Source organism: Pseudomonas sp. JH-2 (assembly GCF_036231725.1).
Taxonomy (GTDB): domain Bacteria; phylum Pseudomonadota; class Gammaproteobacteria; order Pseudomonadales; family Pseudomonadaceae; genus Pseudomonas; species Pseudomonas delhiensis.
Genome location: NZ_JAZAQP010000038.1, coordinates 1 through 56,403, shown reverse-complemented (window position 1 = coordinate 56,403; position 56,403 = coordinate 1). Strand labels below are relative to the sequence as shown.

The window sequence follows — 56,403 nt, the reverse complement described above, 5'->3', positions numbered from 1 at the left end:
GGAGCGCGCCCTGCGCGCGAATCGCGGGCAGGGCCCGCTCCTACAACCAGTCAGAACACCGTGCCAACCGGGTAGACGTAGGCATTCACGTCATGGAAGGGCGTGCGCTGGTAGAACCATTCCAGCCGCGCATGCGGGTCCTTGGCGAAGGCCTTGTCGTCCTTCAGCTTCTTCTCGAACTCGGCCTTCAGCTGCGGGTCCTCGGCGAGCATCTTGCGCGCCATGGGCTCCATCACGTATTCCTCCGGCTCCTCGGCGGACACCAGGGTGGCGTTGAAGAAGCCCCAGGACCAGAAGGAGTCCGGGCTCTCGGCGGTCAGCAGGTTGATCGCCAGCACGCCCAGCGGCTGGTCGGTGTCGATCACCACCGAGCCGGCCGGGAAGGTCTGCAGGCGCTGGAACGGCTTGCCTGTGCCGCTGACCAGCAGGTGCCCCTCGTAGCCGGGGATTTCGTTGGCCGCGGCGCGGTCCGGCTCGAAGCCGCCGGCCAGCTTGATGTCGTCCATGCGGTACAGGGTGACCTCGATGGCGGTCGGCTGCTCCAGGGTCTGCATGCGGATGCCGTGGGCCTTGAGCCGGGCGATGACCTCGCGCCACTGCACCGGCACCACGTACCGCTTCGGCCGCTTGACCACCAGGTCGGGCACCGAGTTGTCGCTGATCGGCACCTGCAAGGTCTTCGGCTTGTTGCTCCAGACAATGGTCCTGGCGCCGGTGATGGGCGACTGCTCGTAGTGGTAGTCGCCGACGACGAAGGGCGTGTGCTGCTCCTTGCCCGGCTTCCAGGTCAGGATCACCTCCTTCTGCGCCTCCAGGCGCTCGCGGTCCTTGGCGATGGCGGCCTTGAGCGACCCGGCGTTGTCGCCGATCACCCGGAACATCGCCTTGAGCATCACGTAGTTGCCCAGCACCTGGGTTTCATACGGGTGCAGCGCGTGCTGCTCGATGAGGATCGAGGGCACGTTGCGGATGTCGCCGTACTGGTTGGAGAAGCGCGCAAGGTCCGTGCGGTAGGGGTAGTAGCCCTTGGCCGGGTCCTGGTTGTCGTTGAGGCTGATGCACTCGTGGACCACGTGGCCGTCTCCTTCCAGTTCCTTGTACACCGGGGCGCGCATGACCTCGTCCATCCACTGGCTGGATGCCGGCGACCAGCCGTTGCCGTTGTGGCAGTAGGAGCTGTCGTAGGGGTACATGGCGCCGTCGGTGGAGTGGGTGTCGGCGAAGAAGCTCAGGTCGTACTGGTTGAACACCCAGGCGACGTTGCGGATTTCCGCGCTGTCGAGCTTGGTGAAGTCGCGGTTGAGGTTCAGGTTCAGGCCATTGACGCGCCAGCCGGTGACCTCCGGGCCGTTCTGGTTGATGCGCCCGTAGGGGCTGCGGCGCAGGTCGCCATCGACGTTCACGGTGGGGATGAAGAGGATGTTGACCTTGTCCAGCAGCCCGGCCAGTGGCTTGCTCCCGGCGGTCATGTCGCGCAGCAGCATGAACATCGCGTCCTTGCCGTTGGCCTCGCCGGGGTGGATCTCGGCCTCGACGAAGAGCGTCGGCTTGCCCGAGCCGTTCAGCCCGGCCGGCGATTTGTCGGCCTCGGTCGAGGCGGTCACCAGCAGCATCGGCTCGCCGCTGGCGCTCTTCTCCGGCAGCTCGCTCAGCAGCAGCCTGCCGCCGGAGGCATCGGCCAGCTTCTTCAGGTAGTCACGGCTCTGGTGGTAGTCGCTGGTCTGCCGGAAGCCGCTGGATTCGGCCAGGGTGATCAGCGGGTCGTCGGGCCTGGCCAGGTAGCGGGTGCTGGCCAGCTTCTGCTCGAACATCGGCGGCAGGATGCGCTGCTTCGCGGCCGCCGGGTAGCCGCTGTCGTCGACGTAGCCGGGCGCCTGGGGCAACGCGGCCAGGGCCGGCAGGCTGCCGGCCAGCAGCAGCGCGGCGTACAGCGGGTGGAATCCTCGATGGCGCATGGGGGGCCTCCTTTCGCGGTGAGCCATGGCCCGGAGAACCTTAGACCATGATCCGCGCGGCCGAAGGGGCCGGTTGTCGCAGGCGTCATTCCGAGGTGGAATGACTACCCGAAGAAAGCTCGCTTGGCGCGGCGCAGGCTTTGGGCCGAAGATCGACGCGCCGGCGCCGCCAAGGCCACCGGCCCGATTTCCACAGGAGCCCGAACCATGTCCGACCTCCCCGCCCGCAATGGCGGCCAGATCCTCGTCGAAGCCCTGCTGCGCAACGCGGTGGACACCGTCTACTGCATCCCCGGCGAAAGCTACCTGCCGGTGCTCGACGCGCTGCACGACGCGCGCGCGATCCGCACCATCGTCACCCGCCACGAAGGCGCCGCCTCGAACATGGCCGACGCCTACGGCAAGCTCACCGGGCGCCCGGGCATCTGCTTCGTCACCCGCGGGCCGGGCGCCACCCACGCGGCCAACGGCGTGCACACGGCCCGGCAGGACTCGACGCCGATGATCCTCTTCGTCGGCCAGGTGGAAAGCGCCTTCAAGGGCCGCGAGGCGTTCCAGGAGGTGGACTACCGGCAGATGTTCGGCGGCCTGGCCAAGTGGGCCACGGAGATCGACGACATCCGCCGCATCCCCGAGGTGGTCGCCCAGGCCTTCGCCGTGGCCCAGTCCGGGCGCCCCGGCCCGGTGGTGGTGGGGCTGCCGGAGGAAGTGCTGTTCGGCACCGCGCAGGTAGCGGACGCGCCCGCCCCGCGCATCCCGCAGGTCGCCCCGCCGCTGGCCGTGCTGGAAGAGCTGCGCAGCCTGCTCGCCCGTGCGCGCAAGCCGCTGCTGATAGTTGGCGGCACCGGCTGGGACGAATCCGCGCGCCGCGCCCTGCAGCGTTTCGCCCGGGCCAACGAATTGCCGGTGGTGGCCTCGTTCCGCCGCCAGGACCTCTACGACAACGACGACGCACGGTACGTCGGCCAGCTCGGCTTCGGCGCCTCGCCCAGGCTCACCGCGCGGGTGCAGGAGGCCGACCTGCTGCTGGTGCTCGGCTCGCGCCTGAGCGAGACGCCCAGCGCCGGCTACACCCTGGTGCAAAGCCCGAAACCCGTCCAGACGTTGATCCACGTCCACCCCGACGCCAGCGAACTGGGCCGCGTCTACCAGGCCGACCTGCCGATCCAGGCCAGCCTGCCGGCCATCGCCGCCGCCCTGGACACCCTGCCGCCAATGGCCGAACGCCCCTGGTCCGAATGGACGGCAGAGGCCCGCGCCGACTACCTGGCCTACTCCACCCCGCCGGCCAGCCCCACCGAGTTGCAGGGCGTGGACCTGGCCGCGGTGGTCGGCCACCTCGCCGAAACCCTTCCCGAGGACGCGGTGATAAGCAACGGCGCCGGCAACTACGCCGTCTGGGTGCACCGCTTCTACCGCTACCGCGCCGCCCGCAGCCAGCTGGCGCCCACCAACGGCGCCATGGGCTACGGCTTCCCCGCCGCCATCGCCGCCAAGCTGCGCGAGCCGCAGCGCGAGGTGGTGTGCTTCGCCGGCGACGGCTGCTTCATGATGTACCCGCAGGAGCTGGCCACCGCCGTGCAGTTCGGCGCCGCGCTGATCGTCATCGTGGTCAACAACGGCATGCTCGGCACCATCCGCATGCACCAGGAACGCGAGTACCCCGGGCGCATCTGCGCCACCGAGCTGCACAACCCCGACTTCGTCGCCCTGGCCCGGGCCTTCGGCGCCCACGGCGAGCGGGTGGAGCGCACCGCGGACTTCGCCGCCGCCTTCCAGCGCGCCCGGGCCTGCGGCAAGCCGGCGCTGATCGAGCTGCGCACCGACCCACGGCAGATCACCCCGGTGGCGCGGCTTCCCTGAAAAGCGCCAAAGGCTTCGCTAAGCTGCATCGGGTCAAGGCATTGTTCCCCGCGACCGGGAACAATGCCTGCCGATTCGCCGGCTAAGGAAGCGCATGAATCCGCAACTGCTCTGGGTCCTGTTCCTGCTCGCCACCGTGGTGGCGCTGTTCGTCCTCAACCGGCCGCGCATGGACGTGGTCGCCCTGCTGGCCATGGTGGCGCTGCCGCTGACCGGCGTGCTCAGCGTGCAGGAAGCGCTGGCCGGCTTCGCCGACCCCAGCGTGGTGCTGATCGCCGCGCTCTTCGTGATCGGCGAGGGCCTGGTGCGCACCGGCGTGGCCTACCGCATCGGCGAATGGCTGACGCACAAGGCCGACAGCGACGAGACGCGCCTGCTGGTGCTGCTGATGCTGGCGGTGGCCGGCCTCGGCTCGGTGATGAGTTCCACCGGCGTGGTGGCGATCTTCATCCCGGTGGTGCTCACCGTCGCCGCGCGCATGAACGTGGCGCCGGCGCGGCTGATGATGCCGCTGAGCTTCGCCGGGCTGATCAGCGGCATGCTCACCCTGGTGGCGACGCCGCCGAACATGGTGGTGCACAGCGAACTGGTGCGCGAGGGCGAGGCGGGCTTCGGCTTCTTCAGCTTCACCCCCATCGGCCTGGTGATCCTGGCCCTGGGCGTGGCCTACATGCTGGTGGCCCGGCGCTGGCTCGGCCACGGCGACGACAGCCCCGGCAACGCCGCGCAACGCCGTTCGCTGCGCGACCTGATCCGCGACTACCAGCTGGCCGGGCGCGAACGCCGGCTGCGCATCCGCGCCGACTCCCGGCTGGCGGGCATGACCCTGGGCGACGTGCAGCTGCGCACCGAGCGCGGCACCAACGTCATCGCCATCGAGCGCCTGGCGCGCTTCCGCCTGAAGATCCTCAGCCCCGGCGCCGAGGTGGTGCTGCAGGCCGGCGACGTGCTGCTGGTGGACATCCTCCAGCCGGGCATCGACCTGCTGCAGCTCTACCACGAGTACGGCCTGGAACCGCTGAGCCTGCACGGCGACTACTTCACCGAACGCGCCCACGAGGTGGGCATGGCCGAGGTGACCCTGCCGCCGGAATCCGCCCTGCTGGGCAAGAGCGTGCTGGAGCTGGGCTTCCGCAGCCAGTACGGGCTCAACGTGGTGGGCCTGCGGCGCAACCGCGAGGCAGTGGTGGACGGCCTGCTGGAGGCCAAGCTGAAGGTCGGCGACACCCTGCTGGTGGTGGGCGCCTGGAAGGACATCCGCCAGCTCCAGGGCCAGGGCCGCGACTTCCTGGTGCTGAGCCTGCCGGCGGAGGTGGACGAGGCCGCGCCGGCGGCCAGCCAGGCGCCCCACGCGCTGCTGGCCCTGGGGCTGATGGTGCTGCTGATGGTCAGCGGCCTGGTGCCCAACGTGCTCGCCGCGCTCATCGCCTGCCTGCTCATGGGCCTGTTCCGCTGCATCGACATGGACAGCGCCTACCGCGCCATCCACTGGCAGAGCCTGGTGCTGATCGTCGGCATGCTGCCCTTCGCCCTGGCCCTGCAGAAGACCGGCGGCATCGCCCTGGCGGTGCAGGCGCTGGTCGGCGCGCTGGGCGGCGCCGGGCCCTACCTGATCCTCGCCAGCCTGTTCCTGCTCACCGCGCTGATCGGCCTGTTCATCTCCAACACCGCCACCGCGGTGCTGATGGCGCCGGTGGCCATCGCCACGGCCAAGGCCCTGGGCGCGCAGCCGGCGCCCTTCGCGATGATAGTCGCGCTGGCCGCCTCGGCGGCCTTCATGACGCCCATCTCCTCGCCGGTGAACACCCTGGTGCTGGGCCCGGGGCACTACCGCTTCGGCGACTTCGTCAGGGTCGGGGTGCCCTTCACCCTGCTGGTGATGATCGTCAGCGTGTTGCTGGTACCCTGGCTGCTGCCGTTGTACTGAACGAACAAGGACGCCCCATGGAAGCGAGCAAGACCAAGAGCAGTTTCTACCGCCGCCTGTACGTCGCCTGGCTGGTGGACAGCGGCACGGCCAGCAGCGTGCCGGCGCTGATGGAAGCCACCGGCATGCCCCGCCGCACTGCCCAGGACACCCTGGCGGCGCTGGCCGACCTGGACATCGACTGCGTGTTCGAGCAGCACGCCGGCGAGCGCAACAACGCCGGGCACTACCGCATCCGCGACTGGGGCGCCATCGACCCGCGCTGGATCGCGGCGAACCTGGCGAAGATCAAGGCGCTGCTGGGCTATCCCTGACACCGCACCGTAGTCCGCAAGAACGTAGGGCGAATAACGCTCCGCGTTATCCGCCGCTTGACCATGGCCCCAGGCACTCGGAGTCGAACTGGAAGAGCCGCCCAGTTGGAACGCGGAGCCGACGAGAGCCTGGGTGTAGCGGCGGATAACCGCGAACGGTTATTCGCCCTACGCCCAGGCCACCACCGCGCGGGACGCGCCAGACGAGGGGCATCTGTGGGAAAATCCCCCTCCGCTCCCCTGCCCCGCCGCCTGCCATGCCCAAGCCGCCGAAACGCCTCGCCACGCCGCAACCGCTGCGCGACCCCGCCGCGAAGAAGCCCGACCTGCTGCACCCGCGCAACCGCCACCAGGGGCGCTACGACTTTCCCAGCCTGATCGCCGCCAGCCCCGAGCTGGGCGACTACGTGATCACCAACCCCTACGGCAAGCCCAGCATCGACTTCGCCGACCCGCAGGCGGTACGGGTGTTCAACCGCGCGCTGCTCAAGGCGCAGTACGGCATCGGCCACTGGGAGATCCCTGCCGACTTCCTCTGCCCACCGATTCCCGGCCGCGCCGACTACGTGCACTACCTGGCCGACCTGCTGGCCGAGGACAACGCCGGCAGCGTGCCGCGCGGCCCCGGCGTGCGCGTGCTGGACATCGGCGTGGGGGCCAACTGCATCTACCCGCTGATCGGCCACCGCGACTACGGCTGGCGCTTCCTCGGCGCCGACATCGAGCCCGCCGCTCTGGCCTCGGCGCGCAACATAGTGCTGGGCAACCCGGGCCTGGCCGAGGCCATCGAACTGCGCCAGCAACCCGAGCCGCGGCACATCTTCCACGGCCTGCTGCACAGCGACGAACGCTTCCACGCCAGCCTGTGCAACCCGCCCTTCCATGCCTCGCCCGACGAGGCCCGCGCCGGCAGCCGGCGCAAGTGGAAGAACCTCGGCAAGCTCGACCCCTCGCGCAAGCTGCCGATGCTGAACTTCGGCGGGCAGAGCAACGAGCTGTGGTGCGAGGGCGGCGAGATCGCCTTCCTCAGGCGCATGGCCAGCGAAAGCCGGGAGGTGGCGCAGCAGGTGCTGTGGTTCAGCTCGCTGGTGTCCAAGGCCGGCAACCTCGACGACTTCCGCCGCGCCCTGAAGAAGGCCGGCGCGCTGCAGGTGCGCACCGTGGACATGGCCCAGGGGCAGAAGCAGAGCCGCTTCGTCGCCTGGACCTTTCTCGACTCCGAGGCGCGCCGCGCCTGGTACGGCTGACTAGCGGATGAACTCGCGGCTGACGGCGCGGAAGGTCTCGCTGCCGGCGCGCTCCAGCCATTCGAAGGCGACCATCTCGCGGTTGACGATCACCGCGCCGGCCTGGCGCATGCGCTCCAGGGCCAGGGCCTTGTCCTCCGGGCGCCGCGAGCCGACCGCCTCGGCCACCACGTAGACCTCGCGGTCCTCGGCCAGCAGGCCGAGCACGGTCTGCAGCACGCAGACGTGGGCCTCGGTGCCGCACACCACGAACTGCCGGCGCTCGCCGCCGGGCAACTGCAGCAGGCCCGGGTCGGCCACCGCGGAGAAGGCGATCTTCTCCAGGATGGCCGCGGCCGGCAGCTGCTCGCGCAACTGCGCCAGGGTCGGGCCCAGGCCCTTGCTGTACTGCTCGGTGGCCAGCGCCGGCACGCCCAGGCGCCGGGCCACGGCCAGCAGCCAGGCGCTGTGCTGCAATACCGCCTCGGCGTCGTGGATGGCCGGGAACAGGCGTTCCTGGATGTCGATGATGAGGAGGGTCGAGGTGGGGGCGTGGAGCAGCATGGGGGTGTCTCCTGGGGGTGGTTCTTCTTTTTCGGCTTGCTGTGTTGGGGTGTCAACCGGGAAAGCAGGTCGACACAAACGCAGGGAAGAGAATGAGCAAAGGTGAAGCGCTGGAGCTTGCGTCGAAGTCCGCTCCCTCTCCCCAGCCCTCTCCCTGAAGGGAGAGGGGGCTTGTCCGTGCCCGCGCAGAGGAATGGTTTCAACCTGAGACGTGGTCACCGGCTGACACCGAAATATCTACTCACTCCGAACGGTCCCCTCTCCCTTCAGGGAGAGGGTTAGGGAGAGGGTAACGGCGCCACAGAACACACCATTCCCCACCCTCCACACCAAAGAAAAAGGCCCCTGAACAAGGGGCCCTCCTCTCTTCAGCCATGCACCCTCAATGCCCCGTCACGTCCCCGCGGCGGCTGGTCTCGAAGAGGAACCAGGTACGCTGCTCGGTCTCGTCGATCCAGTTCTCGATGAGGCTGGCGGTGGCGATGTCGTGGTACTCGTCGCACAGGTCGTGGACCTCGCGCATGTAGGCGGTCAGCGACTTGTTGTCCTCCTGCAGCTCGGCCAGCATGTCCAGCGGCTGGACGAACTCGGCGTCGTTGTCGGCGATGCGCTTGATGCGGCCGATGTGGCCGATGGAGCGGATGGTGTTGCCACCGATCTTGCGCACGCGCTCGGCGATGGGGTCGGTCATGGCGAAGATTTCGGTGGCCTGGTCGTCCAGCAGCAGGTGGTAGTCGCGGAAGTGCGGGCCGCTCACGTGCCAGTGGAAGTTCTTGGTCTTCAGGTACAGCGCGAAGACGTCGGCGAGCAGGCGGCTGAGGGCCGCGCTGAGGTCGCGGGTGGCGTCCTTGGAAAGGTCCGAAGGCGTGGCCAGGGCCGGCGCGCGGCGCGGTGCCGGCTTGCTCGCGGCGGCGGGCTTGGCGGCGGCTGCCGGCTTGGCGGCGGGCTTCTTCGCTGCCGGTTTCTTCGCTGCCGCAGGCTTGGCGGCAGCGGGTTTGGCGGCGGCCGGCTTGGCCGCAGCCGGCTTGCTGGCGACGGTCTTGGGTGCAGCGGGTTTCTTCGCAGTGGCTGCGGTTTTCTTCATCTCGATCACCTCAAGGGGTCTTGTGGATGCCGCCCCTGTGCGTGCCGAAACTGGCGGTCCGGGACGAGCCTGGCGCACTCCCCGCGTGTTCCTCTCATGGCGGCGAGTGCGCTCTTGAGCCTACCTCGCCGCGCATCGATTGCAAGTCGTCGGGCCCGCCCAACGCATGGCGCAATGACGCCGGGCAAGGCTCAGGGCTGCACGGCGAAGCGCGCATCCAGGCGGCTGTACCCCATACCGACACCCTTGTGCACCTTGAGTTGCACGGGGATGCGTTCCTTGAGCGCCTCGACGTGGCTGATCACGCCGATGCTCTTGCCGCTGGCGTTGAGGCTGTCGAGGGCATCCAGCGCCACTTCCAGGGTCTCGCCGTCGAGGGTGCCGAAGCCCTCGTCGAGGAACAGCGAGTCGATGCTGGTCTTGTGGCTGACCAGGTCCGACAGCGCCAGGGCCAGGGCCAGGCTGACCAGGAAGCTCTCGCCGCCGGACAGCGTGCGGCAGTCCCGCGCGACGTCGCCCTGCCAGGTGTCCACCACCTCCAGTTCCAGCTCGCCGTCGCTGCGCCGCGCCAACTGGTAGCGGCCGTGCAGGCGCTGCAGCTGCCGGTTGGCCAGGTGCACCAGGTGGTCGAGGGTCAGGCCCTGGGCGAAGCGCCGGTACTTGGCGCCGTCGGACGAGCCGATCAGGCCGTTCAGGCGCTGCCACAGATCGTGGTTCGCCTCCTGCGCGGCGATCTCGGCGAACAGCGCCTGCTGGCTGGCGCGGCGTGCGTCGTCGCCCTGTAGTTGTGCCCGTACCTCGCCCTGGCGCTGGCCCAGTTCGCGCAGTTGCGTGGCGAGGGCCTGCAACTGCTCGTCGAGGGCCGGCAGCTCCAGTTCGCCCAGCGGCTGCGCGCGTAGCTGGCGCTCGGTTTCCTCGGTGGCGACGCGCAACGCCACGGCTTCGGTCAGCGCGGTGTCCAGGCGCGTCTTGAGTTCGCCCAGGCGCTGGCGCTCGCCGTCTTCCAACAGCGCGGCGAGGAAAGTCGCCAGGTCGGCGAACGGGCTTTCTTCCAGAGCCTGCTGCCAGGTGCGCTCGCATTCGGCCAGGGTAGCGCGCGCCTGTTCCAGGTGTGCGGCCAGGCTCTGTTCGCGGCCGAGCAGCGCATCGGCCTGGCGCTGCGCCGCCTGCAGGGCCGACTCAGCCACTTGCAGGGCCTGCTGCGGCTGAAGCTCAGGTGCAAGCTCCGGCAAGGCTTGCTCGCCACTGGCGCTCCAGCGTTCGCGCCATTGCCCGGCCTGCGCGTCGGCTTCCTGCAGCAGGCGCCGCGCTTCGCGCTCGGCCTCCTGCAGTTGCTGGTCCAGCTGCTGGGCCTGCTGCCAGGCGCGCCATTCGCCTTCGCGTTCGGCCAGCCAGGCCGCGCCCTGCTCGGGCAGCGCGGCGGCGAAACCGTCGAGGCTGGTTAGCAGTTCGGCGGCCTGGCGTTCGGCCTGGGCCTGCAATTGCTCCAGGCGTTGCTGTTGTTCCGCCTGGCGCTGCTGTGCGTTGTCCAGATCGCGACGCAGCAGTGCCTCCTGCTGCAGCGCGGCCGCATGGTTGCGCTCGGCGTTCTCGCGGGCGCTGGCGGCCTGCTGCAATTCGCCCTTGAGCGCATCGAGCGCCGCCAGGCGTTCCTGCAGGTCGGCCAGGGCCTGTTCCTGGGCCTGACGGATAGCAGCCAGGCCAGCGGCACCCTCGATGGCGAGGTTCTGTTCGGCCAACTGACGCTGCCATTCGCTATCGAGCTGGTGCAGTTGTTCGCGCAGTTGCTCCAGCTGTTGCCGAGCCTGGGCAGCCTGGGCCGTCACGTCGGACAACTCGTCGCGCAGCGCCACGCCGTCGCTTTCCAGAGCGGCCAGGGCCGCGCGGCATTCGTCGAGGGCGCGACGCGTCTGCGACACGTCCAGCGCCTGGTAGCTGGCGATGGCCGGGTGTTCGTGGGAGCCACACAGCGGGCAGGCCTCGCCGGCCCGCAGCTGGGCACGATAGGCCTCCAGGGCTTGGATACGCTGCTCCTGCTCCAGCAATTTTTCCTTGTCGGCGACCTGCTGTTTCAGCGCCTTGTAGCGCTCGCGCAGTTCGGCGATCGCGGTTTCCTTCTGCGCCTGGCGTTGCTGCAGCGAATCCAACTGGGGCTGCAGGCGGGCGGCCTGCGTGCTGGTCTGCTCGCGGTTCTGCACCAGCTGTTGCAGGCGGTCCAGCGCCCTGCCCTGCTGCTGCAACTGCTGCCAGCGCTCGCGTAGGGCACTTTCGCCGGCGCCTTGCAGCAGGGCCTGCAAGCGCGCCTGTTGCTGCGCCTCGGCCTGGCGCGCCGCGTCCAGCGCCTGCCCGGCATCGGCCAGGGCCTGGCCATGAGAGGCGAGTTGGCCGTGCAAGGATTGGATGGCGGCGGACTCCTGCTCCAGGCGCGCGCAGGCGCCCTGCAGTTCACTACCGAGCTGTTCGCGCCGGGCGAACTGCGCGCGCCAGCCGCCCAGCAGCTCGCCCAGGCGGGCGCGTTGCGAGTGCGCGGCGAGCTGCGCCTGCACTTCGCGGCGCTGCGTGGCGAGTTCATCGATGGCGCGCTGGCGCTGCCCCGCCCACTGCGCACTGTACTGGCTGGCCTGCCACAGGCTGCGCACGACCTGTTCCGCGCAATCCCGCTGCTGGCGTTGCAGGTCCGCCAGGCCGGTCTCGTCCCGCTCCAGCACTTGGCGCGCCTGTTGCCAGGCCGCATGCAGCGGCTGCAAGCGCGCCGCCGGCTCGCTGGCGGCCAGGCGCTGGAGGTCGGGGGCCGCCTGGAGCAACGCCTCGCGGGCCTGCTGCTCGCGCGCGGCGGCCTGCTGGTGCTGCTGTTCGGCGCGGCCCAGGTCCTCGCGCCAGCGGCGCTGGGCCTGCAGTTCGGCCTGGCGCTGGAGCAGCGGCGCTTCCTCGGTGAGCAGGCGTTCGGCCTCGGCCTGCAGTTCGCCACGCTGTTCCTCGCCGAGCAGCTCCATGCCCTCGGCACGGCTCCGCAACAGTTTCAGGTCGCCCTCCGCCGCCTTGGTGCGCTCGAACACGCGCTGGGAGATCAGCCCGTAGATTTCCGTGCCGGTAAGTTCTTCCAGCAGCGCGGCGCGGTCGTTGGCGCTGGCCTCGAGGAAGGCGGCGAAACCGCCCTGGGCCAGCAGCATGGACTTGGTGAAGCGGCCGAAGTCGAGGCCGGTGAGCTGCTCGGTCTGGCGCAGCTTGTCGTTGATCTTGTCGGTGAGGATCTCGCCTTCGCCGCCGGCGACGTCGATGCGCGCCAGCTCCACCTTGGGCGCCTGCAGCGCGCCGTCGACCTTGTCGCGGGCCCGGCGCTGGCTCCAGAAGGCGCGGTAGCGGCGGCCCCTGACCTCGAACTCGACCTCGGCGAGGCAGTCGGCGGTGTGGCGGGTCATCAGTTCGTTGCCGCTCTGCGACAGCGTGCTCATGCGCGGCGTGCGGTGGTACAGGGCCAGGCAGATGGCATCCAGCAGGGTGGTCTTGCCCGCGCCGGTGGGCCCGGTGATGGCGAACAGGCCGTTGCCGGCGAAGGGCTCGGCGGCGAAGTCGATCTTCCACTCGCCCCTGAGCGAGTTGAGGTTCTTCAGGCGCAGGCTGAGGATGCGCATCAGGCTTGCTCCTCCTGCAGTTCGGCGACCACCTGGCGGTACAGCCCGGCCAGTTGCTGGCGCAGCGGCGGCTCCAGCTCCTCGGCGTCCAGGCGTTGTTCGAAGACATCCTCGGCGGAGAGTTCGTCGAGGGTCTCGCGCGCCTCGCCGAACAGCCCGGCCTGCTGGTTGCCGCGCTCGCGGCGGGTGCGCAGCACTTCCACCGGCAGTTCCTCGCAGAGCTTCTCGACGCGCAGCTGGATGTCGTTCAGGTAGTCGTCGGCGCGCACCAGCACCTCCACCCACACCGGCCGCTCTGGCGTGCCCTGGCTGGCGGCCTCGGCCAGCGCCGCGGGCAGGCTTTCCAGGTCGCCGGCCAGGGACTGCAGGGGCTGGAAGCAGGGCACGGCGAGCGGCGTCACCGCGGGCAGGCCGCTTTCATCGAGGTCCACCAGTAGCACCTCCTTGACCTGCCGCGCCTCGTCGAAGCTCAGGGCGATGGGCGAGCCGCAGTAGCGGATGTGCTCCAGGCCGCCGACCTTCTGCGGCCGATGGATGTGCCCCAGGGCGATGTAGTCGGCCGCCGGGAAGGCGCTGGTGGGGAAGGCTTCCAGGCTGCCGACGTAGATTTCCCGCACCGACTCGCTGGCGCTGGCGCCGACCGTGGTCAGGTGCCCGGTGGCGACTATGGGCAGCCCGCCGCCCAGTTCGGCGCGCTTGGCTTCGGCGAGGGCGAAGAGAGCCTGGTAGTGCGCCTGGATGGCCTGCTGCAGGGCCAGCTGCTTGTCCTGGGCGCTCTGCCCGGCCTGGCTGGCCAGCAGGTCGCGCGGGCGCAGGAAGGGAATGGCGCAGAGCACCGCGCCCGGCGTGCCGTCGCGCCGCGGCAGCACCAGCAGTTGCTGGTCGAGGTCGGCGCCGGCGGCGGCAATCACCCGCGTGCCGAGCACCGCCAGCAGCTCGCGGGACTCCTCCAGCATGGCCACCGAGTCGTGGTTGCCGCCCAGCACCACCAGGCTGGCGCCGGTTTCGCGCAGCTCGACGATGAAGCGGTTGTACTGCTCGCGGGCATAGCTGGGCGGCGCGCCGGTGTCGAACACGTCGCCGGCGATGATCACCGCGTCCACCCCGTGCTCGCGCACCCGCTCCACCAGCCAGCGGCAGAAGGCGCGGTGCTCGGCCTCGCGGCTCTTGCCCATGAAGTGCTGGCCGAGGTGCCAGTCGGAGGTGTGGAGGATGCGCATGCGCTGCTGTCCCGATGCCTGATTCAGCCGGCGATGATACCCGCTTCCGCGGTGCGTCCGCGCCGGGCTGGCTATCCTGAAGGAACGCCGGCCGGGAATCAGACCATGCAACGCCTGCTCAACATGCTCCGCGACCTCGCCATCCTGGTGCGCGCCAACCTGTGGATAGTGCCGGTGCTGGCGGCGCTGGTGGCCGCGGTCTTCTACTTCGTGGCGCCGCCGCCGCCGATGACCGCCACCCTTGCCACCGGCGCCGCCGATGGCGGCTACGCGGCCTTCGGCGAGAAGCTCAGGGCCGAACTGGCCGAGCAGGGCTTCGAGCTGAAGCTGGTGCCCAGCGCCGGCTCGCGGCAGAACATGGACCTGCTGCTGGACGAGCGCGGCGGCGTGGACATCGCCCTGGTGCAGAGCGGCCAGGAACGCCAGATCGACGCCGCGCAGCGGCAGCGCCTGCAGACCCTCGGCGCCATGTTCCAGGAACCGCTGTGGCTGTTCCAGCGCCGCGACGTGCACATCGACCGCATCGCCGACCTGCTGCCCCTGCGCGTGGCCCTGGGCACCCGCGGCAGCGGCACCGAGGCGATCACCGCGGCCATCCTGCAGGCCAACGGCATCAGCCAGGAGCAGCACCCGGCGGGCTGGCAGGCCAGCGGCGGCGACAGCGCGGCGGACGCCCTGCTGGCCGGCAGCCTGGACGCCGCCTTCTTCGTCGGCCCGGCGGAGAACCCGCTGATCCAGCGCCTGGCCGCCAGCGAGCAGCTGCTGCTGGCCGGCTTCCGCCGCGCCGGCGCCTACGAGGCGCGCCTGCGCTTCCTCAAGCGCCTGGAGGTGGGCGAAGGCCTGCTGAACCTGGAGCACGACGTGCCGCACCGCAACCTGACCACCCTGTCGCCGGTGGCCACCCTGGTGATCAACGAGCGCTTCCACCCGGCGCTGACGCCGCTGATCCTCGAGGCCGCGCGCCAGGTGATGCGCCAGGGCAGCCTGCTCGACGCCCCCGGCGCCTTCCCCGCCGCCGAGCCGCGCACCCTGCGCCTGGCCGAGGACGCCGAGCGCTACTACAAGAGCGGCCTGCCGCTGCTGCAGCGCTTCCTGCCGTTCCGCATCGCCTCCCTGGCCGACCGCTACATCATCCTGCTGATCCCCTTCATCGCCATCCTCATCCCGCTGTTCAAGTCCATCGGCCCGCTGTACCGCTGGCGCATCCGCGCGCGCATCTACCGCTGGTACCGCTACCTGCGGGAGATCGACCGGCGCCTGGACGAGCGCACCGGCGTCGCCGAACTCAGCCGCGAGATCGAGCGCCTGGAGCAGCTGGAGGCCGAACTGGCGCGGGTGGAGGTGCCGCTGTCGTACTACAACGAGCTGTACGAGCTGCACCTGCACCTGAACTACGTGATCCGCCGCCTGCGCCAGCTGCGCCGCAACCGCCGCGAACGCGACGGCGAGGCGCCGCTGGACAAGGCCGGGTGAGCGTGGCGCGCCGCGCTCGGGTAAACTGGCGGCTTTGCCACCATCGTCCAGAGCCGAGCCCGAGATGCCGATTCGTCACGCCATCGTCCACCTGATCGACAAGAAGCCCGACGGCAACCCCGCCACGCTGCACGCGCGCGACGCCGAACTGGGCGACTCCCAGGCCATCGAGAACCTCATGGCCGACCTCAACGAAAGCTACAACGCCAAGCCGAACAAGGCCTGGGGCCTGTTCCAGGAGGAATCCGGCGCCTACCCGTTCAGCGGCTGGCTGGCCGAGTACCTGGACGGCGGCAAGGACTTCGTCGCCTTCAGCCGCCAGGCCGTGGAGCACCTGAAGAGCCTGATGGAGGAGTCCAACCTCTCCACTGGCGGCCACGTGCTGTTCTGCCACTACCAGCAGGGCATGACCGACTACCTGAGCATCGCCCTGCTGCACCACAGCGAAGGCGTGGCGGTGACCGAGAACCTGGAAGTGACACCCTCGCGCCACCTGGACCTCGGCCAGCTACACATGGCGGCGCGGATCAACTGCTCGGAATGGCGCAACAACAAGGCTTCCAAGCAGTACATCTCGTTCATCAAGGGCAAGGGCGGCAAGAAGGTCTCGGACTACTTCCGCGACTTCATCGGCTGCCAGGAAGGCGTCGACGCCCCCAGCGAGACGCGCACCCTGCTCAAGGCCTTCAGCGACTACGTGGAAAGCGAGGACCTGCCGGAAGAACAGGCGCGGGAGAAGACCGATACCCTGGTCGACTACGCCACCAGCCAGGCCCGCATCGGCGAGCCGATGGCCCTGGACGCGCTCTCCGAGCTGATGGACGACCAGGCCCCGCGGGCCTTCTACGACTACATCCGCAACAAGGACTACGGCCTGGCCCCGGAAATCCCCGCGGACAAGCGCACCCTCAACCAGTTCCGCCGCTTCACCGGCCGCGCCGAGGGCCTGTCGATCAGCTTCGAGGCGCACCTGCTGGGCAGCAAGGTGGAATACGACGAGGAGCGCGACATGCTGATCATCCGCGGCCTGCCGACGCAGCTGCACGACCAGCTCAAGCGCCGCAAGTAACCGCGAATCGCGGACGGAGTCCGCTCCTACGTGTCCAGGAAGCACGGTCGTAGGAGCAACTGTCTTGCCGGCTGCGCCGATGTGCTCTTCGTAGGAGCGAGCTTGCTCGCGAACCAAGCCCCGCAGCGGAGCCTGTTCGCGAGCAAGCTCGCTCCTACGAGAAGCAGTGCCCCCCGGCAGGGTAGGAGCGGACCTTGTCCGCGATAGCCGGACATTCCGGCGCGATTCGCGGATTAGATCCGCTCCTACGTCCCCCCACCCACGCCATTCCCCGTAGGGCGCATAACACCTACGGCGTTATCCGCCGTTGTCCCGGCTGTAGGAGCGGGCCCTGCCCGCGATTCGCGCGCAGGGCGCGCTCCTACAAGGGAATGGCGTGAAGGGAATGGCGTGGCTGGCGCTTTTCGTAGGAGCGAGCTTGCTCCTACGAAGGGCCAAGGGCCGTGGCTCCTGCGTTTCAGCGCGCCTCGATGCGGAACCCCACCCGCGGGAAATGCACATGCACCACCCCGGCGCGCGGGTCCTCGCGGCGCAGGATCAGTTCCTCGCTGCCCAGGTGCAGCAATTCCCCTTCCACCGGGTCGACGCCGTAGTCGGTCGCCGCCACCACCACCCGCTGGCCGGCCTGCAGGCCGTTGGGATCGGCGAAGGGTTCGTCCGGCAGCGCCGCCGGCTGGCTGTCGCGGGCCACGGCGATGGCATCCTCGCTGCTCATCTCGCTCGACGCGCCATGGCCGAAGCCGAGCACCCGGCCCAGCCAGGCCTGCACCGCGGGGTAGGCGTCCACCAGCGGCGAGGTCACCGGGGTGGCCTTGACGAACCAGAGCACGTGGGCCACGGCGAAGTCCGCCAGGGACGGCTCGCCGAACAGGAAGTCGCCCTCCTCCCGCGCCAGTTGCTGCTCCAGCCGCGCCATGAACACCGGCCACTGCTGGCGCGCCTGCTCGGCCGGCAGGCGCGCGGCGCTGCCGCCGCTGAACAGTTGGCTGCGGTCGGCGACGAAGGCCTTGAGGAATTCCGGCGGCAGCTTGCCGAAGCGCACGGCGATGGATTCGGGCTGGAACACCAGGCTCACGCCGTGCTGGAACAGCACCGAGTCGGCCCAGGCGGCGAAGGCCGCGACGGTGAACTCCTGGCCTTCGGGGAACAGCGCCAGGGTGGCCTTTTCCTGCTCCAGGCGGCGGGCGATCAGCGCGGTGTCGCAGTAGACGTCGGCGCCCACCTGCAGCACCGGGGTCTTGCGGTAGCCGCCGGTGAGCGCCATCAGGTCCGGCTTGGGCATGATCGGCGGGATCAGCACCGATCGCCACGACAGTTGCTTGAAGCCCAGCAGCAGGCGAGCCTTCTCGGCGAAGGGGGAAGTCGGGTAGTGGTGCAGGATCAGCTCGGACATGCGGGGCTCCGTTGGCCGGCGTTGAGGGCCTTCCAGCTTACCCCGCCGCGGTGCGCGGTCCTACCCGTTCGAAACTATGGCGGGCTATCCGCCGCGCTGATGGCCAGGGCCGCGCCGGCCAGCACCAGGCGCTCCTTGGCCGGCTTGCCCAGGGCCTTGATCGCGCGCTCGCGGCGCAGCGCCTCGCCCTTGCCGGCGCAGGCCTCGACGTAGACCAGCGCCTGCGCCGGGCTGGAATGGAAGAAGCGCGCGCCGCGCCCGCTGCAGTGCGCCTCGAAGCGCCGCTGCGGGTCGTCGCTGATGCCGCAGTAGAGCGCGCCGTTGGCGGCACGCACCAGGTAGACGAACCAGGGCTTGGGCTCGGCCAGGCTCATGTCCAGACCCGCTGCTGCATGCGCTCGCAGTAGCCGACCAGCCGCTCGTATTCGCGCGCCATGTGGTTCAAGGGGGTTTCCAGGGTGCTGAGGATCAGGTTGGCGAGTATCCCATAGGCGGCGGCATCGGCGCTGCAGGGCTGGGCGCCGCCGAAGTACGGCAGGTCGCCGAGCATGCCGTCGAGGGCGTCGAGGTCCTGGCGGGCGAAACTCAGCAGTTCCTCGCGGCTGTGGGCGGTCAGCCCGCGGCCGCGCATCTCGCCGCGGATCTTGCGGCGGATCAGCGCCCCCACCAGCGGCCGCACCGGGCCGGGCACGCCGCGCAGCAGCACCGGGGCGACCTGCCGCCAACCGTCCGCCTCCAGCCAGCGGAAGTACATCAGCAGCGGCGTCAGGTGCTCGTCGCACAGCCGCGTGATCGACACCGCCCAGCCACGGCCGCGGGCGTCGAGGCCGGCGTCCAGGTCCAGGGCGAAGCGCTGCTGCAGGTCGTGGATGATGATCTCGGTGTCGGCGACGGTCTGCCCCTCGACCTTGATGAAGGGCAGCTTGCCCTTGGGCCCCTTGCGCGGGTCCGTCACGTGCTGCACCTGGTATTCCAGCCCGGACAGGCGCAGGAAGGTCTCCAGCTTCAGGCAGAAGGGGCTGACGTTGGGCACATTGAAGGCCGGGGGGAACTGGAACAGGGTGATCATGGCGGGGCTTCCTGCGCGGGCTCGCCTGACATTTAAGCCCATGGCTCGCGCCCCGGCGAGCCCTGTCACAGTGCTATCAGACTTGACTGATGCCCGGGCCGCGCTAGCCCCGGGCCTGGAACGCCGCCAAGCCCTTGCGCGCCTGGCGGCGGATGGCCGCCTGCACCGGCGGCGCCCAGCCCAGCAGCAGGCCCTTGGCGCCCAGCGCCTGGCGGGCCCAGCGCCAGAGATCGAAGTCGTCCTGGTGGCGGACGATCAGCCCGGCCTCGAAGGCGAAGCGCGCCTGGATGCGGTTGACCACCGGGCGCCCGGTCTGGGTGAAGGTGTAGCACGCGGTCCAGCGGGCGCCGCCGTTGCGCTCGTCGGCCCAGACCTGGTCGAACTCCAGCTGCAGGTCCTGGGCGCGGCGCATGAGCATGCGCCACATGTCGGCGGCCTCCACGCCGACCAGCTCGCCGAAGGCGGGGTCGCGGAAGTGCACGTCCGGCGCGTAGCAGGCGGCCATGGCCTCGCCGTCGCGGCGCTGGAAGGCCTGGTAGAAGCGGGTGATCAGCTCGGCGTTGGGATGGGCCATGGCGGGGCTCGCAAGGGTGGGTACGGGCCATTGTCCGGCCTCCGGGGGCTGGACACCATTGTCATTATCGACAACATTGTGATCGATACCGCCATCCATCAAGCGCCACGCCATGTTGCCAGTCGCCCTCTACGTCTGCCCGCAAACCGTGCTGTCCAGCCTGGGCCTGGCCCTGGACAGCCTGCAGCTGGCCAACCGCCTGGCCGGCCGCGAGCTGTTCCGCGTGCGCCAGGTCAGCGCCGATGGCGCCGCGGTGCCACTCGCCCACGCGCGCATCGAGGCGCAGGCGGCGCTGGCCGCCGTCGCCAGCGACGAGCTGCTGCTGATCCCGGCCACCGGCAGCGACATCCCGGCCATGCTCGCCGGCAACCCGGCGCTGCTCGCCTGGCTGCGCCAACAGCCGCGGCAGCGGGCGCTGGGCAGCCTGTGCAGCAGCGCCTTCCTGCTGGCCGAGGCCGGCCAGCTCGACGGCCACCGCGCCACGACCCACTGGGCGCTGGCAGCGGAGTTCCGCCGGCGCTACCCGCGGGTGAAGCTGGAAGCCGACGCCCTGTGCACGGAGGACGGCGCCCGCCTGTGCTCCGGCGGCGCCCAGGCCGGGCTGGACCTGTGCCTGCAACTGATCGCCCGCCACGGAGGCCGCGCCCTGGCCCGCCAGGTGGCCGCCGTCCTGGTGTTCGACGACGCACGCGGCAGCCAGGCGCGCTACGCGCCGCTGTTGCCGCAACCACCACGCAGCACCCTGGCGCCGCTGCTGGACTGGCTGCGCCAGCACCACGCCGAGCCCATCGACCTGCCGGCCATGGCCCACCGCGCCCACTGCTCCAGCCGCACCCTGCTGCGACGCTTCCACGCCGAACTGGGCATGACGCCCAACGAATACCTGCAACGCCTGCGCATGGACGCCGCCCGCGAGGCCCTGGCCGATCCGGCGCGCTCACTGGAGCGCATCGCCAACGAGGTGGGCTATGCCGACCGGGCGAGCTTCGCGCGGCTGTTCAAGCAGTTGTGCGGGGAGTCGCCGGGGGCTTATCGGCAGAGGTTGCAGGGGCGGCTGGCGGCGCCTTGGATCGCGGACGGAGTCCGCGCCTACGACAGCGGCCAAGCGTAGGGCGAATAACCGTTCGCGGTTATCCGCCGCCATCCATGCCACCAGGACGTCCGGCGTGGCCGGTGAATCCGATCGCGGACAAAGTTGCTCCTACAGGGAAATGCCACGCCTTCCGGCAACCTGTAGGAGCGAGCTTGCTCGCGAACGGACTCCGCAGCGGGGTTTATTCGCGAGCAAGCTCGCTCCTACGAAGAGCATTTCGGCGCGGGCCGCAAGACAGTTGCTCCTACGACCGTGCCTCCCGGAACCGTAGGAGCGGACTCCGTCCGCGATCTAGCGCGCAGGGCGCGCGCCTACAAGGGCACGGTATCGCGGTTATCCGCCGCCGGCCGCTCAGCTGAACCACTCCATCGCCGTGCGCCACACGCACACGCCGATGAAGTATGCCGAGGCCGCGAACCACAGCCACAGCAGCCAGGTCTGGTCCACCGGCTGCTGGAGGATCAGCAGGGCGCTGCTGAACATCCAGACGAAGGTCACCGCGATGTTCAGCGGCATGAACTGGCGCACCCGGAAGGGGTGCAGGAACTTCATCCGCGTCAGTGTCAGGGCGGCCAGCACCAGCACCGTGACCAGGCTCACCCAGGGGCCGGGGCCGAGGACGAAGAAGTACACCGCCACCACGTTCCAGGCCGCGGGGAAACCGACGAAGTAGTTGTCCTTGCTCTTCATGTTCACGTTGCAGAAGCAGAACAGCGAGGACACCAGGATGACGCCGACGATGGCCAGCTCGCTGTGCACCGGCAGCGGCACGTAGCGGTAGATGAAGATCGCCGGGATGAATACGTAGGTGAGGTAGTCGATCACCAGGTCCAGGGTGGAGCCGTCGAAGTGCGGCAGCACCGCCTTGACGTCGAACTTGCGCGCCAGGGTGCCGTCCAGGCCGTCCACCAGCAGGGCCACGCCCAGCCACAGCAGGCAGGCCTGCGGGCGGTTGTCGACCAGCGCGAGCAGCGCCAGCAGGGCCAGGATGACGCCGCTGGCCGTCACCGCATGGGCGCTCCAGGCCTTGGCTTTGCTCAGGTTCAACGGGGTGAGGATCAGGTTCACGGCGTTTCTCTTTTGTCAGGCGGCAGTGCGAGCTACTTCAACGTATAGCCCATCCGTGGGTTTCCACAGGATGCTCCCGGGTATCGGAACACCGATCCGGCGGCCGAGTTCAGCCGGCCGGCTTCGGCGGGGCGTGGAAAAGGCCAGGATACGCCGAAGCGCACCCGCAGCGCCAAGGGCGCTGACGAGCGTAGGAAGGCTTTGCGACGGCTTTCGGACGCCAGGGACACGGCGCGGCCCGCGGGGCCGCGCCGGCCGGGGTCAGTGGATGATCTGGCTGAGGAACAGCTTGGTGCGGTCGGACTGCGGGTTGTCGAAGAACTGGTCCGGCGGCGCCTGCTCGACGATCTCGCCCTTGTCCATGAAGATCACCCGGTTCGCCACGGTGCGGGCGAAGCCCATCTCGTGGGTCACGCAGAGCATGGTCATGCCGCTCTGCGCCAGGCCGATCATGGTGTCCAGCACTTCCTTGACCATCTCCGGGTCGAGCGCCGAGGTGGGTTCGTCGAACAGCATGATCTTCGGCTTCATGCACAGCGCGCGGGCGATGGCCACGCGCTGCTGCTGGCCGCCGGAGAGCTGCCCGGGGAACTTGCCGGCCTGCTCGGGGATGCGCACCCGCTCCAGGTAGTGCATGGCCACTTCCTCGGCTTCGCGCTTGGGCATCTTGCGCACCCACATGGGCGCCAGGATGCAGTTCTGCAGCACGGTCAGGTGCGGGAACAGGTTGAAGTGCTGGAACACCATGCCGACCTCGCTGCGGATCGCCTCGATCTGCTTGAGGTCGTTGGTCAGCTCGGTGCCGTCGACGACGATGCTGCCCTGCTGGTGCTCCTCCAGGCGGTTGATGCAGCGGATGGTGGTGGACTTGCCCGAGCCCGACGGCCCGCAGAGGACGATGCGCTCGCCCTGGCGGACGGTGAGGTTGATGTCCTTGAGCACGTGGAACTGGCCGTACCACTTGTTCACGCCCTTCATCTCGATCATCACGTGATCGCCGATGGCCGGGACGGTCTTGTTGCTGGCTTCAGACATGATGACGAACTCCTAACGCTTGTGGCCGGTGTCCAGCTTGCGCTCCAGGTGCATGGAGTAGCGGGACATGCCGAAACAGAAGATCCAGTAGACCAGCGCGGCGAACACGTAGCCCTCGGTGGACATGCCCAGCCAGGCCGGGTCCGCGGTGGCGCGCTTGATGCTGTTGAGGAAGTCGAACAGGCCGATGATGATCACCAGGCTGGTGTCCTTGAACAGCGCGATGAAGGTGTTGACGATGCCGGGGATCACCAGCTTCAGGGCCTGGGGCAGGATCACCAGGCCCATCATCCGCCAGTAGCCCAGGCCCATGGCCGCGGCCGCCTCGTACTGGCCCTTGGGGATGGCCTGCATGCCGCCGCGGACCACCTCGGCGATGTAGGCGGCCTCGAACAGCACCACCATCACCATGGCCCGCAGCAGCTTGTCGAGGTTCATGCCCTCGGGCAGGAACAGCGGCAGCATCACCGAGGACATGAACAGCACGGTGATCAGCGGCACGCCGCGCCAGAACTCGATGGTGGTGACGCACAGGACCTTGATCGCCGGCATCTTCGAACGCCGCCCCAGGGCCAGCAGGATGCCCAGCGGCAGCGCCCCGGCGATGCCCACCGCGGCGATCACCACGGTCAGCATCAGGCCGCCCCACTGGCTGGTGGGCACGTTGTCCAGGCCGAGGAAGCCGCCGTGCAGCAGCCAGTAGGACACCAGCGGCAGCGCCAGCAGGTAGGCCAGGCCGTACTTGAGCTTGTGCTGGAACTGGCGCAGGAACAGCGGCGCGGCGCCGACCACCACCAGCAGCACGTTGAGGTCCACCCGCCAGCGCAGCGCCTCGGGGTAGAAGCCGTACATGTACTGGCCGATGCGGGTGCTGATGAACACCCAGCAGGCGCCCTCGCGGCTGCAGTCGGCGCGGCTCTCGCCGACCCAGTCGGCCTTGAACACCGCCCATTCCAGCAGCGGCGGGACGATCAGCCAGATGACGTAGAGCCCGGCCAGGGTCAGCAGGGTGTTGAACCAGTTGGAGAACAGGTTGGCGCGCAGCCAGCCGATGACCCCGACGCTCAGCGCCGGCGGCGGCAGATCGGGCTTGAAGGTATGGTTCGCCATGGCTGCCCCCTAGCGTTCGATCAGCGCGATGCGCTTGTTGTACCAGTTCATCAGCAGCGAGATGCTCAGGCTGATGGCCAGGTACACGCTCATGGTGATGGCCATGGTCTCGATGGCCTGGCCGGTCTGGTTGAGCACGGTGCCGGCGAACAGCGAGACCATGTCCGGGTAGCCGATGCCGGCGGCCAGCGAGGAGTTCTTCGCCAGGTTCAGGTACTGGCTGGTCAGCGGCGGCACTATCACCCGCAGCGCCTGCGGGATGATGATCAGCCGCAGCGTCTGCCCCGGGCGCAGGCCCAGGGAGCTGGAGGCCTCGGTCTGGCCGTGGCTGACCGCCTGGATGCCGGCGCGCACCGTCTCGCCGATGAAGGCGGCGGTGTAGATCGACAGCGCCAGGACGATGGACACCAGTTCCGGGATCACCACCCAGCCGCCGCGGAAGTTGAAGCCCTGCAGCACCGGCACGTCCCAGTGCACCGGCACGCCGGCCACCTGGATGGTCAGCGCCGGCAGCACGATCAGCGTGGCCAGGCCCGTGAGGAACACCGGGAAGGTCTTGCCGGTGGCGTGCCGGCGCACCTTGGCCCAGCGCCAGAGCACGGCCCAGGCCACCAGGGCGAGGAGGATGGCGATGAGGAACGCCGGCATCGCCTCGGTGGCCACCGGCGCCGGCATCTGCATGCCGCGGTTGTTGAAGAACAGCAGGCCGCCGACGCTGAGGCTCTGCCGCGGCCCGGGCAGTTGCGCGAGCACGGCGAAGTACCAGAAGAAGATCTGCAGCAGCGGCGGGATGTTGCGGAAGGTCTCGATGTACACCGTGGCGATCTTGCGGACCAGCCAGTTCGGCGACAGCCTGGCCACGCCGAGGATGAAGCCGATGATGGTCGCCAGGACGATGCCGATCACGGTCACCAGCAGGGTGTTGAGCAGGCCGACGAAGAACACCCGCCCGTAGGTGTCGGACTCGCTGTAGTCGATCAGGTGCTGGGAGATGCCGAAGCCGGCGCTGTTGTTCAGGAAGCCGAAGCCGGACTGGATGCCGCGGTGGGCGAGGTTGGTCTGGGTGTTGTCGAAGAGGAACCAGCCGAACGCCACCACGGCGACGACGGCGATGATCTGGAAGGCCCAGGCGCGCACGGCCGGGTCGCTGAGCGACAGGCCGCGGGGACGCCGGGCTTTGACGGAATTCTGCATGTAAGCCCTCTCGCAGGCCGTCCACGCGGGCACGGGGCTACGCCCGTGACCGCGCGGGGGACCTCACGTCGTTCGAAACAGCGCCCGCGCCCAGGATCCGGGCGCGGGCCGTGGGAGGTCAGCGCACCGGCGGTGCGTACTGCAGACCACCCTTGTTCCACAGGGCATTGAGGCCGCGCTTGATCTTCAGATCGCTGCCTTCGCCGACGTTGCGCTCGAAGATCTCGGCGTAGTTGCCGACCTGCTTGACGATCTGCACCGCCCAGTCCTTCGGCAGCTTCAGGTCCTTGCCGTAGTCGCCCTCGGTGCCCAGCAGGCGGTTGATGTCGGGGTTCTTCGAGGACTTGGCCATCTGCTCGACGTTCTTCGAGTCGATCCCCAGCTCCTCGGCGTTGAGCATGGCGAACAGCGTCCAGCGGACGATGTCGAACCACTCCTCGTCACCCTGGCGCACGGCCGGGCCGAGGGGCTCCTTGGAGATCACTTCCGGCAGCACCACGTAGTCGTCCGGCTTGCCCAGCTTGATGCGCTGCGCGTAGAGCTGCGACTGGTCGGAGGTGAGCACGTCGCAACGCCCGGACTCCAGCGACTTGGCGCTCTCGTCGGAGGTGTCGTAGGTGATGGGGGTGTACTTGAGGTTGTTCGAGCGGAAATAGTCGGACAGGTTCAGCTCGGTGGTGGTGCCGGCCTGGATGCACACGGTGGCGCCGTCGAGCTCCTTGGCGCTGGTCACGCCGAGCTTCTTGTTCACCAGGAAGCCCTGGCCGTCGTAGTAGGTCACGCCGGCGAAGTTCAGGCCCATGGCGCTGTCGCGGGAACTGGTCCAGGTGGTGTTGCGCGAGAGCACGTCGATCTCGCCGGACTGCAGCGCGGTGAAGCGCTCCTTGGCGGTCAGCGGGGTGAACTTGACCTTGCTGGCGTCACCGAAGACCGCCGCGGCGATGCCATGGCAGACGTCCACGTCGATGCCCTTGTAGACACCCTTGGAGTCGGCATAGGAGAAGCCCGGCAGGCCGTCGCTGATGCCGCACTGCACGAAGCCTTTCTTCTTCACCGCGTCCAGGGTGGCGCCGGCCTGGGCCATGCCGCTGAGCCCTAGAACGCTCAGGGCGGTCAGCACCGCCAGTGTGGATTTCACCATCTTCATCGATCACCTCCAGTTTGCTTTTATTCGTGTTGGAGTCCCGGCCCACTCGCCCTCGTGAGGCGATCGCAAGGTCTGCTCCGGACCTTGCATCGAAGTGGAAACCTTAGGTCAGTCTAGCCGGCTCTGCGGATACGTCCCGCGCCACCGCCCAGGCTGCCCGCTCGCGGATGACGCGAGCCGGACGTATTGCGGGGGCCGCCGTCACCTCGGCGGCCTGTTCAATGGGCTGCCCGCCCCGCCGACGGCACTGGTTTCCGGATGGGGGTCGGATAGAGTGTTACGCCGGCGGGACGGATCGCAGCCTGGTGCCTGAGTTAGCAAGGGCCGTACCAGAATGCGTCCAGCCCCCCGTTTCGGCGAAGGTCAAGTCGATAAGTTATGGCAAAGCGACATCCTTTTCGCAGAATCGCCGATCCTTCTTCCGGTGTGCGCGCCTTTGCGGCGCACATGCCCCATCCTGGAGCCCCCGATGAGCCAACCCCTGCTACTCGAACCCACCCAGCCGGCCGACTCGTGCGTCATTTGGTTGCACGGCCTGGGTGCCGACCGTTACGACTTCGAGCCGGTGGCGCGCATGCTGCAGACGATATTGCCGCGCACCCGCTTCATCCTGCCCCAGGCGCCCACCCGCCCGGTGACGGTGTTCAACGGCATGCCGGTGCCCAGCTGGTACGACATCAAGGCCATGGCGCCGGCCAGGGCCATCGACGAGGCGCAGCTCGAGGCCTCGGCGGACGCGGTGATCGCGCTGATCGAGGGACAACTGGCCCAGGGCATCGCGCAGCAGCGCATCGTCCTGGCCGGCTTCTCCCAGGGCGGCGCGGTGGTGCTGCACACCGGCTACCTGCGCTGGCCGGGCGAGCTGGGCGGGGTGATGGCGCTTTCCACCTACGGCCCGACGTTCGGCGACGACCTGCAACTGCCGGAGGCGAAGCGACGGCAGCCGGCGCTGTGCCTGCACGGCACCTACGACGACGTGGTGGCGCCCGCCATGGGCCGCGCCGCCTACGACTTCCTCCACGGCCAGGGCGTGGCCGTGCAGTGGCGCGACTACCCAATGGCCCACGAAGTGAGCAACCAGGAGATCGCCGACATCGGCGCCTGGCTGCGCGAGCGCCTGTAACGCCCGCCGGCCGATGCCGGCGCGGCACCTTCCACCGGGGCCCGGGCGCGCGTCCGGGGCGTCTGCGCGGTGCGTTCCAGGCGCTGGGAAGGGACCTCGTCCGGGTGGGCCGACCGCTGGTCGGTCCAGCCGGCCAGCGAATTGCCAGTACGCAAAAGTCATTAATACTGAAGTTCCCGAAGGACGAACCAGACTACGGAGAGTCGTCGTGCCCCTCAGCGGAACCTGTCGAAAGCCCCCTCAGCCATGAAGCCGACCCAGTGGCAGCAGGATATCCAGCAGTTGCGCCACCTGCGGCTGTTCCAGAACGTCGCCGGGACCGCCTTGCAGCGGCTGCTCAACGAATTCCGCGCGCTGGAGCTGGAAGCCGGCGAGGTGCTGCTTTCGCCCTTCAACCGCAACCACTTCCTCTACCTGGTGCTCGAAGGCCAGCTCAAGGTCTACCTCGGCTCGCTGGACAATTCCCCGGTATCCACCCTGGGCAGCGGCGACTGCGCCGGGGAAATCAGCTTCATCGACCATGACCACCCGTCGGCCTACGTGGTGGCCACCGAGGCCACCCGCGTGCTGCGCCTGCACCGCGAGGCGCTGCTGAGCCTGTTCGAGCACTCCCCGCAGCTGATGCAGAACCTGCTGGAGATGCTCTGCGCGCGGGTGCGCCAGGGCAACCGGATCATCCTCAACACCGAGCAGAACGCCAACATCGACACCCTCACCGGGCTGTTCAACCGGCGCTGGCTGGAGCACGTCTACGACCGCGAGAGCACCCGCTGCGCGTTCAACCAGCAGCCGCTGGCGATGCTCATGCTGGATGTCGACCACTTCAAGGACTACAACGACCGCCACGGCCACCTGGCCGGCGACTACGCCCTCTGCCTGGTGGCCCATACCCTGCGCAGCCAGCTGCGGCCCAAGGACAGCATGGCGCGCTTCGGCGGCGAGGAATTCGTCATCCTGCTGCCGGAAGTGAGCCTGGACGAGGCCCGCGCCATCGGCGAGCGCCTGCGCATGAGCCTGGAGCAGATCGACTCCTTCTATTCCCCGCTGGGCGCCCTGCCCGGCGTCACCGTGTCCCTCGGCGTGGCCGAGATGTACCTCCAGGAGAGCCTGCAGGGCCTGCTGCGGCGCGCCGACGAGGCCCTGTACCGGGCCAAGCAGCACGGCCGCAACCGCCTCTGTGGCTGATCCACGGCAAGCTTTGGCCGGCACTGGCGGCGCACGGATTTCGCCTGGATGGCAACTTGCTTTACACTGGCGGCCGTTCAATCCTTAACCACTACGAGATCACCGTGCTCAAGGCACTCAAGAAAATCTTCGGCAAGGGCGAGGGCCAAGCGCCCGCCGCAACGCCCACCCCCGCCCCCTCCTCCCCCGCAGCCGCCAGCCAGGACGGCGAACAGCGCCCGCGCAAGCCGCGCGCACCTCGCCCCGAAGGCGAGCGCAACGACAAGCCGCCGCGCCCGCCCAAGGCCGACAAGCCGCGCGGCGAACGCCAGGACAAAAACGAACGCCAGGACCGCGGCGACCGCCCGGACAAGGCCGAGCGCGCCGACAAGCCGCCGCGCGAGAAGACCGAGAAGGCCGAGCGCCCGCGCCGCGAGCGCAAGCCCAAGGCGCCCGTGGTGGACAACTGGAAGCTGGAAGACTTCGTGGTCGAGCCGGCCGAAGGCAAGACGCGCTTCCACGACTTCAACCTCGACCCGCGGCTGATGCACGCCATCCACGACCTCGGCTTCCCCTACTGCACGCCGATCCAGGCGCAGGTGCTGGGCTTCACCCTCAGGGGCCAGGACGCCATCGGCCGCGCCCAGACCGGCACCGGCAAGACCGCCGCGTTCCTCATCTCGATCATCACCCAGCTGCTGCAGACGCCACCGCCCAAGGAACGCTACATGGGCGAGCCGCGCGCGCTGATCATCGCGCCGACCCGCGAGCTGGTGGTGCAGATCGCCAAGGACGCCGTGGGCCTGGCCAAGTACACCGGCCTGAACGTCATGAGCTTCGTCGGCGGCATGGACTTCGACAAGCAGCTCAAGACCCTCGAGTCGCGCTACTGCGACATCCTCGTGGCCACCCCCGGCCGCCTGCTGGACTTCAACCAGCGCGGCGAGGTGCACCTGGACATGGTCGAGGTGATGGTGCTGGACGAGGCCGACCGCATGCTCGACATGGGCTTCATCCCCCAGGTCCGCCAGATCATCCGCCAGACCCCGTACAAGGGCGAGCGCCAGACCCTGCTGTTCTCCGCCACCTTCACCGACGACGTGATGAACCTGGCCAAGCAGTGGACCGTGGACCCGGCCATCGTCGAGATCGAGCCGGAGAACGTCGCCAGCGACACCGTCGAGCAGCACGTCTACGCCGTGGCCGGCAGCGACAAGTACAAGCTGCTGTACAACCTGATCGCGCAGAACGACTGGACCCGGGTGATGGTCTTCGCCAACCGCAAGGACGAGGTCCGGCGCATCGAGGAACGCCTGACCAAGGACGGCATCAGCGCCGCGCAGATGTCCGGCGACGTGCCGCAGCACAAGCGCATCAAGGTCCTGGAAGGCTTCCGCGAAGGCAAGATCCGCGTACTGGTGGCCACCGACGTGGCCGGCCGCGGCATCCACGTCGAAGCCATCAGCCACGTGATCAACTTCACCCTGCCGGAAGACCCGGACGACTACGTGCACCGCATCGGCCGCACCGGCCGCGCAGGCTCCACCGGCACCTCCATCAGCTTCGCCGGCGAGGACGACGCCTTCGCCCTGCCGCCGATCGAGGAACTGCTGGGCCGCAAGATCACCTGCGAGATGCCGCCCACCGAGCTGCTCAAGCCGGTACCGCGCAAGCACTGAGGCCGGCGCGATGACGAAAGGCGAAGCCGCGAGGCTTCGCCTTTTTCGTTTCCGCCGGCGTTACGCCCGGTGACGCCGGGCGCCCGCGGTGACGCACCCGGGCGGTGCATGGCGCTCCTCGCTTCCTGCCGGGCCCGCCGGGACGACGCCCCCCTTCGCCCCACCAACAATGGCACCCGGCCATTGTCCTGCCTGGGCCGCGGGTGTCCGACTGAGCAGATAAACGAACGGCCTGATCGATTTTGTTTACGTTCGTAAATAAATTTGCACGCTTCTTGCAGAATTTTTTACGACGTCCTCCAGACCTTCGGAATCCCGCCCATGCCCTTGCGCGCCAAGCTTGCCCTGAGTTTCCTGCTGATCGGCCTCATCCCGGTGCTGGTCATGGCCATGGTGGTCTACCACCAGGCCAGCCGCGCCCTCGAAGAACAGAGCCTGAACGCCCTGGAGGCGGTGGCCAGCATCAAGCAGCGGCAGCTGATGGACGCCTGGCAGGCCCGCCACGACCAGCTCAGCAGCCTGGCCGGCAACCTCGGCGCCAACTACGCGGGGCTGGAGAGCGAGGCGCTGGTGACCACTGCCAACTACGACCGCCCGGTGTTCGAGAACTTCACCAGGACCTTCGGCTACCGCGAGCTGCGCCTGGTGGCCAGCGACGGCAGCGTGGTCTTCAGCCTCGGCCGCGGCGCCGACTACCAGCAGGACATGAACGCCCCGCAATGGCGCGACACGCCCTTCGGCCGCTTCGTCCGCGGCGCGCTGGCCAGCGGCAAGGCGAGCATCAGCGACCTGGAGCCGGCCCTGGACGACAAGCAGCCGGTGCAATGGCTGGCCGCGCCGATCAAGGACCACGACAAGCTGCAGTTGCTGCTGGTGCTGGAACTGCCGCTGAAGGCGATCAACGACGTGATGCAGAGCCGCCAGGGCCTGGGCGAGGCCGGCGAGACCTACCTGGTGGGCGGCGACGGGCGCCTGCGCTCGGATTCGGTGCGCTTCGCCGACCACCACGTGCGCCGCGCCGGCGACACCCCCGCCGCCCTCCCCGGCCAGGCCAGCGAGAAGGCCCTGGCCGGCGAGCAGGGGCGCCTGACCGAGACCGGCCTGAGCGGCGAGACGGCGCTGAAGTCCTTCGTGCCGCTGAAGCTCGACGGCCTGCACTGGGCGCTGGTGGCGGAAATGGACCAGGGCCAGGCCTTCGCCCCGGTACGCAAGCTGATGTGGCAGATGCTGGTGCTGGGCCTGCTGACCCTGGCCGGCGTGGCCGCCGGCACCTGGCTGGTCAGCCGCAGCGTGATGCGCCCGCTGGGCGGCGAGCCGGCGAGCATGGCGGCCCTGGCCCAGCGCCTGGCCAACGGCGAGCTGAAGCTGGCCGGCGGCGCCGAGGCCGCCAGCGGCCTGATGCAGGCCCTGCACGAAATGGCCGCGGCCTGGCGCCAGGTGGTCGAGCGCCTGCGCCAGGCCAGCGAGGCGGTGGGCGACGCCAGCGGCGACATCCTCGACGCCGCCGGGCGCACCAGCAGCCACCTGGACCAGCAGCAGGAAGCCCTGGAGATGGTGGTCAGCGCCGTCGACCAGATGGCCGCCACCGTCCAGGAAATCGCCGGCAGCGCCAGCCGCAGCGCCGACGGCAGCGCTGCCGCGCGCGAGGCCTTCGTGACCATGCAGGGCACCCTGCAGCGCATGATCGGCCGCCAGGACCAACTGCTCGCCGGCCTGCGCGACGCCGACCGGGTGGTGCAGGCCCTGGCCGGCGACAGCCAGCAGATCAACTCGGTGCTGGAGGTGATCCGCTCCATCGCCGAGCAGACCAACCTGCTGGCCCTCAACGCCGCCATCGAGGCCGCCCGCGCCGGCGACGCCGGCCGCGGCTTCGCCGTGGTGGCGGACGAAGTGCGCAGCCTGGCCCAGCGCACCCGCAGCGCCACCGACGAGATCGTCACCATCGTCGGCACCCTCGGCGACTCCTCCAGCCAGGCCCAGGCCAGCATGGGCGGCGCCACCGAACAGGCCCATACCCTGGAGCACGACACCCAGGCGGTGCTGGACTCCCTCGGCGCCCTCGACCAGTCCCTGCAGGGCGTGCACGCCATGGCCTTCCAGATCGCCGCGGCGGCCGAGCAGCAGGCCGCCACCACCCAGGAGGTGAACCAGCACATGCACCGCCTGAGCGACATGACCGCGGAAAACCGCAAGACCGCCGCGCACACCCGCGACTGCGGCGAGCACCTGCGCAAGGTGGCTGGGAGCCAGGAGGCGTTGGTGGCGCAGTTTCAGCTCTGAAGGCTTTTGCTCGCGAACGGCACTCACCGGAAATGTCGGCGGGTTGGTTCAGCGCCTTTCCCTCTCCCTAAGCCTCTCCCTGAAGGGAGAGGGGACCGTTGGGCAGAACCGGGTATTCTGGAGTTAGCCGGCAGCCTCGGTGATTTCCGGCTGAAACCATTCCTCCTCTCGGCACGGACAAGCCCCCTCTCCCTTCAGGGAGAGGGCTGGGGAGAGGGAGCGGACTCAACCCAAGGCACAGCAGCCACCGGCAAGCACCCTTCGCAAGCAAGCTCGCTCCTACAGGCTGACGCCGAACCTCAGCGCCAGAGCCCTCCATCCTTGCCGCCCCCACACGCAAAATTCCAGAATGGAAAAATCATCCATCCCGGAGCCCCGGCATGCCCATCCCCCTCCTTCCACCCGCTGCCGCCCGCCTGACGCGGAGACATCCATGACCGAGGTCGACTTCCTGATCATCGGCGCCGGTATCGCCGGCGCTTCCACCGGCTACTTCCTCGCGCCCCACGGCAAGGTCGCCGTGCTCGAACGCGAATCCCATGCCGGCTACCATTCCACCGGCCGCTCGGCGGCGCTGTACACCGTGGCCTACGGCACGCCCCAGGTGCGCGCGCTGACCGCCGCCAGCCGGGCCTTCTTCGACGCCCCGCCCGAGGGCTTCGCCGAGCACCCCATCCTCACCCCGCGCGGCGAGCTGACCGTGGACTTCGAAGGGGCCCCCGAGGAACTGCGACGCCAGTTCGACAGCGCCCGTGCCAGCGTGCCGGAGACGCGCCTGCTGGACGCCGACGAGGCCTGCGCCATGGTCCCGGTGCTGCGCCGCGAGAAGGTCCATGGCGCGATGTTCGACCCCACCGCCGCCGACATCGATACCGACGCCCTGCTGCAGGGCTACCTGCGGGGCATTCGCCGCAACGGCGGCAGCGTGCAGTTCGACAGCGAGGTGCTCGCCGCGGCCTACGTCGACGGCCAGTGGGAAGTGCGCACGGGCCAGCAGAGCTACCGCGCCCCCGTGCTGGTCAATGCCGCCGGCGCCTGGTGCGACCGCCTGGCGGCACTCGCCGGGGTCGCCCCGCTGGGCCTGCAGCCCAAGCGCCGCGCGGCCTTCCTCTTCGCCCCGCCAGAGGGTGTGGACAGCCACGCCTGGCCGGTGCTGGTGAGCCTGGACGAATCCTTCTACTTCAAGCCCGACGCCGGCCTGCTGCTCGGCTCGCCGGCCAACGCCGACGCGGTGGAGCCCCACGACGTGCAGCCCGAGGAGCTGGACATCGCCCTGGGCATCCACCGCATCGAGGAACACACAACGCTCAGCATCCGCCGACCCAGCCACACCTGGGCCGGGCTGCGCTCGTTCGTCACCGACGGCGACCTGGTGTCCGGCTACGACCCGCAGGCGCCCGGCTTCTACTGGGTCACCGGCCAGGGCGGCTACGGCATCCAGACCTCGGCGGCCATGGGCCAGGCCAGCGCCGCGCTGATCCGCGCCGACGAGTTGCCCGAAAGCCTGGTGCGCCATGGCCTGAGCGCCGACGGGCTGGCTCCGGCGCGGCTCAAGCCAAGGTCAGGCGGCGTATAACCGCGAACGGTTATACGCCCTACGCCACACCAGCCGTGGCATTCCCCTGCGCGCGATTCGCGGGCAGGGCCCGCTCCTACAGGTTGACGCCGAACTTCCCGCCCACGCCGAACGGCCCCCTCTCCCTTCAGGGAGAGGGCTGGGGAGAGGGGACGGAGTCAACCTGACACACAGCCGCCACCGGCAAGCACCATTCGCGAGCAAGCTCGCTCCTGCAGGTTGACGCCAGACTCCCCGCCGACGCCGGGCGGCCCCCTCTCCCTCTGGGAGAGGGCCGGGGTGAGGGAGCGGAGCCAGCCTGGCACACACAGCCGCCGGCAAGCACCGTACGCGGGCACGCGAAGACAGTCCCTTCCGCGTGGCCATGTCCGCGCACACCGGACGTTTCCCACCGTACGGCGCGCCCATCCCGAATAGCCCGCCTGCGCGGTGGCCGGGAGAATGCGGGTCGGCCCATCCCGGGCCGATCCCTTTCCTGCTTGCGAGAAACAGCCATGAATGATCTGAAAGTACTCAACGAAAACGAAATCGACCAGGTAGCCGGCGGCTTCCTCTTCGGCATGCTGGGCGACCTGTTCGGCACTTCCGGCTCGCAGTCCGGCGGCCTGCTGGGCGGCGTGTTCAACGTGCTGCAGAACCTGCCGATCGTCGGTGGCCTGTTCGGCCTGGTCAACAGCATCTTCGGCGGCCTGTTCGGCGGCGGCTCCTCCAGCAACCCGCGCTGAACGCCAGGCGGCGGATAACGCCGCCGCACTCTCTTTCGCCCCGGGCGGACTACCCCCTACGAGGGATGCCAGTGCCCCGGCGCTGGCCTAGTCTGACTTGCAACGACAGCCATATGGAGGGACCGCCAGACGAGATGATCTGCCTTTCCAACCACGGTATCCAGCGCAGACATGCGCCCAGGCCCCAGCGAACCGCTCATTTCGCCGGGGCCTTTTCTTTGGGGGACGGAAAAGTACGACCGTAGGATGGGTTGAGCTTGCGATACCCATCTGGCCAGGGTGATGGGTATCGCTTCGTGCTCAACCCATCCTACGAAGAGGTCGTGCCTTGGTTCAGCCGCCGCTGAGGTTCATGAAGCGCAGCACCTGCACATCGCCACCGGTGCTGAATTCGTGGCGGGCGGGCTTGCGTTGCAGGGCGGCGTGCAGGGCGTCGAGGATCGGCCCATCGTGCAGCGGATGGCGGCGCAGCAGGCCGCGCAGGTCCAGGGAGTTCTCGTGGCCCAGACACAGCAGCAGGCGGCCCTCGGCGGTCAGGCGCAGGCGGTTGCAGGTGGCGCAGAAGTTGTGCGAGTGCGGCGAGATGAAGCCGATGCGCGTGCGCGGGTGCTGCGCCAGGCGCACGTAGCGGGCCGGGCCGCCGCTGTGCTCGGCGCTGTCCAGCAGTTCGTGGCGTTCGGCGATCAGCGCGCGCACCTCGTCGCTGGAGCAGAAGCTCTCCTTGCGGTCGCGGCCGACCTGGCCCAGGGGCATTTCCTCGATGAAGCTGATGTCCAGTTCATGGGCGATGGCGTAGTCCACCAGGGCCGGCACCTCGTCGGCGTTGCGGCCCTTCATCACCACGCAGTTGAGCTTGATGCCGGCGAAGCCCGCCGCCTGCGCCGCATCTATGCCGCGCAGCACCTGGTCGAGGCGGCCGGTGCGGGTGATGGCCTGGAAGCGCTGCGCGTCCAGGGTGTCGAGGCTGATGTTCAGGCGCGCCAGGCCCGCAGCGCGCAGGTCGCGGGCGTAGCGGCCGAGCTGCGAGCCGTTGCTGGTCATGCACAGCTCGCGCAGGCCCGGCAGCGCGGCCAGGCGTTCGCAGTGGCCGACGATGCCGGGGCGCACCAGCGGCTCGCCGCCGGTGAGGCGCAGCTTGCGCACGCCGCCGGCGACGAACAGCCGGGCCACGCGCTCGATCTCCTCCAGGGTCAGCACCTGCTGGCGCGGCAGGAAGCGCATGTTCTCGGCCATGCAGTAGACGCAGCGGAAGTCGCAGCGGTCGGTCACCGACAGGCGCAGGTAGTCGATCTTGCGGCCTTGGCCGTCGATCCAGTCGGGCATGTGGGTGCTCCGGTTGATGCTTTGGCGAAGGCGGATGATCCGGCCCTCTCCCCAACCCTCTCCCTGAAGGGAGAGGGGGCTGTCCAGTGCGGCGATAAACTCCGCCGCCTCACTGCACCAGCGGCGAATCCGCGCCCTCGAAGGCGAAGCCCTCGATGTGCGCCTCGCCGGCCAGCACGGCGATGTACTGGCTGACCGCGCGCTGCAGCACCTGGGCGCGCAGGTAGGCGGCGATGCGCGGGCGGGCCTCGGCGAAGGGCAGCGGCTCGCCGCCTTCGCGCGCCAGCAGTTCCACCACGTGCAGGCCGTAGCGGCTTTCCAGGGGCTGGGCCAGCAGGCCGGGGGTTTCGCGCAGCAGGCGCTTCTCGAACTCGGGCACGGTCTGGCCGGGCTCGATCCAGCCCAGGTCGCCGCCTTCGTCCTTCGACGGGCAGGCGGAGAAGCGCATGGCTTTCTCGGCGAAGCGCTCGGGGTGTTCGCGCAGCTCGGCCAGCAGCGCCAGCGCCTGTTCGCGGGCCCTGGCGCGGCCTTCCAGGTCGTCCGGGGCGCAGGCCAGCAGGACGTGGCGCAGGCTCATGCGCCAGGGGCTGGTCAGGCGGCCGGGGTTGGCCTCGTACCATTGCCGGCAGCTGGCTTCGTCGGCCTCGGGTGTGCCGACCTCACGGTCGACCAGGGCGCGGATGCGGGCTTCCTCGGGCGCCTCGCCCTCCTCCGCCTCGGCGCTCAGGCCCAGCGCGTCGGCGCGCTGCAGCAGCAGCTGGCGCACCACCAGAGCGCGGCAGGCGCCCTGCAGCGCTTCGGCGTGGCTGGTGGCAGGGTGGTACTGGAGTTCGCGGGCCAGTTCGCTTTCGTCGATGGCGACGCCGTTGACCGCGAGCTTCGGCAGCTCGACGTGTTCGACACGGTTCTCGTAGTGGGAGCAACTCATCTGGATCACCTTCGGGGGCGGCGGATGACCGCGAACGGCCATCCGCCCTAAGGGTTTGCGTGGTGGTTCAGGCCACGCGGCGCTTCTGGCGGACCACCTGGTAGCGGCGGCCCAGGTACCACACCGGGGCGCTGACGATGTGCACCAGGCGGGTGAAGGGGAACAGCACGAACAGCGTCAGGCCGAGCATCACGTGCAGCTTGTAGACCAGCGACACCGGGGCGATGGCCTCGGCCGCGGCCAGCGGCTGCAGGGTGACGACGGACTGCGCCCAGTCGGCCAGCATGACCATCACCGAGCCGTCCAGGTGGTGGGTGGAGGCGACTATGGTGGAAAGGCCGAGGATCAGCTGGGCGTAGAGCACCAGCAGGATCATCAGGTCCGAGGCGTTGCCGGTGGCGCGCACCCGCGCGTCGGTCAGGCGGCGCAGGATCAGCCCGGTCAGGCCGATGAAGCAGAGCACGCCGAAGAAGCCGCCGGAGACCATCGCCAGCAGTTGCTTGTGCTCGGTGCTGATGAAGTGCTCGTAGACGGCGTGGGGGGTCAGCAGGCCGACGAAGTGGCCGGCGAGGATGAACAGCACGCCCACGTGGAATAGGTTGCTGTACACGCGCATGCCCTTCTTGCTCAGCATCTGGCTGGAGCCGGCCTTCCAGGTGTATTGCGAGAGGTCGAAGCGCGCCCAGCTGCCCACCAGGCAGATGAGCAGGGCGACGTAGGGGTAGACCCCGAACAGCAGGGTATTCAACGACATGATCAGGCTCCTTGGCTGGCCACCCGGCGCGGCGGCACCGGCTGGGCGACCCATTGCAGGGGTTGTTCGAGGGCGCTGGAGGGCTGCCGCGGGTTCGACGGGCAGCCGGCGGCGGGCTCACTGAAGCTCACCTGGGTTTCCTCCCAGGCCTTGTCCAGCGCCTCCAGGCTGTCGTCGCGAGCCTCCTGCTCGCAGTCGCGGTGCAGCGCGGCCAGGTCCGGGCGCTCGCCGGAGAGTTCCAGCAGGCCGTGGAACACCGCGGCGTAGGCGCTGCCGCGCTCGTCCAGGCGCGCCGCCAGCAGGGCGAGGATGTGCGCCACCTCGGCCAGGCCGGCGCGGGCCGCCGGCGCGTCCTGCAGGGCGAGGAACTCCAGGTACAGCGGCAGGTAGTCCGGCAGCTCGTTGACGTGGATGGCCAGGCCCGCGGCGTTGTAGCGGTGCAGCAGGTCGACCATGGCCTGGCCGCGGTCGCGGGACTCGCCGTGGACATGCTCGAAGAGCAGCAGCGAGACCGAGCGGCCGCGTTCGAACAGGCCGTCGTAGCACGCCTGCACGTCCAGCAGGTCGCCCTGGCAGAGTTCGTTGAGCAGCGCGGCGAGGCCGTCGCGCTGCGCCTCGGGCAGGTCGCAGGTGCGGATCAGCGCGTGCAGCGCCAGGTTTTCCTCGCGCACTTCCGGCCGCGGGTAGTCCAGCAGCAGTGCGCAGAGCTTGAGCAGTTGGCTATGGCTGTCCATGGTCGTCACTCCTGGATCTGTACGGTCTGGATGACGTCGCGGCGGTCCACCGGCTTGCCGCCGAACAGGTTCACGCCGGAGTTGCCCGAGCAGCCGCTGCCGAAGCTGAAGCCGCAGCCGCTGCGCTCGGCGAAGGCGTCGGAGAGCGCCTCCTCGCGGTGCGCGGTGGGGATGACGAAGCGGTCCTCGTAGTTGGCGATGGCCAGGTAGCGGTACATCTCTTCCACCTGCTGCACCGAGAGCCCGACCTTGGCCAGCACCTCCAGGTCCTGCCGGCCTTCCACGTGCTCGGCGCGCTTGTAGGCGCGCATCGCCAGCAGGCGCTTGAGGGCGCGCAGCACCGGGGCGGTGTCGCCGGCGGTGAGCAGGTTGGCCAGGTACTGCACGGGAATGCGCAGGGACTCGACGTCCGGGATCACCCCGTCGCTGCCGATATGGCCCTCGGCGGCGGCGTTCTGGATCGGCGACAGCGGCGGCACGTACCAGACCATGGGCAGGGTGCGGTATTCCGGGTGCAGCGGCAGGGCCAGCTGCCAGTCCATGGCCAGCTTGTACACCGGCGACTTCTGCGCGGCCTCGATGACGCTGTCCGGCACCCCGTCCTTGCGGGCCTGGGCGATGATCTTCGGGTCGAAGGGGTCGAGGAAGATCTCCAGCTGCTTCTGGTACAGCTCGCGCTCGTCGGCGCAGCTGGCCACTTCATGGATGCGGTCGGCGTCGTAGAGCAGCACGCCCAGGTAGCGGATGCGGCCCACGCAGGTTTCCGAGCACACGGTCGGCTGGCCGGCCTCGATGCGCGGGTAGCAGAAGATGCACTTCTCGGACTTGCCGCTCTTCCAGTTGAAGTAGATCTTCTTGTACGGGCAGCCGCTGATGCACATGCGCCAGCCGCGGCACTTGTCCTGGTCGATCAGGACGATGCCGTCCTCCTCGCGCTTGTAGATCGCGCCACTCGGGCACGAAGCCACGCACGCCGGGTTCAGGCAGTGCTCGCACAGGCGCGGCAGGTACATCATGAAGGTGTTTTCGTACTCGCCGTAGATGTCCGCCTGGACCTGGTCGAAGTTCTTGTCGTGGCGGCGCTTGGCGAATTCGGTGCCGAGGATTTCCTCCCAGTTCGGGCCCCACTCGATCTTCTGCATGCGCTGCCCGCTGATCAGCGAGCGCGGCCGCGCCACCGGCTGGTGCTGCGCCTTGGGCGCGGTGTGCAGGTGCTGGTAGTCGAAGTCGAAGGGTTCGTAGTAGTCGTCGATCTCCGGCAGGTCGGGGTTGGCGAAGATGTTCGCCAGCACCCGGAACTTGCCGCCGATGCGCGGGACGATGGAGCCGTCGGCGTTGCGCACCCAGCCGCCCTTCCACTTCTGCTGGTTCTCCCACTCCTTCGGGTAGCCGATGCCGGGCTTGGTCTCGACGTTGTTGAACCAGGCGTATTCCATGCCTTCGCGGCTGGTCCAGACGTTCTTGCAGGTGATGGAGCAGGTGTGGCAGCCGATGCATTTGTCGAGGTTCAGCACCATGCCGACTTGCGAACGAATTTTCATGGCGTCTCTCCTCAAATGTCCCGGGGCAGCGGCTGCGGCAGGGCGTCGCCGCCCAGGCCACCGTGTTCCGGCTCGTCGAGCCAGTCGACCTTGTTCATCTTGCGCACCACCACGAACTCGTCGCGGTTGCAGCCCACGGTGCCGTAGTAGTTGAAGCCCCAGGCCTGCTGGGCGTAGCCGCCGATCATGTGGGTGGGCTTGAGCACCACGCGGGTCACCGAGTTGTGGTGGCCGCCGCGGGTCTTGGTGGTCTCGCTGCCGGGCACGTTCACGATGCGTTCCTGGGCGTGGTACATCAGCACCATGCCGTCCTTCACCCGCTGGCTGACCACCGCGCGGCAGGTGGCGGCGCCGTTGGCGTTGAAGACTTCCACCCAGTCGTTGTCCTCGATGCCGGCGCGCTTGGCGTCATGCTCGCTGAGCCAGATGATCGGCCCGCCACGGGACAGGGTGAGCATCAGCAGGTTGTCGCTGTAGGTGGAGTGGATGCCCCACTTCTGGTGCGGGGTGATCCAGTTCAGGGTGATCTCGGTGTTGCCGTTGGGCTTCTTGTTGAACAGCTTGTCAGTGCTGCGGGTGTTGACCGGCGGCCGGTAGCTGACGAAGCCCTCGCCGAAGGCCTGCATCCACGGATGGTCCTGGTAGAACTGCTGGCGGCCGGTGATGGTGCGCCACGGGATCAGCTCGTGGACGTTGGTGTAGCAGGCGTTGTAGCTCACGTGCTCGTCTTCCAGGCCCGACCAGGTGGGGCTGGAAATGATCTTGCGCGGCTGCGCCTGGATGTCGCGGAAGCGGATCTTCTCCTCTTCCTTGGGCAGCGCCAGGTGCGCGTGCTCGCGGCCGGTGAACTTCGACAGCGCGTTCCACGCCTTGACCGCCACCTGGCCGTTGGTTTCCGGGGCCAGGGCGAGGATCACCTCGGCGGCGTCGATGGCGCTCTCGATGCGCGGCCGGCCCTGGCTGACGCCCGGCTCCAGCACACGGTGGTTGAGCTCGCCGATCAGCTTCACTTCCTTCTCGGTGTTCCAGCCGATGCCCTTGCCACCGTTGCCCAGCTTGTCCAGCAGCGGGCCGAGGGAGGTGAACTTCCTGTAGGTGTTGGGGTAGTCGCGCTCCACCAGGTGCAGGGTGGGCATGGTGCGCCCCGGCAGCGGCTCGCACTCGCCTTTCTTCCAGTCAGTGCCGCCGAAGGGCTGGGCCAGTTCGTTGGCGGTGTCGTGCAGCAGCGGTACGGTGACCAGGTCCTTCTCCACGCCCAGGTGGCCGACCGAGACTTCGGAAAACTTCTTGGCGATGGCCTTGTAGATCTCCCAGTCGCTTTTCGCTTCCCAGGCCGGGTCGGTGGCGGCCGACAGCGGGTGGATGAAGGGGTGCATGTCGGAGGTGTTGAGGTCGTCCTTCTCGTACCAGGTGGCGGTGGGCAGGACGATGTCCGAGTACATGCAGGTGGAGGACATGCGGAAGTCCAGGGTGGTGACCAGGTCGAGCTTGCCCTCGGCGCCCTGCTCCACCCAGTCCACCTCGGTGGGGCGCGGGCCGCCGGCCTTGCCCAGGTCCTCGTTCATCACGCCGTTCTTGGCGCCCAGCAGGTACTTGAGCATGTACTCGTGGCCCTTGCCCGAGCTGCCCAGCAGGTTGGAGCGCCAGACGAACAGGTTGCGCGGGAAGTTCTGCGCATCGTCCGGCTTCTCGCTGGCGAAGCGCAGGGTGCCGGCCTTGAGCTCGCGCACCACGTAGTCCTGCACCGGCAGCCCGGCCTTCTCGGCGTCGGCGGCGATGCGCAGCGGGTTGCGGTCCAGCTGCGGCGCGGAGGGCAGCCAGCCCATGCGCTCGGCGCGGATGTTGTAGTCCACGGCGTGCTCGGGGAACTGCTTGCTGTCGGCCAGGGGCGAGAGCACCTCGTGCATCGACAGCTTTTCATGCCGCCACTGCGAGCTGTGCAGGTAGAAGAAGCTGGTGCCGTTCATCTGCCGCGGCGGGCGGCTCCAGTCGGTGCCGAAGGCCAGGGGCACCCAGCCGGTCTGCGGGCGCAGCTTCTCCTGGCCGACGTAGTGGGCCCAGCCGCCGCCGCTCTGGCCGATGCAGCCGCACATCATCAGCATGTTGATGACCGCGCGGTAGTTCATGTCCATGTGGTACCAGTGGTTCATCGCCGCGCCGATGATCACCATGGCCTTGCCGTGGGTCTTGTCGGCGCTGTCGGCGAACTCGCGGGCCACCTGGATGGCGCGGGCGGCCGGCACGCCGGTGATGCGTTCCTGCCAGGCCGGGGTGTAGGGGGTGTCGGCGTCGTCGAAGCCGCGGGCCACGTTGGCCCCGCCCAGGCCGCGGTCGACGCTGTAGTTGGCCATCTGCAGGTCGTAGACGGTGGCCACGCGCAGGGTCTTGCCGTCGGCGCCCTGGATGTCGCGGAAGGGCACGCGGCGCAGCAGCACCTCGTCGTTGTCCACGCCCTTGAAGTGCGGGTGCAGTTGGCCGGCGAAGTACGGGAAGCCCACCTCGCAGGCGTGCTCCGGCCCGTCGATCAGGCTCAGGCTCAGGCGCGTCTCGCGGCCCTCGCCGCCTTCCTTCTCCTCGATGTTCCACTTGCCCGACTCGCCCCAGCGGTAGCCGATGGAGCCGGTGGGCGAGACCAGTTGGCCGCTGCTTTCATCGAAGGCGATGGTCTTCCACTCGGGATTGTTGTCCTGGCCCAGCCGGCCATCGAGGTCGGCGGCGCGCAGGTAGCGGGTCGGCTTGAAGGCGCCCTCGCCGTGCGGCTCCAGCAGCACCAGCATGGGCATGTCGGTGTACTGCCGGCAGTAGTCGACGAAGTAGGCGCGCGGCTTGTCGAGGTGGAATTCCCTGAGGATGACGTGGCCGAAGGCCATGCCCAGGGCGGCGTCGGTGCCCTGCTTGGGGTTGAGCCAGAGGTCGGTGAGCTTGGCCACCTCGGAGTAGTCCGGGGTGACGGCCACGGTCTTGGTGCCCTTGTAGCGCACCTCGGTGAAGAAGTGCGCATCCGGGGTGCGCGTCTGCGGGACGTTGGAGCCCCAGGCGATGATGTAGCTGGAGTTGTACCAGTCGGCCGACTCCGGCACGTCGGTCTGCTCGCCCCATATTTGTGGCGACGCGGGAGGAAGGTCGCAGTACCAGTCGTAGAAGGACAGGCACACCCCGCCGATCAGCGATAGGTAGCGGGCGCCGGCGGCGTAGCTGACCATGGACATGGCCGGGATCGGCGAGAAGCCGATGACGCGGTCGGGGCCGTAGGTCTTCACCGTGTAGACGTTGGCCGCGGCGATGATCTCGGTGACCTCGTCCCAGCTGGAACGCACGAAGCCGCCCAGGCCGCGCTCGCTCTTGTAGCTCTTCGCCTTCTGCGCGTCCTCGACGATGCTGGCCCAGGCGTCCACCGCGTCCTTGTGCGCGGCGCGCGCCTCGCGCCACAGCTTGAGCAGCGGCTTGCGCACCTTGGGGTACTTCAGGCGGTTGGCGCTGTAGATGTACCAGGAGTAGCTGGCCCCGCGCGGGCAGCCGCGCGGCTCGTGGTTGGGCAGGTCCGGGCGGGTGCGCGGGTAGTCGGTCTGCTGGGTCTCCCAGGTGATCAGGCCGTTCTTCACGTAGATCTTCCAGGAGCAGGAGCCGGTGCAGTTCACCCCGTGGGTGGAACGCACGATCTTGTCGTGCTGCCAGCGCTGGCGGTAGCCGTTCTCCCAGGCGCGGCTCTCGTTGGAGACCTCGCCATGGCCGTCGGCGAATTCGCCCTGTTTCTTCTTGAAGAACTGCAGGCGGTCGAGCAGGTAACTCATCTGTATCTCCTCACCCGGTCTACGCCGGGCGTTCAAACGCTAATCAGGCTCGCGAAACGGGTCTCAACAAGGGCTCTCGGCGCCCTTGCGCGCATACCACCACCAGGTCGCGACTATGCAGCTGAGGTAGTAGGCGACGAAGACGTAGAGGGCGCCCTCGGCGCTGCCGGTCATGTGCAGCGAGGTGCCGAAGGCCTTGGGGATGAAGAAGCCGCCGAAGGCGCCGATGGCGGCAGAGAAGCCGATCACCGCGGCCGACTCCATGCTCGCGCCCCTGGCCGCCTCGGCCTCGCTGTAGCCACCGCGCTTGAAGCGCGCGGCCCACTCGTTGCGGAAGATCACCGGGATCATGCGGAAGGTGGAGCCGTTGCCGATGCCGGCGAAGAAGAACAGGCCGATGAAGGCGCCGAGGAAGCCGAAGAAGCTGCCCGCGCCGCCCTCGCCGGGCAGGAAGGCGATCACCGCGAACACCCCGGCGATCATCGCCGCGTAGTTCCACAGGGTGATGCGCGCGCCGCCGAACTTGTCCGCCAGCCAGCCGCCCAGGGGCCGGCTCAGGGCGCCCACCAGCGGGCCGAGGAAGGCGTACTGCAGCGGGTTGATGTCCGGGAACTGGGTCTTGCTGAGCATGGCGAAGCCGGCCGAGAAGCCGATGAAGCTGCCGAAGGTGGCCACGTACAGCCAGCACATCAGCCAGTTGTGCTTGCGCTTGAAGATCACCGACTGCTCGCGGAACGAGGCCTTGGCGTCGGCGATGTCGTTCATCCCGAACCAGGCGGCGATGGCCACCACGGCGATGAACGGCACCCAGATCCAGCCGGCGTTCTGCAGCCACAGGCGGCCGCCGTCGGAGAGCGGCTGCGGCTCGCCGCCGAAGCTGCCGAACAGCCCGCCGGCCACCGCCAGGGGCACGGCGAACTGCATCACCGAGACGCCCAGGTTGCCCAGCCCGGCGTTCAGGCCCAGGGCCGTGCCCTGCTGGCTCTTGGGATAGAAGAAGCTGATGTTGGACATGCTGGAGGCGAAGTTGCCGCCACCGAAGCCGCACAGCAGCGCGATGGTCGCGAACACCCAGTAGGGCGTCTGCGCATCCTGCACGGCGAAGCCCAGCCAGATGCACGGGATCAGCAGCGAGGCGGTGGACAGCGCGGTCCAGCGGCGGCCGCCGAACACCGGCACCATGAAGGAGTAGAACACCCGCAGGGTGGCGCCGGAGATCGACGGCAGCGCGGCCAGCAGGAACAACTGGTCGTTGCTGAAGGCGAAGCCCACGGCGTTCAGGCGCACGGTGACGGTGCTCCAGATCATCCACACGGAGAAGGCCAGCAGCAGCGCGGGGATGGAAATCCACAGGTTGCGCGTGGCGATGCGCTTGCCGGACTGCGCCCAGAACTGCGAGTCCTCGGGGCGCCAGTCGACCAGCAAGGGCCCCCGCGCGGCTTTGAGTTGGGAATTGGCGATCATGCCCATGTCGGCACTCCGTCAGGATTGGCTGGAAGTCAGAGGGGAAAGGTCGACGTCGGCCGTCTGGGCCTGGCCGTCGAGGCGGCGCTGCTGCTTGATCGCGTAGTGCATCCAGACCATGCAGACGATGGTCAGGCCGAACAGCAGCATGAAGCAGGAGGAACGCACGCCGATGTGGTCGGCGGCGTAGCCGAACAGGATGGGCAGGCAGAAGCCGCCGAGGCCGCCGATGACACCGACCATGCCGCCGACGGTGCCCATGTTCTGCGGGTAGTAGTCGTGGATGATGCGGTACACGCTGGCCTTGCCGAAGCCCTGGGCGATGCCCACCACGAACACCAGGAAGGTGAACAGCCAGACGTTCAGGCCGATGCCCAGGCTCAGGTCGCCGTTGATGCCGTGGACGGTCATGGTGGTCTGCGGGTAGGAGAGGAAGAACAGGCACACCAGGCACACCCAGAACACGCCCCAGTTCACCGCGCGGGCGCCGTAGCTGTCGCTGAACCAGCCGCCCAGGGCGCGGATCAGGCCCGACGGCAGGGTGAACAGCATGGTGATGAAGGACGCGGTCTTCAGGTCCAGGCCGTACTCGGCGATGTAGTACTTGGGCAGCCACAGGGCCAGGGCGACGAAGCCGCCGAAGACGAAGAAGTAGTACAGGCCGAAGCGCCACACCCGCAGCTCGGCCAGCGGCGCCAGCTGCTGGGCCAGGCTCGGCCGCGCGCGGGCGGGGTCGGCGTCGCCGCCCCTGGCGTGGGCCGGGTCGTTCCAGGTGCAGCACCAGAACAGCACCGCGGTCACCAGCATGGCCACCGAGTACACCTGCGGCACCATGCGCCAGCCGAAGGCGACCACGATCAGCGGCGCCACCAGGTTGGTGATGGCGGCGCCCGCGTTGCCGGCGCCGAAGATGCCCATGGCGGTGCCCTGGCGCTCCTTCTCGAACCAGGCCGAGGTGTAGGCGATGCCCACCGCGAAGGAGCCGCCGGCCAGGCCGACGAACAGGCCCAGCACCAGGTACTGCCAGTACTGGTCGGCGAAGGCCAGGCCGTAGATGGGGATGGCCACCAGCAGCATGTGGATGAAGAACACGATACGCCCGCCGAAGCGGTCGGTGATCAGCCCCAGGGGCAGGCGCACCAGCGAACCGGTGAGGATCGGCAGCGCCACCAGCAGGCCGAACTGCGCCTCGGACAGGCCCAGCTCCGCCTTGATGCGGATACCGATGATCGAGAACATCGTCCAGACCGCGAAATTCACGGCGAACGCCAGTGTGCTCATGCCGAGTACGGAGTACTGTTTCTGTCGATGCGAAGCCATGGCCACCACTCATTTGCCGATGCCGTTGGCCGCACGTTAGGCAGAGCCCATTTCGCTTCCGTTGATCGCGATCAATGGCCCCGAGGGCGTTTCATGGGCAGATGTGCGCCGCTACCTCCAAGGGGGTATCGCTGAAAAATACGCACATCACCTTGATTTCAAAGGCATTTTTAATGGAAACAGGTACGCGCTCGACACCTGAACCAGCCGACCGGCTCTTTGGAGGTACGGCCCCCGCCGGCCGCCAGACCCTGCGCCGGTCCATCGTCCTGCGCTTCGGCTGCTACCTCACCCTGCTGGTCTCCCTGGCCCTGGCGGGCATGTTCAGCGCCCTGCTGTTCGCCGACTACTCGCACCAGGACGCGGCGGTGATCAACCAGGCCGGCTCGCTGCGCATGCTCAGCTACCGCATGGCCCTGGAGCCGTCGGCCGAAGGCCGCCAGGCGCTGCGCCGCACCCTCGGCGAACGCCTGGAAAGCAGCGAGATCGGGCGCCTGCTGCAACGCGCCGACAGCGACGACCCGCTGCGCCACCAGCACCAGTTGCTGCGCCAGGAACTGGCCGGCCTGGACGTCGCCCAGACCCCGGCCGTGGCGACCCTGGACACCCTGGTCGGGCACATCGACGCCTTCGTCGGCACCCTGCAGCGCAATGCCGAGCAGCGCTCGCAGATGCTCAGCACGGTGCAGGGCCTGTGCCTATTCCTCAGCCTGCTGGTGGTGTTCGTCAGCCTCTACGACCTCAGCTACCACGTGGTCGGCCCCCTGCGCGAGCTGACGCAGACCGCCCGCCGCCTGGGCCGCGGCCAGCTGGAAGCGCGCGTCAGCTACAGCGGCGAGGACGAGCTGAGCCAGCTGGGCGAACGCTTCAACCAGATGGCCGAGGAACTGCAGGGCATCTACGGCGAGCTGGAGGCGCGGGTGGCGGACAAGACCCGCGCCCTCTCCCACAGCCATCAGCGCCTGGAGCTGCTCTACGCCAGCGCCCGCCGCCTCGGCCAGGACCCGTACGACGAACGCAGCCTGCGGCCGCTGCTGGGGCAGCTGGAGCAGGTGCTGCAGGCCGGCAAGGTGACCCTCTGCCTGAACAAGGACGGCGTCGAGCGCGCCTACAACTCGCTGACCGCCAGCGGCGCCATCGCCGACTTCTGCCTGCAGGGCGACTGCGGCACCTGCCGCACGCGGGCCGACACCTGCGGCCAGGGCGGCGGCCTGCAACCGCTGCTGATGTTCCCCCTGGCCAGCGGCGAGCACCGCTTCGGCGAGCTGTTCGTGGAAACCACCGGGCGCCTGGAAGACTGGCAGGCGCAGTGCATCGAGGCCTTCTGCGACAACATCGCGCGGACCTTCGCCCTGGCCCTGCAGCAGGAACAGGAAAGCCGCCTGGCGCTGTTCGCCGAGCGCAGCACCATCGCCCGCGAGCTGCACGACTCGCTGGCGCAGTCGCTGTCCTACCTGAAGATCCAGGTCAGCCGCCTGGGCACCCTGCTCAAGCGCGAGGCGCCGGCGCAGAAGATCGACGAGACACTGGACGAGCTGCGCGAGGGCCTCAACAGCGCCTACCGCCAGTTGCGCGAGCTGCTCACCACCTTCCGCCTCAGCCTGGAGCGCTCCAGCCTGGCGGTGGCGCTGGAGGACACGGTGAGCGAGTTCGCCGAGCGTGGCGAACTGACCATCGAGCTGGACAACCGCCTGGCGCACATCCCGCTCAACCCCAACGATGAGATCCACCTGCTGCAGATCGTCCGCGAGGCGCTGTCCAACGTGGTCCGTCACGCCCATGCCGACTGCGCGCGGGTGGTGCTGGCCGAGCGCGACGACGGCCAGGTGCTGGTCAGCATCGAGGACGACGGCGTGGGCCTTGACCCAACGCAGAACCGCAGCGGCCACTACGGGCTTAGTATCATGCGCGAGCGCAGCCAGACCCTCGGCGCCGAACTGCGCATCGCCCCGCGCGAGCCGCGCGGCACCTGCGTCAGCCTGAGCTTCCAGCCGCAACCCCTGTCCCACCGCCAGCGCGAGGAGTCCGCCCCATGACCGCCAGCCCCACCGACGATCGAGCCCGCATCCTGCTGGTGGACGACCACCCGATGATGCGCCGCGGGGTGATCCAGCTGCTGGAGTTCGAGGACGACCTGTGCGTGGTCGGCGAGGCCGGCAGCGGCGAGGAAGCCCTGCAGCTGGCCGCCGAGCTGGACCCGGACATGATCCTGCTGGACCTGAACATGAAGGGCATGAACGGCCTGGAAACCCTGCGCGCCCTGCGCGAGCGGGGGGTGGACGCGCGCATCGTGGTGTTCACCGTGTCCGACGACCGCGGCGACGTGATCAGCGTGCTGCGCGCCGGCGCCGACGGCTACCTGCTCAAGGACATGGAGCCCGAGCGCCTGCTGGAGCACATCCGCCAGGCCGCCACCGGCCAGCTCAGCATCAGCCCGCAGCTGGCCCAGGTGCTGGCCCAGGCCCTGCGCGGCGGCGACGAGCAGCCCAAGCGCCTGGAGGACCTGACCGACCGCGAGCGGCAGATCCTGCGCCAGCTGGCCCAGGGCTTCAGCAACAAGATGATCGCCCGCAAGCTGGACATCACCGAAGGCACGGTGAAGGTCCACGTCAAGCGCGTGCTGCACAAGCTGGGCATGCGCTCGCGGGTGGAAGCGGCGGTCTGGGCGGTGGAGAACCGGCTGGGTTGAGGCACGCCCCCACGCCCGGCCAACGGCGGATAACCGCGAACGGTTATTCGCCCTACGCCATTCCCGTAGGGCGCATAACGCCTACGGCGTTATCCGCCGTTGCCCCCGCGACAGGTTGCCCATACGCCGCGCCCTTGTAGGAGCGCGCCCTGCGCGCGAATCGCGGGCAGGGCCCGCTCCTACGAATGTGCCTCCCTGGAACCGTAGGAGCGGACCTTGTCCGCGATTGGATTCACCGGCCACGCCGGACCGGCCAACGGCGGATAACCGCGAACGGTTATTCGCCCTACGCCATCCCGTAGGGCGCATAACGCCTACGGCGTTATCCGCCGTTGCCCCCGCGACACGCCGTGCCCTTGTAGGAGCGCGCCCTGCGCGCGAATCGCGGGCAGGGCCCGCTCCTACGAATGTGCCTCCCTGGAACCGTAGGAGCGGACCTTGTCCGCGATTGGATTCACCGGCCACGCCGGACCGGCCAACGGCGGATAACCGCGAACGGTTATTCGCCCTACGCCATCCCGTAGGGCGCATAACGCCTACGGCGTTATCCGCCGTTGCCCCGCGACAGGTTGCCCATACGCCGCGCCCTTGTAGGAGCGCGCCCTGCGCGCGAATCGCGGGCAGGGCCCGCTCCTACGCCACCGGCTGGCTCGCGCCTACAGAAAACCCTTATACCTCCACGGGAGTAGCCGTCAGCACGAATTGACGCAGGTCATGTCGCCGCGCCTGGCCGCCGCCCGACACTGCGCATTCATCGCGCGGAGGTCGCCATGCACCCGAAGTCCCAGTTGCCCCTCGTGTATTCCTGTTCCGGCTGTTCCAACCTGGCCCAGCTGGCCAACGACCTGGCCCTGCGCCTGGACCGTGACGGCCTGGCCGAGATGTCCTGCATCGCCGGCGTCGGCGGCGACGTGCCGCCGCTGGTGAAGAAGGCCTGCTCCGGCCGGCCGATCCTCGCCCTGGACGGCTGCCACCTGCACTGCGTGCGCGGCTGCCTGGCGCGCCATGGGGTGATCCCGGCGCACGCGCTCACCCTCACCGAGTACGGGCTGCGCAAACGCTACGGCGAAAGCAGTTCGCTCGACGATTTCGAAATGCTCTACGAGGAACTGCAGTTCCTCCTGCTCAGTAGCGCCTGAGCGCCGCCTCAGGCCTGCTGCGCCTGCACGCTGCGCGCGGCGCGCTGCAGGCCGTTCCACAGCCAGGCCGGGAGGCTCTCGGGGTCGAGGCTGTCGATCAGGTTCTTCAGCGCCAGCCCCAGTTCGGTGTCGCCCTCGATCACCAGGCGGCGGCGGAAGAACAGGGTGTCGGGGTCCTCCTGGCGCCCGGCCAGCAACAGGAAATCACGCCAGCCGCCGCGGATGGTCACGCTGGGCACGGGGCCTTCCGCCAGTTGCAGGCCGTCGCGGCCGCGGGTGAGGTTCCAGCCCAGGCCCAGGTCGCTGACCTCCAGGCGCAGCCAATGGCCTTCGAGCAGGTCGAAGTCGCCGGCCGCCAGCGGCGCGGCGAACAGGCGGTTGGCGGCGCGTTGCAGCACCGCCCGCTGCAGCGGCGCAGGCACCCGCGCGGCCAGCGGCAGCAGGCGTTCGGCGGCGCGCAGGGCGCCGGTTTCGAGATTCAGCACAGGTTCACCTCATCGCTGCGCAGCATGCCGGGGCGGCCATGCCAGTAGCCGTTGCAACCTTCCACCGCCAGCGGCGGCGCGGCGCCACGGCGCACCTGGTCGAAGGCCTGGATGACCTCCACCATGCCCTGCGCCCGCGGGCTCAGGCGCAGCATGTCGGTGCCGCAGTCGCACAGCGAAGCGTAGTCGGCCAGCAGGTTGCCCGGCTCGCCGGACATCGTCTGGATGCCGTTGAGGGTGAACAGCGGCGCGCCTTCCTGGCTGAGCATCGACATTCCCTCCGGGTAGTTCTGGCAGCAGAACTGGCAGTCGTCCTTGGGCCGGTTTTCCGCACGGGCGGTGAAGCAGCGCGCGGAGTACGCCAGGGGCAGGTGGCCGTAGGCGAACACCTCGGTTTCCAGGCCCGCCAGGCCCAGCTCCCGGGCCTGTTCCAGCACCGCCAGCACCTGCTCGCCGGAGCACTCCACCGGCGGCACCCAGCGGCGCAGGCCGCAGCCGTGCAGCTCGGCCAGGGCGTGGCCGTTGTACAGGTTCAGCGCCGGGCCGCCGACGAATTCCACGCCCAGGCCGTGCAGTATCTGCACCGCGCCCATGTCGTTGGCCTCCACCCGCAGCTCGCCGTTGGCGCACAGCCGGCGCAGCGCCGACAGCTCGGAGGCCGCCTCGATCAGCGCCAGCCCCGAGAGGAGGATTTCCGCCCCGCTCTGCTGCGCCAGCTCGCGGCCCAGGCCCAGCCAGTCGTCCAGCGACAGGGCGCGGCGCTTGGAGCACACGGTCTCGCCGATATAGATGGCGTCCAGCGGCTGTTCGGCCATCTGCGCGTAGAAGTCCAGGAGTGTCCGGCGGTCCCAGTAGAACAGCACCGGCCCCAGGCTGAGTTTCATCAGGCGTTACCTCACTGCCAGGAACGATGGTAGGCGCCCAGGGTGGTCTGGTGCCCTTCGGAAAGTTTCTCCAGCGCGGCCTGCCACTGCGCCTGCGGCTGGTAGCGCTCCGGCGCGCGGCGCCAGCTGTCCAGGGCCTGGCGCCAGACGCGGGTGACCTGCTCGACGTAGGCCGGGCTGCGCTGGCGGCCCTCGATCTTCACCGCCGCCACGCCGATCTGCGCCAGCTGCGGGATCAGGTCGATGGTGTTGAGGCTGGTGGGCTCTTCCAGGGCGTGGAAGCGCTGGCCGTCGACCACGAAGCGGCCCTTGCACAGGGTCGGGTAGCCGGCCGGCTCGCCCGGCGCGTAGCGGTCGATCAGCACGTCGTTCAGGCGCGAGGTCAGCCCCTCGGGCTCCTCGCTCCAGCGCACCGCCTTGGCCGGCGAGCAAACGCCGCAGAGGTTGGGAGACTCGCCGGTGACGTAGGACGACAGGTGGCAGCGGCCCTCGGCCATGATGCACAGGCTGCCGAAGGCGAAGACTTCCACCGGCACCGGGCTGTTCGCCGCCACCTGGCGCACCTGGGCCAGCGACAGCACCCGCGGCAGCACCGCGCGGCGGATGCCGTAGCGCTCGTGGTAGAAGGCCAGCGCCGCGACGTTGGTCGCCGAACCCTGCACCGACAGGTGCAGGGCGAGTTGCGGATGGCGCCGCGCGGCATAGCCGAGCACCGCGCAGTCGGCGGCGATCAGCGCGTCCACGCCCAGCTCGGCGGCGTGGTCCACGGCGCGCTGCCAGCGCGGCCAGCCGGCGGCGCCGGGGTAGGTGTTGACCGCCAGGTAGAGCTGCCGGCCGGCCGCACGGATCAGTTGCAGGCCCTCCTGCAGTTGCCGGTCGTCGAGGTTCAGCCCGGCGAAGTGGCGGGCGTTGGTGTCGTCGCGGAATCCCACGTAGATGGCGTCGGCGCCTTCGCGCAGCGCCGACTTGAGGGCGGGCAGGCTGCCCGCCGGACATACCAGTTGCATGCTTCCCCCTTGCATGGAACGGCCGCCGCGCCTCGGCGAGGCCGGCGGCCAGGGCTGACGTCAGCTGTACAGTTCGCTGAACGGCAGGTAAGCCACGGGCTCGCCGGCGGCGAGGGTACGCCCCGCCTCCACCACCGCCAGGCCGTCGGCCCAGCTGGCGGCCAGCAGCATGGCCGAGCCCTGCTGCGGGTGGATTTCCACCCGGCTGGCGCCGCTGGCGTCGGTGGCCAGGCGCGCCCGCAGGTATTGGCGGCGCTTGTTCGGCTGCGGCCAGGCGAAGGCCGCCGGCAGGTTCAGCGGCGTCACCGCGGTCTCGGCCAGCCCCTGGGCCCTGCGCAGGAAGGGCCGCGCCGCCACCAGGGCGGTGACCAGCGCCGCCGCCGGGTTGCCCGGCAGGCCGAGCCAGGGCTTGCCGGCCACGCTGCCGAAGGCCAGCGGCTTGCCCGGCTGCATCGCCAGGCGCCACAGGTGCAACTCGCCGAGGGCGCCGACCGCCTGCTTGAGGTGGTCGCGCTCGCCCACCGAGACGCCGCCGCTGCTGATCAGCACGTCGCACTCGGCGGCGGCCAGCTCCAGGGCGTCGCGGCTGGCGGCCAGGGTGTCGACCAGCACTTCGTATTCCTGTACGTCCAGGCCCCACTGGCGCAGCAGGGCGCCGAGGCTGAAGCGGTTGGCGTTGTAGATCTGCCCCGGCGCCAGCGCCTGGCCCGGCTCGCGCAGCTCGTCGCCGCTGCTCAGCAGGCAGACGCGCAGGCGCCGGTACACCGGCACCCAGGCCAGGCCCACGGCGGCCAGCAGGCCCAGCTCCTGGGGCCGCAGGCGGCACCCGGCGCGCAACAGCGGCGCGCCCTGGCGCAGTTCCTCGCCACGGCGGCGCACGTGGCTGCCCGCCGTCACCGGCGGCAGCCACACGCGGTCACCCTCGATGCGGCAGTCTTCCTGGGCCACCACGCTGTCGGCCCCCGGCGGCACCGGCGCGCCGGTGAAGATGCGCACGGCGCAACCCGCCGGCAGCGCCTGGTCGCCCGCCTCGCCGGCGGCTATGCAGCCAGCCAGCGCCAGGCTACCGCCGCCCGCCGGCACGTCGCTGGCGCGCAGGGCGTAGCCGTCCATGGCGCTGTTGTTCCAGTGCGGCAGGTCGCAGGGGGCCTCGAGGTCGTTGGCCAGCACACGGCCCAGGGCCTCGGCCAGGGCCACGGACTCCACCGCCGGCGGCGCCGGGGCGCGCGCCAGCAGTTCGGCCAGGGCCTCGTCCACCGGCTTCAGGCCGTGGCCGTCACAGCCGCAGCCGCTCATGAACGGCTGCCGCAGGCACAGGCGCCACCGCAGCCCTCCTCGGTCTTCGGCGGGGCCTTCAGGTGCGGCACGAAGCTGCACGGCCGGGTGCGGCTGTCCAGCTGCGCGGCGAGGATTTCCCGCCAGGCGGTGCGGCAGGCGCCTGGCGAGCCGGGCAGGCAGCAGACCAGGGTGCCGTTGGTGACGCCGGCCAGGGCCCGCGACTGGATGCTGGAGGTACCGATCTCGGCCAGGGAGACCTGGCGGAAGAGTTCGCCGAAGCCCTCGACGCGCCGCTCCAGCAGCGGTTCGACGGCCTGCGGGGTGTTGTCGCGGGCGGTGAAGCCGGTGCCGCCGGTGATCAGCCCGACCTGGATGCGCGGGTCGGCGATCCAGGCGCAGACCACCGCGCGGATCTGGTGGATGTCGTCGACCACCAGGCGCCGCTCGGCCAGCACGTGGCCGGCCTCGCGCAGGGCGTCGGCCAGGGTCTGGCCGGAGTCGTCGGTTTGCAGGGTACGGGTGTCGCTGACGGTCAGCACGGCGATCTGCAGGCTCTGGAAGTCCTGCGTGGCCAGGTGGCTCATGGCTGCCTCCGGGGAAGGATGGGACGGCGCCCAGCCTGCGCCTCGGCAGCCGGCCTGCCCATTCCCCGGAAGAGGTAGCGCGGCTATTTGTCCCAGCGCTGCGCCGCGGCCTGGTCGCTGCAGCGGCCTTCCACCCAGCGCGGGCCCTCGGCGGTGTCTTCCTTCTTCCAGAAGGGCGCGCGGGTCTTGAGGTAGTCCATGACGAAGTTGCAGGCGTCGAACGCCGCCTGGCGGTGGGCGCTGGCGGTGCCGACGAAGACGATGGGCTGGCCCGGCTCCAGGCGGCCGATGCGGTGGAGGATCTCCAGGCGCAGCAGCGGCCAGCGCTCGTTGGCCTCGACGGCGATCTTCTCCAGGGCCTTCTCGGTCATGCCCGGGTAGTGTTCGAGGAACATGCCGCCGACCTCGCGGCCGTCGTTGAAGTCGCGCACATAGCCGACGAAGCCGACCACCGCGCCGATGCCGACGTTGGCGGCGTGCAGCGCGTTGACCTCGGCGCCGGGGTCGAAGGGGCTTTCCTGGACACGCACGGCCATGGCCTCAGCCTCCGGTGACGGTGGGGAAGAAAGCCACCTCGTCGCCATCGGCGAGGGGCTCGTCGAGGGCGCACAACTCCTGGTTGCGCGCGCACATCAGGTTCTGCTCGGCCAGCACCTGCCAGGCGCCGCCGCGCTCCAGCAGGTAGCCGCGGAGGTCGTCGATCTTCGCGAAGGCCTCGCTCCAGCCCAGTTGCTCGCCATCCAGGCCGAGGGCCTCGCGGTAGCGGGCGAAGTATTGCACACGGATCATTGCCCATCCTCCGCACGGTAGTGGCCGCTCTTGCCGCCGAGCTTCTCCAGCAGGCGCACGCCCTCGATGGTCATGCCCTTGTCCACGGCCTTGCACATGTCATAGATGGTCAGCGCGGCGACGCTGGCGGCGGTCAGCGCCTCCATCTCCACGCCGGTCTGCCCGGCCAGCTTGCAGCGCGCCTCGATGCGCACGGCGTCCTCGCCGTCGGCCTGCAGCTCGACCTTGACGCTGGTGAGCAACAGCGGGTGGCACAGCGGGATCAGCTCGTGGGTGCGCTTGGCCGCCTGGATGCCGGCGATGCGCGCCACGGCGAAGACGTCGCCCTTGGGGTGGCCGCCGTCCTGGATCAGCCGCAGGGTCTCCGGGCGCATGCGCACCCGCGCTTCGGCCACGGCTTCACGGGAGGTCACCGCCTTGTCGGTGACGTCGACCATGTTGGCGCGGCCCTGGGAATCGAGATGGGTGAGCAAGGAAGGTCTCCGGGTAGAACGAGGGATGGCATCAAGTGTACGCCCTGCGCGGGCCGCGGGGGCCCGGGGGAAGGGTAAAAAAGGAGGGGGATTGTATACAGAAAGAGGTAGGGCGGGGGTTCGCGAGCAAGCTCGCTCCTACGAAAAGCGGGGGTGCTATCTGTAGGAACGAGCTTGCTCGCGAACGGAGCGGCCGGCTGGCTGCATGGCCCCTCGTTCTGCCCAACGGTCCCCTCTCCCGCTTGCGGGGGAGGGTTAGGGAGGGGGGGGCGGAGTCAGGCCCAGCGCCGGTGCATCGTCGAAGTCCGGAACCCTCTCCCCAGCCCTCTCCCTGAAGGGAGAGGGGGCCGTTCGGAGCACTCGGGCAGCACGTCGCTCGCCGGTTGGCCCGGAATCGATCACGGATACCTCCGGCTGGCTGCATGGCCCCTCGTTCTGCCCAACGGTTCTCTCTCCCGCTTGCGGGGGAGGGTTAGGGAGGGGGTGCGGAGTCAGGCCCAGCGCCGGCGTGTCGTCGAAGTCCGCAACCCTCTCCCCAGCCCTCTCCCTGAAGGGAGAGGGGGCCGTTCGGAGCACTCGGGCAGCACGTCGCTCGCCGGTTGGCCCGGAATCGATCACGGATACCTCCGGCTGGCTGCATGGCCCCTCGTTCTGCCCAACGGT

45 protein-coding genes and 2 pseudogenes are annotated in these 56,403 nt (G+C 69.2%); 17 read left to right on the top strand and 30 right to left on the bottom strand.

Annotated features, from left to right (window positions below; translation table 11 throughout):
- Positions 1 to 50: 50 nt before the first annotated feature.
- Positions 51 to 1,955, bottom strand: a complete 1,905-nt coding sequence (locus tag VV867_RS22610) for a M14 family metallopeptidase (protein WP_275628776.1) — start codon at positions 1,953 to 1,955, stop codon at positions 51 to 53.
- A gap of 207 nt (positions 1,956 to 2,162) precedes the next feature.
- Between VV867_RS22610 and VV867_RS22605 the strand changes: the two genes are divergently transcribed.
- From VV867_RS22605 to rlmF, 4 genes are all read left to right on the top strand, one after another.
- Positions 2,163 to 3,818 (top strand): thiamine pyrophosphate-binding protein, encoded by a 1,656-nt coding sequence (locus tag VV867_RS22605; RefSeq protein ID WP_328567616.1) that lies wholly within the window; start codon positions 2,163 to 2,165, stop codon positions 3,816 to 3,818.
- A 94-nt stretch (positions 3,819 to 3,912) separates the two neighbouring features.
- Positions 3,913 to 5,745 (top strand): SLC13 family permease, encoded by a 1,833-nt coding sequence (locus tag VV867_RS22600; RefSeq protein WP_275628774.1) that lies wholly within the window; start codon positions 3,913 to 3,915, stop codon positions 5,743 to 5,745.
- 17 nt (positions 5,746 to 5,762) lie between these two features.
- A complete protein-coding gene (locus tag VV867_RS22595; protein WP_109934509.1) occupies positions 5,763 to 6,059 on the top strand; it encodes a winged helix-turn-helix domain-containing protein in 297 nt (98 codons plus the stop codon).
- A 257-nt stretch (positions 6,060 to 6,316) separates the two neighbouring features.
- On the top strand, positions 6,317 to 7,306 hold the full coding sequence (gene rlmF / locus VV867_RS22590) for a 23S rRNA (adenine(1618)-N(6))-methyltransferase RlmF (RefSeq protein WP_275628773.1): 990 nt from the start codon (positions 6,317 to 6,319) through the stop codon (positions 7,304 to 7,306).
- Here the strand turns inward: rlmF and VV867_RS22585 are convergent, their stop codons facing one another.
- From VV867_RS22585 to sbcD, 4 genes are all read right to left on the bottom strand, one after another.
- Positions 7,307 to 7,849: a hydrolase gene (locus VV867_RS22585; RefSeq protein ID WP_275628772.1), complete on the bottom strand. Its 543-nt coding sequence runs from the start codon at positions 7,847 to 7,849 to the stop codon at positions 7,307 to 7,309.
- A gap of 382 nt (positions 7,850 to 8,231) precedes the next feature.
- The gene (locus VV867_RS22580; RefSeq protein WP_177412125.1) at positions 8,232 to 8,933 is read right to left on the bottom strand and encodes a Dps family protein; all 702 of its coding nucleotides are present in this window, start codon (positions 8,931 to 8,933) and stop codon (positions 8,232 to 8,234) included.
- A gap of 191 nt (positions 8,934 to 9,124) precedes the next feature.
- Complete coding sequence (locus VV867_RS22575; RefSeq protein ID WP_328567615.1) at positions 9,125 to 12,565, bottom strand: AAA family ATPase; 3,441 nt, start codon at positions 12,563 to 12,565, stop codon at positions 9,125 to 9,127.
- Positions 12,565 to 13,785 carry an exonuclease subunit SbcD gene (gene sbcD / locus VV867_RS22570; RefSeq protein WP_328567614.1) on the bottom strand — a complete coding sequence of 407 codons (1,221 nt, stop codon included), beginning with the start codon at positions 13,783 to 13,785 and terminating at the stop codon, positions 12,565 to 12,567. Before sbcD ends, VV867_RS22575 begins: the two co-directional genes overlap by 1 nt.
- A gap of 105 nt (positions 13,786 to 13,890) precedes the next feature.
- On the opposite strand from sbcD, the gene VV867_RS22565 reads away from it, so the two are divergent.
- Positions 13,891 to 15,258, top strand: coding sequence for a TAXI family TRAP transporter solute-binding subunit (locus VV867_RS22565; RefSeq protein WP_275628769.1), 1,368 nt, complete (start codon positions 13,891 to 13,893; stop codon positions 15,256 to 15,258).
- A gap of 64 nt (positions 15,259 to 15,322) precedes the next feature.
- Complete coding sequence (gene yejK / locus VV867_RS22560) at positions 15,323 to 16,327, top strand: nucleoid-associated protein YejK (protein WP_275628768.1); 1,005 nt, start codon at positions 15,323 to 15,325, stop codon at positions 16,325 to 16,327.
- A gap of 457 nt (positions 16,328 to 16,784) precedes the next feature.
- On the opposite strand, the gene VV867_RS22555 is transcribed toward yejK, so the two are convergent.
- The 4 genes from VV867_RS22555 to VV867_RS22540 form a co-directional block, all read right to left on the bottom strand.
- A complete protein-coding gene (locus tag VV867_RS22555; RefSeq protein WP_275628767.1) occupies positions 16,785 to 17,720 on the bottom strand; it encodes a glutathione S-transferase family protein in 936 nt (311 codons plus the stop codon).
- A 74-nt stretch (positions 17,721 to 17,794) separates the two neighbouring features.
- A complete protein-coding gene (locus VV867_RS22550) occupies positions 17,795 to 18,094 on the bottom strand; it encodes a GIY-YIG nuclease family protein (protein ID WP_089389540.1) in 300 nt (99 codons plus the stop codon).
- Complete coding sequence (locus VV867_RS22545) at positions 18,091 to 18,789, bottom strand: glutathione S-transferase family protein (RefSeq protein WP_109934420.1); 699 nt, start codon at positions 18,787 to 18,789, stop codon at positions 18,091 to 18,093. Before VV867_RS22545 ends, VV867_RS22550 begins: the two co-directional genes overlap by 4 nt.
- Positions 18,790 to 18,892: 103 nt before the next feature.
- Positions 18,893 to 19,363 (bottom strand): nuclear transport factor 2 family protein, encoded by a 471-nt coding sequence (locus tag VV867_RS22540; RefSeq protein ID WP_109934421.1) that lies wholly within the window; start codon positions 19,361 to 19,363, stop codon positions 18,893 to 18,895.
- Between the two features lie 112 nt (positions 19,364 to 19,475).
- Here VV867_RS22540 and VV867_RS22535 point away from each other — a divergent pair, with 112 nt between their 5' ends.
- Positions 19,476 to 20,474 carry a GlxA family transcriptional regulator gene (locus tag VV867_RS22535; RefSeq protein WP_275628766.1) on the top strand — a complete coding sequence of 333 codons (999 nt, stop codon included), beginning with the start codon at positions 19,476 to 19,478 and terminating at the stop codon, positions 20,472 to 20,474.
- A gap of 333 nt (positions 20,475 to 20,807) precedes the next feature.
- On the opposite strand, the gene pcsA is transcribed toward VV867_RS22535, so the two are convergent.
- From pcsA to VV867_RS22510, 5 genes are all read right to left on the bottom strand, one after another.
- On the bottom strand, positions 20,808 to 21,524 hold the full coding sequence (gene pcsA, locus VV867_RS22530; protein WP_109935390.1) for a phosphatidylcholine synthase: 717 nt from the start codon (positions 21,522 to 21,524) through the stop codon (positions 20,808 to 20,810).
- A gap of 261 nt (positions 21,525 to 21,785) precedes the next feature.
- Positions 21,786 to 22,559 carry an amino acid ABC transporter ATP-binding protein gene (locus tag VV867_RS22525; RefSeq protein ID WP_089389543.1) on the bottom strand — a complete coding sequence of 258 codons (774 nt, stop codon included), beginning with the start codon at positions 22,557 to 22,559 and terminating at the stop codon, positions 21,786 to 21,788.
- 12 nt (positions 22,560 to 22,571) lie between these two features.
- Complete coding sequence (locus VV867_RS22520) at positions 22,572 to 23,669, bottom strand: amino acid ABC transporter permease (RefSeq protein WP_109935389.1); 1,098 nt, start codon at positions 23,667 to 23,669, stop codon at positions 22,572 to 22,574.
- Positions 23,670 to 23,678: 9 nt separating this feature from the next.
- Positions 23,679 to 24,863, bottom strand: coding sequence for an amino acid ABC transporter permease (locus VV867_RS22515; RefSeq protein WP_109935388.1), 1,185 nt, complete (start codon positions 24,861 to 24,863; stop codon positions 23,679 to 23,681).
- A gap of 118 nt (positions 24,864 to 24,981) precedes the next feature.
- Positions 24,982 to 26,010 (bottom strand): amino acid ABC transporter substrate-binding protein, encoded by a 1,029-nt coding sequence (locus VV867_RS22510; protein ID WP_275628765.1) that lies wholly within the window; start codon positions 26,008 to 26,010, stop codon positions 24,982 to 24,984.
- A gap of 469 nt (positions 26,011 to 26,479) precedes the next feature.
- Here VV867_RS22510 and VV867_RS22505 point away from each other — a divergent pair, with 469 nt between their 5' ends.
- From VV867_RS22505 to VV867_RS22480, 7 genes and pseudogenes are all read left to right on the top strand, one after another.
- The gene (locus tag VV867_RS22505; protein ID WP_275628764.1) at positions 26,480 to 27,133 is read left to right on the top strand and encodes an alpha/beta hydrolase; all 654 of its coding nucleotides are present in this window, start codon (positions 26,480 to 26,482) and stop codon (positions 27,131 to 27,133) included.
- A gap of 246 nt (positions 27,134 to 27,379) precedes the next feature.
- Positions 27,380 to 28,318, top strand: a complete 939-nt coding sequence (locus tag VV867_RS22500; RefSeq protein WP_109935378.1) for a GGDEF domain-containing protein — start codon at positions 27,380 to 27,382, stop codon at positions 28,316 to 28,318.
- Positions 28,319 to 28,422: 104 nt separating this feature from the next.
- Positions 28,423 to 29,976 (top strand): ATP-dependent RNA helicase RhlB, encoded by a 1,554-nt coding sequence (gene rhlB / locus VV867_RS22495; protein WP_275628763.1) that lies wholly within the window; start codon positions 28,423 to 28,425, stop codon positions 29,974 to 29,976.
- Between the two features lie 321 nt (positions 29,977 to 30,297).
- A pseudogene (locus tag VV867_RS31220) lies at positions 30,298 to 31,137 on the top strand (cache domain-containing protein); the annotation flags it as partial.
- Between the two features lie 609 nt (positions 31,138 to 31,746).
- Positions 31,747 to 32,256, top strand: a pseudogene (locus VV867_RS31215) (methyl-accepting chemotaxis protein); the annotation flags it as partial.
- 433 nt (positions 32,257 to 32,689) lie between these two features.
- Positions 32,690 to 33,832 carry an NAD(P)/FAD-dependent oxidoreductase gene (locus VV867_RS22485; RefSeq protein ID WP_328567612.1) on the top strand — a complete coding sequence of 381 codons (1,143 nt, stop codon included), beginning with the start codon at positions 32,690 to 32,692 and terminating at the stop codon, positions 33,830 to 33,832.
- 494 nt (positions 33,833 to 34,326) lie between these two features.
- A complete protein-coding gene (locus tag VV867_RS22480) occupies positions 34,327 to 34,557 on the top strand; it encodes a hypothetical protein (RefSeq protein ID WP_009616111.1) in 231 nt (76 codons plus the stop codon).
- A 333-nt stretch (positions 34,558 to 34,890) separates the two neighbouring features.
- Here VV867_RS22480 and moaA read toward each other — a convergent pair whose 3' ends face one another.
- The 8 genes from moaA to VV867_RS22440 all read right to left on the bottom strand — a co-directional run bounded on the left by moaA (position 34,891) and on the right by VV867_RS22440 (position 46,412).
- The gene (gene moaA / locus VV867_RS22475; RefSeq protein ID WP_328567611.1) at positions 34,891 to 35,880 is read right to left on the bottom strand and encodes a GTP 3',8-cyclase MoaA; all 990 of its coding nucleotides are present in this window, start codon (positions 35,878 to 35,880) and stop codon (positions 34,891 to 34,893) included.
- A 109-nt stretch (positions 35,881 to 35,989) separates the two neighbouring features.
- Entirely contained in the window at positions 35,990 to 36,808 is an 819-nt protein-coding gene (locus tag VV867_RS22470) for a peptidylprolyl isomerase (RefSeq protein WP_328567610.1), read from the bottom strand.
- Between the two features lie 67 nt (positions 36,809 to 36,875).
- Positions 36,876 to 37,562 (bottom strand): respiratory nitrate reductase subunit gamma, encoded by a 687-nt coding sequence (gene narI, locus VV867_RS22465; RefSeq protein WP_328567609.1) that lies wholly within the window; start codon positions 37,560 to 37,562, stop codon positions 36,876 to 36,878.
- A 2-nt stretch (positions 37,563 to 37,564) separates the two neighbouring features.
- Positions 37,565 to 38,296, bottom strand: a complete 732-nt coding sequence (gene narJ / locus VV867_RS22460; RefSeq protein ID WP_109932515.1) for a nitrate reductase molybdenum cofactor assembly chaperone — start codon at positions 38,294 to 38,296, stop codon at positions 37,565 to 37,567.
- Positions 38,297 to 38,301: 5 nt separating this feature from the next.
- Positions 38,302 to 39,837 carry a nitrate reductase subunit beta gene (narH, locus tag VV867_RS22455; protein ID WP_089389556.1) on the bottom strand — a complete coding sequence of 512 codons (1,536 nt, stop codon included), beginning with the start codon at positions 39,835 to 39,837 and terminating at the stop codon, positions 38,302 to 38,304.
- Positions 39,838 to 39,848: 11 nt separating this feature from the next.
- Positions 39,849 to 43,628, bottom strand: coding sequence for a nitrate reductase subunit alpha (locus tag VV867_RS22450; RefSeq protein WP_328567608.1), 3,780 nt, complete (start codon positions 43,626 to 43,628; stop codon positions 39,849 to 39,851).
- Between the two features lie 63 nt (positions 43,629 to 43,691).
- The gene (locus VV867_RS22445; protein ID WP_109932511.1) at positions 43,692 to 45,098 is read right to left on the bottom strand and encodes a NarK family nitrate/nitrite MFS transporter; all 1,407 of its coding nucleotides are present in this window, start codon (positions 45,096 to 45,098) and stop codon (positions 43,692 to 43,694) included.
- Between the two features lie 12 nt (positions 45,099 to 45,110).
- Positions 45,111 to 46,412 carry a nitrate/nitrite transporter gene (locus VV867_RS22440; RefSeq protein ID WP_328567607.1) on the bottom strand — a complete coding sequence of 434 codons (1,302 nt, stop codon included), beginning with the start codon at positions 46,410 to 46,412 and terminating at the stop codon, positions 45,111 to 45,113.
- Between the two features lie 173 nt (positions 46,413 to 46,585).
- On the opposite strand from VV867_RS22440, the gene VV867_RS22435 reads away from it, so the two are divergent.
- The 3 genes from VV867_RS22435 to VV867_RS22425 all read left to right on the top strand — a co-directional run bounded on the left by VV867_RS22435 (position 46,586) and on the right by VV867_RS22425 (position 50,240).
- Positions 46,586 to 48,448 carry a histidine kinase gene (locus VV867_RS22435; RefSeq protein WP_109932507.1) on the top strand — a complete coding sequence of 621 codons (1,863 nt, stop codon included), beginning with the start codon at positions 46,586 to 46,588 and terminating at the stop codon, positions 48,446 to 48,448.
- On the top strand, positions 48,445 to 49,101 hold the full coding sequence (narL, locus tag VV867_RS22430) for a two-component system response regulator NarL (protein WP_109932505.1): 657 nt from the start codon (positions 48,445 to 48,447) through the stop codon (positions 49,099 to 49,101). The genes VV867_RS22435 and narL overlap by 4 nt, the downstream gene beginning before the upstream one ends.
- Before the next feature lie 770 nt (positions 49,102 to 49,871).
- Entirely contained in the window at positions 49,872 to 50,240 is a 369-nt protein-coding gene (locus tag VV867_RS22425; protein WP_074984560.1) for a putative zinc-binding protein, read from the top strand.
- 8 nt (positions 50,241 to 50,248) lie between these two features.
- Here VV867_RS22425 and ubiT read toward each other — a convergent pair whose 3' ends face one another.
- The 8 genes from ubiT to moaC form a co-directional block, all read right to left on the bottom strand.
- Positions 50,249 to 50,725: a ubiquinone anaerobic biosynthesis accessory factor UbiT gene (gene ubiT, locus VV867_RS22420; protein ID WP_109932503.1), complete on the bottom strand. Its 477-nt coding sequence runs from the start codon at positions 50,723 to 50,725 to the stop codon at positions 50,249 to 50,251.
- Complete coding sequence (locus tag VV867_RS22415; RefSeq protein WP_328567606.1) at positions 50,719 to 51,609, bottom strand: U32 family peptidase; 891 nt, start codon at positions 51,607 to 51,609, stop codon at positions 50,719 to 50,721. The genes ubiT and VV867_RS22415 overlap by 7 nt, the downstream gene beginning before the upstream one ends.
- A gap of 11 nt (positions 51,610 to 51,620) precedes the next feature.
- Positions 51,621 to 52,616 (bottom strand): ubiquinone anaerobic biosynthesis protein UbiU, encoded by a 996-nt coding sequence (gene ubiU / locus VV867_RS22410; RefSeq protein WP_109932499.1) that lies wholly within the window; start codon positions 52,614 to 52,616, stop codon positions 51,621 to 51,623.
- A gap of 60 nt (positions 52,617 to 52,676) precedes the next feature.
- Positions 52,677 to 53,912 (bottom strand): molybdopterin molybdotransferase MoeA, encoded by a 1,236-nt coding sequence (locus VV867_RS22405; RefSeq protein ID WP_328567605.1) that lies wholly within the window; start codon positions 53,910 to 53,912, stop codon positions 52,677 to 52,679.
- Positions 53,909 to 54,478: a molybdenum cofactor biosynthesis protein B gene (moaB, locus tag VV867_RS22400; protein ID WP_328567604.1), complete on the bottom strand. Its 570-nt coding sequence runs from the start codon at positions 54,476 to 54,478 to the stop codon at positions 53,909 to 53,911. The genes VV867_RS22405 and moaB overlap by 4 nt, the downstream gene beginning before the upstream one ends.
- Before the next feature lie 83 nt (positions 54,479 to 54,561).
- Positions 54,562 to 55,014 carry a molybdopterin synthase catalytic subunit MoaE gene (moaE, locus tag VV867_RS22395; protein WP_109937185.1) on the bottom strand — a complete coding sequence of 151 codons (453 nt, stop codon included), beginning with the start codon at positions 55,012 to 55,014 and terminating at the stop codon, positions 54,562 to 54,564.
- A gap of 4 nt (positions 55,015 to 55,018) precedes the next feature.
- Complete coding sequence (locus VV867_RS22390) at positions 55,019 to 55,267, bottom strand: MoaD/ThiS family protein (protein ID WP_089389569.1); 249 nt, start codon at positions 55,265 to 55,267, stop codon at positions 55,019 to 55,021.
- Complete coding sequence (gene moaC, locus VV867_RS22385; protein ID WP_089389570.1) at positions 55,264 to 55,740, bottom strand: cyclic pyranopterin monophosphate synthase MoaC; 477 nt, start codon at positions 55,738 to 55,740, stop codon at positions 55,264 to 55,266. Before moaC ends, VV867_RS22390 begins: the two co-directional genes overlap by 4 nt.
- Positions 55,741 to 56,403 lie beyond the last annotated feature (663 nt).

What these genes read in the sequence shown, in the direction of transcription:
- VV867_RS22485 (WP_328567612.1), top strand. Translation starts at nt 32,690, where the DNA reads ATGACCGAGGTCGACTTCCTGATCATCGGCGCCGGTATCGCCGGCGCT.
- VV867_RS22510 (WP_275628765.1), bottom strand. Translation starts at nt 26,010, where the DNA reads ATGAAGATGGTGAAATCCACACTGGCGGTGCTGACCGCCCTGAGCGTT.
- VV867_RS22525 (WP_089389543.1), bottom strand. Translation starts at nt 22,559, where the DNA reads ATGTCTGAAGCCAGCAACAAGACCGTCCCGGCCATCGGCGATCACGTG.
- ubiU (WP_109932499.1), bottom strand. Translation starts at nt 52,616, where the DNA reads ATGCAACTGGTATGTCCGGCGGGCAGCCTGCCCGCCCTCAAGTCGGCG.
- VV867_RS22500 (WP_109935378.1), top strand. Translation starts at nt 27,380, where the DNA reads ATGAAGCCGACCCAGTGGCAGCAGGATATCCAGCAGTTGCGCCACCTG.
- VV867_RS22405 (WP_328567605.1), bottom strand. Translation starts at nt 53,912, where the DNA reads ATGAGCGGCTGCGGCTGTGACGGCCACGGCCTGAAGCCGGTGGACGAG.
- VV867_RS22505 (WP_275628764.1), top strand. Translation starts at nt 26,480, where the DNA reads ATGAGCCAACCCCTGCTACTCGAACCCACCCAGCCGGCCGACTCGTGC.
- VV867_RS22515 (WP_109935388.1), bottom strand. Translation starts at nt 24,863, where the DNA reads ATGCAGAATTCCGTCAAAGCCCGGCGTCCCCGCGGCCTGTCGCTCAGC.
- VV867_RS22415 (WP_328567606.1), bottom strand. Translation starts at nt 51,609, where the DNA reads ATGAAACTCAGCCTGGGGCCGGTGCTGTTCTACTGGGACCGCCGGACA.
- VV867_RS22555 (WP_275628767.1), bottom strand. Translation starts at nt 17,720, where the DNA reads ATGTCCGAGCTGATCCTGCACCACTACCCGACTTCCCCCTTCGCCGAG.
- rlmF (WP_275628773.1), top strand. Translation starts at nt 6,317, where the DNA reads ATGCCCAAGCCGCCGAAACGCCTCGCCACGCCGCAACCGCTGCGCGAC.
- moaA (WP_328567611.1), bottom strand. Translation starts at nt 35,880, where the DNA reads ATGCCCGACTGGATCGACGGCCAAGGCCGCAAGATCGACTACCTGCGC.
- VV867_RS22565 (WP_275628769.1), top strand. Translation starts at nt 13,891, where the DNA reads ATGCAACGCCTGCTCAACATGCTCCGCGACCTCGCCATCCTGGTGCGC.
- moaB (WP_328567604.1), bottom strand. Translation starts at nt 54,478, where the DNA reads ATGAGCCACCTGGCCACGCAGGACTTCCAGAGCCTGCAGATCGCCGTG.
- VV867_RS22440 (WP_328567607.1), bottom strand. Translation starts at nt 46,412, where the DNA reads ATGGCTTCGCATCGACAGAAACAGTACTCCGTACTCGGCATGAGCACA.
- VV867_RS22520 (WP_109935389.1), bottom strand. Translation starts at nt 23,669, where the DNA reads ATGGCGAACCATACCTTCAAGCCCGATCTGCCGCCGCCGGCGCTGAGC.
- VV867_RS22535 (WP_275628766.1), top strand. Translation starts at nt 19,476, where the DNA reads ATGTTGCCAGTCGCCCTCTACGTCTGCCCGCAAACCGTGCTGTCCAGC.
- yejK (WP_275628768.1), top strand. Translation starts at nt 15,323, where the DNA reads ATGCCGATTCGTCACGCCATCGTCCACCTGATCGACAAGAAGCCCGAC.
- VV867_RS22425 (WP_074984560.1), top strand. Translation starts at nt 49,872, where the DNA reads ATGCACCCGAAGTCCCAGTTGCCCCTCGTGTATTCCTGTTCCGGCTGT.
- narL (WP_109932505.1), top strand. Translation starts at nt 48,445, where the DNA reads ATGACCGCCAGCCCCACCGACGATCGAGCCCGCATCCTGCTGGTGGAC.
- VV867_RS22585 (WP_275628772.1), bottom strand. Translation starts at nt 7,849, where the DNA reads ATGCTGCTCCACGCCCCCACCTCGACCCTCCTCATCATCGACATCCAG.
- VV867_RS22540 (WP_109934421.1), bottom strand. Translation starts at nt 19,363, where the DNA reads ATGGCCCATCCCAACGCCGAGCTGATCACCCGCTTCTACCAGGCCTTC.
- VV867_RS22450 (WP_328567608.1), bottom strand. Translation starts at nt 43,628, where the DNA reads ATGAGTTACCTGCTCGACCGCCTGCAGTTCTTCAAGAAGAAACAGGGC.
- VV867_RS22390 (WP_089389569.1), bottom strand. Translation starts at nt 55,267, where the DNA reads ATGATCCGTGTGCAATACTTCGCCCGCTACCGCGAGGCCCTCGGCCTG.
- VV867_RS22610 (WP_275628776.1), bottom strand. Translation starts at nt 1,955, where the DNA reads ATGCGCCATCGAGGATTCCACCCGCTGTACGCCGCGCTGCTGCTGGCC.
- VV867_RS22545 (WP_109934420.1), bottom strand. Translation starts at nt 18,789, where the DNA reads ATGATCACCCTGTTCCAGTTCCCCCCGGCCTTCAATGTGCCCAACGTC.
- VV867_RS22480 (WP_009616111.1), top strand. Translation starts at nt 34,327, where the DNA reads ATGAATGATCTGAAAGTACTCAACGAAAACGAAATCGACCAGGTAGCC.
- narJ (WP_109932515.1), bottom strand. Translation starts at nt 38,296, where the DNA reads ATGGACAGCCATAGCCAACTGCTCAAGCTCTGCGCACTGCTGCTGGAC.
- VV867_RS22605 (WP_328567616.1), top strand. Translation starts at nt 2,163, where the DNA reads ATGTCCGACCTCCCCGCCCGCAATGGCGGCCAGATCCTCGTCGAAGCC.
- VV867_RS22580 (WP_177412125.1), bottom strand. Translation starts at nt 8,933, where the DNA reads ATGAAGAAAACCGCAGCCACTGCGAAGAAACCCGCTGCACCCAAGACC.
- VV867_RS22470 (WP_328567610.1), bottom strand. Translation starts at nt 36,808, where the DNA reads ATGAGTTGCTCCCACTACGAGAACCGTGTCGAACACGTCGAGCTGCCG.
- VV867_RS22575 (WP_328567615.1), bottom strand. Translation starts at nt 12,565, where the DNA reads ATGCGCATCCTCAGCCTGCGCCTGAAGAACCTCAACTCGCTCAGGGGC.
- narH (WP_089389556.1), bottom strand. Translation starts at nt 39,837, where the DNA reads ATGAAAATTCGTTCGCAAGTCGGCATGGTGCTGAACCTCGACAAATGC.
- VV867_RS22445 (WP_109932511.1), bottom strand. Translation starts at nt 45,098, where the DNA reads ATGGGCATGATCGCCAATTCCCAACTCAAAGCCGCGCGGGGGCCCTTG.
- VV867_RS22550 (WP_089389540.1), bottom strand. Translation starts at nt 18,094, where the DNA reads ATGAGCCTGGCCGAGCCCAAGCCCTGGTTCGTCTACCTGGTGCGTGCC.
- sbcD (WP_328567614.1), bottom strand. Translation starts at nt 13,785, where the DNA reads ATGCGCATCCTCCACACCTCCGACTGGCACCTCGGCCAGCACTTCATG.
- VV867_RS22600 (WP_275628774.1), top strand. Translation starts at nt 3,913, where the DNA reads ATGAATCCGCAACTGCTCTGGGTCCTGTTCCTGCTCGCCACCGTGGTG.
- narI (WP_328567609.1), bottom strand. Translation starts at nt 37,562, where the DNA reads ATGTCGTTGAATACCCTGCTGTTCGGGGTCTACCCCTACGTCGCCCTG.
- VV867_RS22595 (WP_109934509.1), top strand. Translation starts at nt 5,763, where the DNA reads ATGGAAGCGAGCAAGACCAAGAGCAGTTTCTACCGCCGCCTGTACGTC.
- moaE (WP_109937185.1), bottom strand. Translation starts at nt 55,014, where the DNA reads ATGGCCGTGCGTGTCCAGGAAAGCCCCTTCGACCCCGGCGCCGAGGTC.
- VV867_RS22435 (WP_109932507.1), top strand. Translation starts at nt 46,586, where the DNA reads ATGGAAACAGGTACGCGCTCGACACCTGAACCAGCCGACCGGCTCTTT.